This is a genomic window from Micrococcus sp. 140720015-1, assembly GCF_053627595.1.
Genome location: NZ_JBSEYC010000003.1, coordinates 337,240 through 392,689 on the forward strand (window position 1 = coordinate 337,240; position 55,450 = coordinate 392,689).

The 55,450-nt window shown below is 73.7% G+C and carries 53 protein-coding genes (2 of these 53 running past the window's edge); 36 read left to right on the forward strand and 17 right to left on the reverse strand.

Annotated features, from left to right (window positions below; all coding sequences use genetic code 11):
• On the forward strand, positions 1-204 hold the final stretch of the coding sequence (locus tag ACUXPL_RS07085; protein ID WP_454182858.1) for a hypothetical protein. The gene continues 390 nt to the left of window position 1, outside the view; 204 of the gene's 594 nt are visible here — the last part of the coding sequence; its start codon lies off the left edge, out of view; it ends in the stop codon at positions 202-204.
• A gap of 11 nt (positions 205-215) precedes the next feature.
• On the opposite strand, the gene ACUXPL_RS07090 is transcribed toward ACUXPL_RS07085, so the two are convergent.
• Both ACUXPL_RS07090 and lanKC read right to left on the reverse strand, forming a co-directional pair.
• Positions 216-833 (reverse strand): GNAT family N-acetyltransferase, encoded by a 618-nt coding sequence (locus ACUXPL_RS07090; protein WP_454182860.1) that lies wholly within the window; start codon positions 831-833, stop codon positions 216-218.
• Between the two features lie 559 nt (positions 834-1,392).
• A complete protein-coding gene (gene lanKC / locus ACUXPL_RS07095) occupies positions 1,393-4,038 on the reverse strand; it encodes a class III lanthionine synthetase LanKC (RefSeq protein ID WP_454182862.1) in 2,646 nt (881 codons plus the stop codon).
• Between the two features lie 268 nt (positions 4,039-4,306).
• Between lanKC and ACUXPL_RS07100 the strand changes: the two genes are divergently transcribed.
• The 8 genes from ACUXPL_RS07100 to ACUXPL_RS07135 all read left to right on the forward strand — a co-directional run bounded on the left by ACUXPL_RS07100 (position 4,307) and on the right by ACUXPL_RS07135 (position 14,136).
• Complete coding sequence (locus ACUXPL_RS07100) at positions 4,307-6,064, forward strand: ABC transporter ATP-binding protein (protein WP_454182864.1); 1,758 nt, start codon at positions 4,307-4,309, stop codon at positions 6,062-6,064.
• Positions 6,061-8,103: an ABC transporter ATP-binding protein gene (locus tag ACUXPL_RS07105; RefSeq protein WP_454182866.1), complete on the forward strand. Its 2,043-nt coding sequence runs from the start codon at positions 6,061-6,063 to the stop codon at positions 8,101-8,103. The genes ACUXPL_RS07100 and ACUXPL_RS07105 overlap by 4 nt, the downstream gene beginning before the upstream one ends.
• 163 nt (positions 8,104-8,266) lie before the next feature.
• The gene (locus ACUXPL_RS07110) at positions 8,267-8,983 is read left to right on the forward strand and encodes a hypothetical protein (RefSeq protein WP_454182868.1); all 717 of its coding nucleotides are present in this window, start codon (positions 8,267-8,269) and stop codon (positions 8,981-8,983) included.
• Positions 8,980-9,714 carry a hypothetical protein gene (locus ACUXPL_RS07115; protein ID WP_454182870.1) on the forward strand — a complete coding sequence of 245 codons (735 nt, stop codon included), beginning with the start codon at positions 8,980-8,982 and terminating at the stop codon, positions 9,712-9,714. The genes ACUXPL_RS07110 and ACUXPL_RS07115 overlap by 4 nt, the downstream gene beginning before the upstream one ends.
• Positions 9,711-10,766: a hypothetical protein gene (locus tag ACUXPL_RS07120; RefSeq protein ID WP_454182872.1), complete on the forward strand. Its 1,056-nt coding sequence runs from the start codon at positions 9,711-9,713 to the stop codon at positions 10,764-10,766. The genes ACUXPL_RS07115 and ACUXPL_RS07120 overlap by 4 nt, the downstream gene beginning before the upstream one ends.
• The gene (locus ACUXPL_RS07125; protein WP_454182874.1) at positions 10,763-11,461 is read left to right on the forward strand and encodes an ABC transporter ATP-binding protein; all 699 of its coding nucleotides are present in this window, start codon (positions 10,763-10,765) and stop codon (positions 11,459-11,461) included. The genes ACUXPL_RS07120 and ACUXPL_RS07125 overlap by 4 nt, the downstream gene beginning before the upstream one ends.
• 16 nt (positions 11,462-11,477) lie before the next feature.
• Positions 11,478-12,572, forward strand: a complete 1,095-nt coding sequence (locus tag ACUXPL_RS07130) for a permease (protein WP_454182876.1) — start codon at positions 11,478-11,480, stop codon at positions 12,570-12,572.
• Between the two features lie 46 nt (positions 12,573-12,618).
• The gene (locus ACUXPL_RS07135; RefSeq protein WP_454182878.1) at positions 12,619-14,136 is read left to right on the forward strand and encodes a SulP family inorganic anion transporter; all 1,518 of its coding nucleotides are present in this window, start codon (positions 12,619-12,621) and stop codon (positions 14,134-14,136) included.
• Positions 14,137-14,146: 10 nt separating this feature from the next.
• On the opposite strand, the gene ACUXPL_RS07140 is transcribed toward ACUXPL_RS07135, so the two are convergent.
• Positions 14,147-14,560, reverse strand: coding sequence for a VOC family protein (locus tag ACUXPL_RS07140; RefSeq protein ID WP_100058966.1), 414 nt, complete (start codon positions 14,558-14,560; stop codon positions 14,147-14,149).
• Positions 14,561-14,708: 148 nt separating this feature from the next.
• Here ACUXPL_RS07140 and ACUXPL_RS07145 point away from each other — a divergent pair, with 148 nt between their 5' ends.
• The 4 genes from ACUXPL_RS07145 (at position 14,709) to ACUXPL_RS07160 (ending at position 18,298) form a co-directional block, all read left to right on the forward strand.
• Positions 14,709-15,650, forward strand: a complete 942-nt coding sequence (locus ACUXPL_RS07145; protein ID WP_454182880.1) for a CPBP family intramembrane glutamic endopeptidase — start codon at positions 14,709-14,711, stop codon at positions 15,648-15,650.
• A gap of 1 nt (position 15,651) precedes the next feature.
• Positions 15,652-17,064 carry an MATE family efflux transporter gene (locus ACUXPL_RS07150; protein ID WP_454182882.1) on the forward strand — a complete coding sequence of 471 codons (1,413 nt, stop codon included), beginning with the start codon at positions 15,652-15,654 and terminating at the stop codon, positions 17,062-17,064.
• Between the two features lie 60 nt (positions 17,065-17,124).
• The gene (locus ACUXPL_RS07155; RefSeq protein ID WP_010079963.1) at positions 17,125-17,706 is read left to right on the forward strand and encodes a hypothetical protein; all 582 of its coding nucleotides are present in this window, start codon (positions 17,125-17,127) and stop codon (positions 17,704-17,706) included.
• Positions 17,707-17,896: 190 nt separating this feature from the next.
• Entirely contained in the window at positions 17,897-18,298 is a 402-nt protein-coding gene (locus tag ACUXPL_RS07160) for a hypothetical protein (protein ID WP_192593779.1), read from the forward strand.
• A 10-nt stretch (positions 18,299-18,308) separates the two neighbouring features.
• Here the strand turns inward: ACUXPL_RS07160 and ACUXPL_RS07165 are convergent, their stop codons facing one another.
• Both ACUXPL_RS07165 and ACUXPL_RS07170 read right to left on the reverse strand, forming a co-directional pair.
• Positions 18,309-19,295, reverse strand: a complete 987-nt coding sequence (locus ACUXPL_RS07165) for an L-lactate dehydrogenase (protein ID WP_454182884.1) — start codon at positions 19,293-19,295, stop codon at positions 18,309-18,311.
• A 96-nt stretch (positions 19,296-19,391) separates the two neighbouring features.
• Positions 19,392-20,156: a CGNR zinc finger domain-containing protein gene (locus ACUXPL_RS07170; protein ID WP_180536325.1), complete on the reverse strand. Its 765-nt coding sequence runs from the start codon at positions 20,154-20,156 to the stop codon at positions 19,392-19,394.
• A gap of 167 nt (positions 20,157-20,323) precedes the next feature.
• Between ACUXPL_RS07170 and ACUXPL_RS07175 the strand changes: the two genes are divergently transcribed.
• Positions 20,324-21,979 carry a thiamine pyrophosphate-dependent enzyme gene (locus tag ACUXPL_RS07175; RefSeq protein WP_180536323.1) on the forward strand — a complete coding sequence of 552 codons (1,656 nt, stop codon included), beginning with the start codon at positions 20,324-20,326 and terminating at the stop codon, positions 21,977-21,979.
• A 37-nt stretch (positions 21,980-22,016) separates the two neighbouring features.
• On the opposite strand, the gene ACUXPL_RS07180 is transcribed toward ACUXPL_RS07175, so the two are convergent.
• Entirely contained in the window at positions 22,017-22,577 is a 561-nt protein-coding gene (locus tag ACUXPL_RS07180) for a GNAT family N-acetyltransferase (protein WP_180536322.1), read from the reverse strand.
• A gap of 288 nt (positions 22,578-22,865) precedes the next feature.
• Between ACUXPL_RS07180 and ACUXPL_RS07185 the strand changes: the two genes are divergently transcribed.
• The 4 genes from ACUXPL_RS07185 to adhP all read left to right on the forward strand — a co-directional run bounded on the left by ACUXPL_RS07185 (position 22,866) and on the right by adhP (position 27,494).
• Positions 22,866-23,297, forward strand: a complete 432-nt coding sequence (locus ACUXPL_RS07185; RefSeq protein WP_454182887.1) for a DUF779 domain-containing protein — start codon at positions 22,866-22,868, stop codon at positions 23,295-23,297.
• Positions 23,294-24,763, forward strand: coding sequence for a GAF domain-containing protein (locus ACUXPL_RS07190; protein WP_454182889.1), 1,470 nt, complete (start codon positions 23,294-23,296; stop codon positions 24,761-24,763). The genes ACUXPL_RS07185 and ACUXPL_RS07190 overlap by 4 nt, the downstream gene beginning before the upstream one ends.
• 122 nt (positions 24,764-24,885) lie before the next feature.
• A complete protein-coding gene (gene exaC, locus ACUXPL_RS07195; protein WP_454182891.1) occupies positions 24,886-26,409 on the forward strand; it encodes an acetaldehyde dehydrogenase ExaC in 1,524 nt (507 codons plus the stop codon).
• Positions 26,410-26,462: 53 nt separating this feature from the next.
• Entirely contained in the window at positions 26,463-27,494 is a 1,032-nt protein-coding gene (adhP, locus tag ACUXPL_RS07200) for an alcohol dehydrogenase AdhP (RefSeq protein ID WP_255167038.1), read from the forward strand.
• Positions 27,495-27,648: 154 nt separating this feature from the next.
• Here the strand turns inward: adhP and ACUXPL_RS07205 are convergent, their stop codons facing one another.
• Positions 27,649-28,551: an alpha/beta hydrolase family protein gene (locus tag ACUXPL_RS07205; RefSeq protein WP_454182893.1), complete on the reverse strand. Its 903-nt coding sequence runs from the start codon at positions 28,549-28,551 to the stop codon at positions 27,649-27,651.
• A gap of 48 nt (positions 28,552-28,599) precedes the next feature.
• Here ACUXPL_RS07205 and ACUXPL_RS07210 point away from each other — a divergent pair, with 48 nt between their 5' ends.
• Both ACUXPL_RS07210 and ACUXPL_RS07215 read left to right on the forward strand, forming a co-directional pair.
• Positions 28,600-29,040, forward strand: a complete 441-nt coding sequence (locus ACUXPL_RS07210) for a hotdog fold thioesterase (protein WP_192593770.1) — start codon at positions 28,600-28,602, stop codon at positions 29,038-29,040.
• Positions 29,037-29,354: a putative quinol monooxygenase gene (locus ACUXPL_RS07215; protein ID WP_454182895.1), complete on the forward strand. Its 318-nt coding sequence runs from the start codon at positions 29,037-29,039 to the stop codon at positions 29,352-29,354. Before ACUXPL_RS07210 ends, ACUXPL_RS07215 begins: the two co-directional genes overlap by 4 nt.
• A gap of 177 nt (positions 29,355-29,531) precedes the next feature.
• Here ACUXPL_RS07215 and ACUXPL_RS07220 read toward each other — a convergent pair whose 3' ends face one another.
• Positions 29,532-30,086: an SRPBCC family protein gene (locus ACUXPL_RS07220; RefSeq protein WP_454182897.1), complete on the reverse strand. Its 555-nt coding sequence runs from the start codon at positions 30,084-30,086 to the stop codon at positions 29,532-29,534.
• A gap of 111 nt (positions 30,087-30,197) precedes the next feature.
• Here ACUXPL_RS07220 and ACUXPL_RS07225 point away from each other — a divergent pair, with 111 nt between their 5' ends.
• Entirely contained in the window at positions 30,198-30,611 is a 414-nt protein-coding gene (locus tag ACUXPL_RS07225; RefSeq protein WP_454182899.1) for a DUF4259 domain-containing protein, read from the forward strand.
• Positions 30,612-30,662: 51 nt separating this feature from the next.
• On the opposite strand, the gene ACUXPL_RS07230 is transcribed toward ACUXPL_RS07225, so the two are convergent.
• From ACUXPL_RS07230 to ACUXPL_RS07245, 4 genes are read right to left on the reverse strand one after another with little or no spacing between them, the layout of a single operon-like run.
• On the reverse strand, positions 30,663-33,176 hold the full coding sequence (locus tag ACUXPL_RS07230; RefSeq protein ID WP_454182901.1) for a heavy metal translocating P-type ATPase: 2,514 nt from the start codon (positions 33,174-33,176) through the stop codon (positions 30,663-30,665).
• Between the two features lie 5 nt (positions 33,177-33,181).
• The gene (locus ACUXPL_RS07235; RefSeq protein ID WP_041103399.1) at positions 33,182-33,400 is read right to left on the reverse strand and encodes a heavy-metal-associated domain-containing protein; all 219 of its coding nucleotides are present in this window, start codon (positions 33,398-33,400) and stop codon (positions 33,182-33,184) included.
• Positions 33,401-33,438: 38 nt separating this feature from the next.
• Complete coding sequence (locus ACUXPL_RS07240) at positions 33,439-33,819, reverse strand: metal-sensitive transcriptional regulator (RefSeq protein ID WP_002856860.1); 381 nt, start codon at positions 33,817-33,819, stop codon at positions 33,439-33,441.
• A gap of 39 nt (positions 33,820-33,858) precedes the next feature.
• Positions 33,859-34,629, reverse strand: coding sequence for an arsenate-mycothiol transferase ArsC (locus ACUXPL_RS07245; protein ID WP_454182903.1), 771 nt, complete (start codon positions 34,627-34,629; stop codon positions 33,859-33,861).
• A 199-nt stretch (positions 34,630-34,828) separates the two neighbouring features.
• Between ACUXPL_RS07245 and ACUXPL_RS07250 the strand changes: the two genes are divergently transcribed.
• On the forward strand, positions 34,829-36,073 hold the full coding sequence (locus ACUXPL_RS07250; RefSeq protein ID WP_369998241.1) for an isochorismate synthase: 1,245 nt from the start codon (positions 34,829-34,831) through the stop codon (positions 36,071-36,073).
• Positions 36,074-36,352: 279 nt separating this feature from the next.
• Here ACUXPL_RS07250 and ACUXPL_RS07255 read toward each other — a convergent pair whose 3' ends face one another.
• Positions 36,353-36,625 (reverse strand): three-helix bundle dimerization domain-containing protein, encoded by a 273-nt coding sequence (locus ACUXPL_RS07255; protein ID WP_406891876.1) that lies wholly within the window; start codon positions 36,623-36,625, stop codon positions 36,353-36,355.
• Between the two features lie 345 nt (positions 36,626-36,970).
• On the opposite strand from ACUXPL_RS07255, the gene ACUXPL_RS07260 reads away from it, so the two are divergent.
• Positions 36,971-37,843 carry an oxygenase MpaB family protein gene (locus tag ACUXPL_RS07260; RefSeq protein ID WP_454182905.1) on the forward strand — a complete coding sequence of 291 codons (873 nt, stop codon included), beginning with the start codon at positions 36,971-36,973 and terminating at the stop codon, positions 37,841-37,843.
• Positions 37,836-39,233 carry a 23S rRNA (adenine(2503)-C(2))-methyltransferase RlmN gene (gene rlmN, locus ACUXPL_RS07265; protein WP_248101893.1) on the forward strand — a complete coding sequence of 466 codons (1,398 nt, stop codon included), beginning with the start codon at positions 37,836-37,838 and terminating at the stop codon, positions 39,231-39,233. Before ACUXPL_RS07260 ends, rlmN begins: the two co-directional genes overlap by 8 nt.
• 77 nt (positions 39,234-39,310) lie before the next feature.
• On the opposite strand, the gene ACUXPL_RS07270 is transcribed toward rlmN, so the two are convergent.
• Together ACUXPL_RS07270 and aroQ are read right to left on the reverse strand one after the other, a co-directional pair.
• Positions 39,311-39,793, reverse strand: a complete 483-nt coding sequence (locus tag ACUXPL_RS07270; RefSeq protein ID WP_454182907.1) for a pyridoxamine 5'-phosphate oxidase family protein — start codon at positions 39,791-39,793, stop codon at positions 39,311-39,313.
• 96 nt (positions 39,794-39,889) lie between these two features.
• On the reverse strand, positions 39,890-40,342 hold the full coding sequence (gene aroQ / locus ACUXPL_RS07275; RefSeq protein ID WP_406891868.1) for a type II 3-dehydroquinate dehydratase: 453 nt from the start codon (positions 40,340-40,342) through the stop codon (positions 39,890-39,892).
• Between the two features lie 213 nt (positions 40,343-40,555).
• Here aroQ and trxA point away from each other — a divergent pair, with 213 nt between their 5' ends.
• Positions 40,556-40,996 (forward strand): thioredoxin, encoded by a 441-nt coding sequence (trxA, locus tag ACUXPL_RS07280; RefSeq protein WP_051995255.1) that lies wholly within the window; start codon positions 40,556-40,558, stop codon positions 40,994-40,996.
• A gap of 30 nt (positions 40,997-41,026) precedes the next feature.
• Here the strand turns inward: trxA and idi are convergent, their stop codons facing one another.
• Positions 41,027-41,656, reverse strand: a complete 630-nt coding sequence (gene idi, locus ACUXPL_RS07285) for an isopentenyl-diphosphate Delta-isomerase (protein WP_454182910.1) — start codon at positions 41,654-41,656, stop codon at positions 41,027-41,029.
• 146 nt (positions 41,657-41,802) lie between these two features.
• On the opposite strand from idi, the gene ACUXPL_RS07290 reads away from it, so the two are divergent.
• The 9 genes from ACUXPL_RS07290 to crtX all read left to right on the forward strand — a co-directional run bounded on the left by ACUXPL_RS07290 (position 41,803) and on the right by crtX (position 49,118).
• Complete coding sequence (locus tag ACUXPL_RS07290) at positions 41,803-42,351, forward strand: hypothetical protein (protein WP_454182912.1); 549 nt, start codon at positions 41,803-41,805, stop codon at positions 42,349-42,351.
• 161 nt (positions 42,352-42,512) lie between these two features.
• On the forward strand, positions 42,513-43,589 hold the full coding sequence (locus ACUXPL_RS07295; protein WP_454182914.1) for a polyprenyl synthetase family protein: 1,077 nt from the start codon (positions 42,513-42,515) through the stop codon (positions 43,587-43,589).
• Position 43,590: 1 nt separating this feature from the next.
• Positions 43,591-44,487, forward strand: a complete 897-nt coding sequence (locus ACUXPL_RS07300) for a phytoene/squalene synthase family protein (protein ID WP_454182916.1) — start codon at positions 43,591-43,593, stop codon at positions 44,485-44,487.
• On the forward strand, positions 44,484-46,184 hold the full coding sequence (gene crtI / locus ACUXPL_RS07305; protein WP_454182918.1) for a phytoene desaturase family protein: 1,701 nt from the start codon (positions 44,484-44,486) through the stop codon (positions 46,182-46,184). Before ACUXPL_RS07300 ends, crtI begins: the two co-directional genes overlap by 4 nt.
• Positions 46,181-47,065 (forward strand): prenyltransferase, encoded by an 885-nt coding sequence (locus tag ACUXPL_RS07310; protein ID WP_454182919.1) that lies wholly within the window; start codon positions 46,181-46,183, stop codon positions 47,063-47,065. Before crtI ends, ACUXPL_RS07310 begins: the two co-directional genes overlap by 4 nt.
• Positions 47,035-47,424 (forward strand): C50 carotenoid gamma-cyclase subunit alpha CrtYg, encoded by a 390-nt coding sequence (crtYg, locus tag ACUXPL_RS07315; RefSeq protein WP_454182921.1) that lies wholly within the window; start codon positions 47,035-47,037, stop codon positions 47,422-47,424. Before ACUXPL_RS07310 ends, crtYg begins: the two co-directional genes overlap by 31 nt.
• Positions 47,421-47,777 carry a C50 carotenoid gamma-cyclase subunit beta CrtYh gene (gene crtYh / locus ACUXPL_RS07320; RefSeq protein ID WP_454182923.1) on the forward strand — a complete coding sequence of 119 codons (357 nt, stop codon included), beginning with the start codon at positions 47,421-47,423 and terminating at the stop codon, positions 47,775-47,777. Before crtYg ends, crtYh begins: the two co-directional genes overlap by 4 nt.
• A 1-nt stretch (position 47,778) precedes the next feature.
• Positions 47,779-48,330 (forward strand): hypothetical protein, encoded by a 552-nt coding sequence (locus ACUXPL_RS07325; RefSeq protein ID WP_454182925.1) that lies wholly within the window; start codon positions 47,779-47,781, stop codon positions 48,328-48,330.
• Entirely contained in the window at positions 48,327-49,118 is a 792-nt protein-coding gene (gene crtX / locus ACUXPL_RS07330; RefSeq protein ID WP_454182927.1) for a C50 carotenoid glucosyltransferase CrtX, read from the forward strand. Before ACUXPL_RS07325 ends, crtX begins: the two co-directional genes overlap by 4 nt.
• On the opposite strand, the gene ACUXPL_RS07335 is transcribed toward crtX, so the two are convergent.
• A complete protein-coding gene (locus ACUXPL_RS07335) occupies positions 49,103-50,788 on the reverse strand; it encodes an SDR family oxidoreductase (protein WP_454182929.1) in 1,686 nt (561 codons plus the stop codon). The genes crtX and ACUXPL_RS07335 overlap by 16 nt on opposite strands.
• A 134-nt stretch (positions 50,789-50,922) precedes the next feature.
• Here ACUXPL_RS07335 and ACUXPL_RS07340 point away from each other — a divergent pair, with 134 nt between their 5' ends.
• Positions 50,923-54,354: a DEAD/DEAH box helicase gene (locus ACUXPL_RS07340; RefSeq protein WP_454182931.1), complete on the forward strand. Its 3,432-nt coding sequence runs from the start codon at positions 50,923-50,925 to the stop codon at positions 54,352-54,354.
• A gap of 156 nt (positions 54,355-54,510) precedes the next feature.
• Positions 54,511-55,450 carry the 5' portion of an aminotransferase class I/II-fold pyridoxal phosphate-dependent enzyme gene (locus tag ACUXPL_RS07345; protein WP_454182933.1) on the forward strand. Its footprint extends 311 nt past the window's final position, so the window shows 940 of its 1,251 coding nt (coding positions 1-940); its start codon is at positions 54,511-54,513; its stop codon lies off the right edge, out of view.

A 55,450-nucleotide genomic window follows, 5' to 3' on the forward strand; every position in this document is an offset into this window, starting at 1 on the left:
AGCTCACAACTGGGGGAATGGCTGGACGGGCGGCTGTCCCCCAGCCTGCAGGAGTCCTTGGCGTGGGCCATCATCCAACTCGTCGACGGGGCCGCGCTGGCCATGACCGACGACGCCACGGGGCTCGAAGACCAGCGGATCGCCTTCGAGACCGGGTTGCACGCGATGTTGGACTGGGCACGTGATGCGGCGCGAGGGGGATGAGCCCCCTCGCCTCACGTGCGACGAGGCCTCGGCCTGATCTGCTCCACCAGGGCACGGGCCTTGGCCTTCATCTCCGCCGGGATCACGTCGATCTCCGGGCTGTAGATGGGAGACGCGTAGTACTCCCGGTCGAGCATCGAGGCGATCACGGTGTCATGCCACTCCCCGTCCAGGAAGACGTTCTCCCGGAGGACGCCGTCGATCTCGAGGCCGCTGCGCTTGATCATCGCCAGGCTGTGCCAGTTGTACCCGGCGACGGAGACCTGGACCCGATGGGCGCCCATGCGGTGGAAGAGGAGGTCGAAGAGCAGCGCGATGGCCTCACCCCCGTAGCCGGAACCCCACTCGGAGGACTCGCCGATCCCCACGCCTGCTTCGAAGACACGCGCCCCGCGGCCCTGATAGGTGACGAAGCCGACCGGACGCCGTTGATCCACGGTCTTGACCATGAGGAATGAGTCACCAGACCCGTCCTGGCTCCGCAGCAGTCGTTCCGCCGTCACCCGTTCACGCCCGCCGGACAGGAGGATGGCGGTCGACGACTGGCGGCGCAGCCATCCAGCGAGGATCTCGGCATCGGCGTCGGTGAGGTCGGCGAGGACGAGCTTGGGGATGTAGGGCTTGGACACGGGTGGTCTCCTGGTCAGGGCGCCGGGGAGGGCATCGGATGCCCTCCCCGACACCTGCGTGGGTCAGCAGTTGGACCAGCTGAGCGACGAGCCGCCGAGGGTGCTCAGGTCGCTCTGATCGGTGATCTGGGTCTGCAGGTCGAGGATCTGGGTCATGGTCGCCTCCTTTCACCTGTCGTGGTGGGCGATGTGGACCGTCGGATGCTCCGCACTCATGCGGGGCGGACGCGGGAGCCGCAGGCGCCGGCGTCACCGGCCGGTCAGCAGTTGGACCAGCTGAGCGACGAGCCGCCGAGGGTGCTCAGGTCGCTCTGGTCGGTGATCTGGGTCTGCAGGTCGAGGATCTGGGTCATGGCCGCCTCCTTTCACGTGTGGTGGTGGTCGGGGGGGCCGGGTCGGCGGGCGACCCGGGGCCTGGTGGCCTCTCCGGACCGGTCGGCCGGGGGAGAGGCGGTCTCATCGGCGGATTAGCCGCAGTTGGACCAGCTGAGCGACGAGCCGCCGAGGGTGCTCAGGTCGCTCTGGTCGGTGATCTGGGTCTGCAGGTCGAGGATCTGGGTCATGGTCGCCTCCTTTCATGTGTGGTGGTGGTCGGGGGGACCGGGTCGGCGGACGCCGCGGAGGGCTCTGGCCGGCTCGCCGATGTCTCGCCGTGGATTCCGCCTCTCCGCGCCAGCATGAGGAACGGGACGACCTCGACGGGTGCGTCCGCCAGCGCCGCCAGCGCGAGGCCGAGGCCTGCCGTGCCGGTGGCGAGGTCGTGAGCCAGCCGGAGCCCGCCGATGCTCGGGATCCCGCGTCCTGACGGAACGTCCACGAGGTGCACGGGCAGCTCTCCCAGGTGGGTCATGGTCCCCTCGTCGAGCCCGAGCGTGTGCGCGGCGGCCAGCAGCCCGGCCCTCCCCCGGATGAGACCGGGTTCCAGGACCATGGCCGGGGTGATGGCCCGCGCGAGTCCGTCGGTCGTCCGCGTCGGCAGGGCGAGGTTCGGCGCGTGTCCCGCCAGCAGATGTGCGACCACCGCAAGGCCGGCCGAACCATTGCCGAGGTACGGGTAGAAGATCCGTCCTTCACGGGGGAAGAGCCCGCGCGGCCCCAGGTCCACGCAGCCGTCGACGTCGAGGGACAGGAGATCACGGGCCGCATGGGCGAAGCCATCGTGGGGCGCCTGGCTCCAGTGGAGGGCCATGAGCGCCATGCCGGCGCGCCCGTGGAGGAGCCCGGGGGTCTGGACGGGATGCGCGGGGTCCGCGCCCACGGCCGCGACGAGCTCCGCCATGCGGCGCCCTTCGGCCACCAGGGCCTCGTCCGAGGAGTGCAGCCCGACCTCACGCAGGACGAGGCTGATGCCTGCGAGGCCGTTCGCGAAGTCGAGGGAGCGGTGGTCGGGCCGCAGGTCCGCGGTGCGGCCGAGCAGCGTGCGCGCGGTGTCGATCCGGCCGGCGCGCGCCAGGACGAGGGCGACCCCGTCCATGCCGTTCCAGAGCCCCGCCGGTGCGGGATCCTGGCGCAGGGCAGAGCGCTCGAGCCAGTCGACCCACTCCGGGGCAGGCGCCTGCCGCGAGCACAGCCGCGCATGCAGGACGCCGGCCGCCCCCGAGGCCAGGCTCAGTGCCGACACGCTCGACGGCGACGGGTGTCCGGGGAACAGGCGATCCGCCCGTCGAGGCGTCGCTGCCGCGTCCTCTGCGGACGTCAGGCTGACTCGCAGCGCCGCGACCGCCGATGCGTCGGTGCGCCCTCCCCGCACGAGGGAGGGGCGCGGTCCCTGCGGCGCCAGCCCGGCGAGAGCAGGTCGCCGGCAGGCGAGCGCGTGCCACCGGGACACGGCCTCGTCATCATCGGTTGAGAGGTCATACCATGTCCGAGCCCGCTCGAGGACGGCGTCGGCCGCAGGCGCGCCCCACCGGTCCACCCCCACATAGGGAACAAGGAGCCACGTGTGGAGGGCGTCGGCCGAGAATTCGTCCAGGGCGACGCCGGTGGTGCCGGGCGGCGCCATGAACGGTGGGTGACCGATCCGTGCGTGCGGGGCGTCCGGGTCTGCGACGGCCATCTCGAAGTCGATCAGGGACACCGCCCCGTCGTCCCCGATGATCACGTTGTGCGGGTGGAGGTCGCGGTAGACGTACCCGCGTCGATGCACGTCCCGGAGCACAGCGCGGACGTCCCGCATCACCCCGGCGGCGGCCTGGCGGAACTCGTCCCGCTGCGCCGGTGTGTCTGCTCCGGTGATCCGCGGATGGCGGGACGAGGACCAGAGGGTCAACCCGATCCCGGGAACGTACTCGCGGACGGAGAAGAGGTGGCCGCCCGCCTCGAACTCCTCGATGAAGCGGGGCACGCCGGGGACCCCGTCCAGGGCGCCCAGGGCGACGCTCTCCTGGTGAACGCGCTGTGTGGCGTCTGCCTCGCCGTCGTGGCCGCAGAATGGCCGAGCCTCTTTGAGGATCACCTCGACCCCGGATGCCGCGTGGCGGGCACGGTAGACGCCGCCACCATTCGAGAAGTGCAGGGCTCGGATGTCCTGGTAGGCAGCCAGGGGCGACCCCGGACCGACCGTCGGCGGTTCGTCGTGGAGGAAGTCGGGGAGCTCCACCCACTCCGGCTTCGGCTTCAGGAGAGTGCGCTCGTCGGGTGTCAGCGTCCCGTCCGGATGCACGATCGCCGGACGCTCATCCCCGTGGGTGTCGACGCAGAGGCGGGGGCGGAAGGCGCCGTAGCGCAGATGGACCGGGCCGGCCCGGTACGGTACGTCGGTGAGGATCCGGGGGCAGTCGCGATCACCGTCGAGGACGGTGTCCAGTCGAGCGGCCAGGTGCGAGGCCTCCGCCTCCGATTCCGGATAGACGGTGATGGCCTTTCCGCTGGCCGTCCGCGGAGCGTACTTGCTGTTCATGGCCATGGCGACGCGGGTGTTCGCCAGGGTCTTGAACGGGACGCCCTCCGCGAGGCAGACCGTGGCTGTGGTGCGCACCACGTCATGGAAACGGTCGGCAGTCGCGGCGATGTGGATCTTCCATCCCTGAGACAGCGCGGGCCCGGGGCCCGGCGGGTGGAACTCCGTCCACATCCCGCGCTCCCGGCGCGACCAGCCGTCTGGCAGTCGGAACTGAACCACCTCATGATCCGGCCCTGCGTGGTGAGGGTGGTCGAAGTACACGGGATCGGCCGCCATGAAGGCTTCCACCTGGTCGAGATTCATCGCGCACCCCCTTCGGTCATACGACTGTATGGCTCCACTCTATGGCCTCGCGGTCGTGTGTCAAGTGTTTAGGATGAAGGACGGATCGGGTGCGTCAGCGTGTTCTCGCAGGTGCAGGGCGACCTGTGCGGAACCCTGGGATTCCTGGCGCGGCCGCGACTGAGCGACCGTGGAGGGGGCTCAGGGCGGCGCTGTCGAAGTCATCCAGCTCGTCGATCCGGCCCCTGCGAGTGCCGGGTTCACCCCTGGTCAGCTGAAAGGACCCCGCATGCTCTGGACCCTGCTCTGCCGCCATGGCCGCCCGTACCTGGGCGCCATCGCGGCCGTCGTCGTGCTGCAGCTGGTCAGCACGCTGGCGACGCTCTACCTGCCCAGCCTCAACGCCCGCATCATCGACGAGGGCGTGGCGGTGGGGGACACGCCCCGCATCTGGGACATCGGCCTGGTCATGCTCGGGGTGGCGTTCGTCCAGGTGGTCGCGGCCGTCGCGGCGGTGTGGTTCGGGGCGAGGACGGCGATGGGCATCGGCCGCGACCTGCGCCGCGCCGTCTACACGCGCGTGGACGGATTCTCTGCGGAGGAGCTGGGCCGGTTCGGCGCGCCCACGCTGATCACGCGTGGCACCAACGACGTCAACCAGGTCCAGATGCTCACCCTCATGGCCCTGAACTTCATGGTGGCGGTGCCGATCATGGCGATCGGCGGCATCCTGATGGCAGTCCGCGAGGACCCGGGCCTGTCCTGGCTCGTGTGGGTGTCCGTGCCGGTGCTGCTGGCCATCGTGATCTGGATCGGGGTCCGCCTCATTCCCCTGTTCGAGCGTATGCAGGAGAACATCGACGACGTCAACGGGGTCATGCGCGAGCAGGTCATGGGCATCCGGGTGGTCAGGGCGTTCGTGCGCGAGCGGCACGAGACGGCGCGGTTCTCGGACGCCAACGCCGCGCTGACGCGCACGTCCGTGCTGATCGGCCGGCTCTTCGTGCTCCTGGGCCCGGTCATCACCATGATCCTGCACCTGGCCACCGCGGCCGTGCTGTGGTTCGGCGGCCAGCGCGTGGACGCGGGGCTCGTGGAGGTCGGCGCGCTCACCGCGTTCATGCAGTACCTGCTGCAGATCCTCACGGCCGTGATGATGGGCACCTTCATGATGATGATGCTCCCGCGCGCCGTGGTCTCCGCGGGCCGCATCTGGGAGGTCATCGAGACGGCCCCCACACTGGGCGATCCCGTGCACCCGGTGGAGCCGGCGCACCGCCGCGGCGAGCTCGAGCTGAGGGACGTGAGCTTCGCGTACCCCGGCGCGGACGCGCCCGTGCTGGACGGGGTCGGCTTCACCGCGGCCCCCGGCACGACGACGGCGATCATCGGCGCGACCGGCTCCGGCAAGTCCACGCTCATCAACCTCATCCCGCGGCTGTACGACACGACCGGCGGGCAGGTGCTCATCGACGGGGTGCCCGTGACCGACCTGTCCCGGGCGGAGCTGACGCGCGCCGTCGCGCTGGTGCCGCAGAAGCCGTACCTGTTCTCCGGGACCGTGGCGGAGAACATGCGCTTCGGCGCCCCGGCCGCCACGGAGGAGGAGATCTGGGCGGCGCTGGAGACGGCGCAGGCCGCGGACTTCGTGCGGGAGCGGACCACCGGCGAGGGGGAGGGTGCGGCCACCGGCCTGGACTCCCGCCTCGCGCAGGGCGGCACGGACGTCTCCGGCGGGCAGCGGCAGCGCCTGTCCATCGCGCGCGCCCTCGTGGCGCGGCCCCGGATCCTGCTGTTCGACGACTCGTTCTCCGCGCTGGACGTGACCACGGACGCGCGGCTGCGGGCGGCCCTGGACGAGAGCGCCGGGGACGCCACGCGGATCGTGGTGGCCCAGCGCGTGGCCACCATCACCGAGGCGGACCAGATCATCGTGCTGGACGAGGGCCGCGTGGTCGGCCGCGGCACCCACGCCGAGCTGCTGGCGTCGAACGAGACCTACCGTCAGATCGTGGACTCGCAGGTCCGCGAGGAGGAGCTGGCATGAGCGATCAGCTGACCGACGCCGAGCTGGCCGAGCTGCAGGAGGCCGGCGTCGTGGACGAGTGGGGCGAGGGCCCCGGCCGCAAGGCGAAGGCGTTCTGGCCCTCGGCCAAGCGCCTGCTGGGACTGTTCCGCCCCGAGCCCGCCGGGCTGGCCGTCGTCGCCGTGATGGTGCTGATCGCGGTGGTGCTCAACGTGTGGGCGCCGCACGTGCTGGGCCGGGCGATGGACGTGATCTTCGGCGGGCTCGTCTCCCGGGAGATGCCCGCCGGGCTGAGCCGGGACCAGGTGATCGAGGGGCTGCGCGCCCAGGGCGAGACCCAGGCCGCGGAGATGCTCTCCGGCATGGCGTTCACCCCGGGCGCGGGAATCGACTTCGCGGAGCTGGCGCGGCTGATCCTGATCGTGCTGGGGATGTACGTGGTGGCGCAGCTGTTCATGTGGCTGCAGGGGCGCGTGTTGAACGACCTGGTCATGCGGATCGTGTTCCGGCTGCGCGAGGACATCGAGGCCAAGCTGAACCGGCTGCCGCTGAGCTACTTCGACACCCGCCAGCGCGGCGACCTGCTCTCCCGCACCACCAACGACGTGGACAACGTGCAGCAGGCCATGCAGCAGGCGTTCGCCACGCTCGTGTACTCGGTGCTGACGATCATCGGGATCATCGGCATGATGTTCTGGCTCTCATGGCAGCTGGCGCTCATCGCGCTGATCGCGCTGCCGGTGGCCGGCGTGGTGGTGGGCGTGATCGGCAAGAAGTCGCAGGCGCTGTTCACGGCGCAGTGGCGCGAGACCGGCCGGCTCAACGGGCACATCGAGGAGTCCTTCACGGGCCACGAGCTGGTGACGGTGTTCGGCCGGCAGGCGGACATGGCGGAGCGCTTCGACGAGCGCAACGAGGCCATGTACGAGGCCTCGTTCAAGGCGCAGTTCTACTCCGGGATGATCATGCCGATCATGCAGTGGGTGAACTGGCTGGGCTACGTGGGGATCGCCGTGGTGGGCGGGCTGCGCGTGGCGAACGGGCAGATGACCCTGGGCGCGGTGACCGCGTTCATCCAGTACTCGCGGGAGTTCAACCAGCCGCTGGGCCAGGTGGCGGGCATGGCCAACATGCTGATCTCCGGCGTGGCCTCGGCGGAGCGCATCTTCGAGCTGCTCGACGAGCCAGAGGAGACCCCGGACGGCGCCGTCGTTCGGAAGACGGGAGCTCCCGACGACGCCTTCGTTCGGGAGACGGGAGGCGCCGGGCCCGACGACGTCGCCCACCTCCCGCAGCCGGTGCGAGGGCGCGTGGAGTTCGAGCACGTGCGCTTCTCCTACACCCCGGAGAAGCCGCTCATCACGGACCTCGACCTGGTGGCCGAGCCGGGGCAGACCATCGCGATCGTGGGCCCCACGGGCGCCGGCAAGACCACCCTGGTGAACCTCGTCATGCGGTTCTACGAGGTGGACGGCGGCCGGATCCTGCTGGACGGGGTGGACATCAGCACGGTGCCGCGGGCGGAGCTGCGCGCGGCCACCGGCATGGTGCTGCAGGACGCGGTGCTGTTCGGCGGCACCATCCGGGAGAACATCCGCTACGGCCGGCTGGACGCCACGGACGAGGAGGTCCTCGAGGCGGCGAAGGCCACCTACGTGGACCGCTTCGTGCACACCCTCCCGGACGGCTACGACACCGTGATCGAGCAGGACGCGGAGAACATCTCCGCGGGCGAGCGGCAGCTCATCACCATCGCCCGCGCGTTCCTCGCCCAGCCGTCGCTGCTGATCCTGGACGAGGCCACCTCCTCCGTGGACACGCGCACGGAGGTGCTGGTGCAGGAGGCGATGGCCGCGTTGCGCTCGGACCGGACGAGCTTCGTGATCGCGCACCGGCTCTCCACCATCCGGGACGCGGACGTGATCCTCGTGATGGAGCACGGCGACATCGTGGAGCAGGGCTCGCACGAGCGGCTGCTGGCGGCGAAGGGCGCCTACCACCGGCTCTACATGAGCCAGTTCCGGGGCGGGGAGCAGGCGGACGGGAGCGCGGGCAGCTGAGAAGAACCTTGTAGCCGTGCAAGCCAGTGCGTATCTTGTGACCTATCACACCATCGGTCGTCGCCCTCAGGAGAGCCCCCTTGGAAGCCACCGCCACAGCCGTCCCTGAGTCTGTCGAGCCATGAGCGGACCTGGAGCTCACGCGAACCCTGGCCGGGGCCTGGTGACCGGAATCTCTTTTCTCTCTATCTCTCTCGTTCTCGTCGCGTGCGGAGTTGAAGGCGGATCCGTCGGACCTGATGTCGCTGATTCCACCGGCGCGACAGCGACGGAAGAATGGAGTCCTTCGCGGTGGACGCCGCCCGTCGCGATCCGCCCGGTCTTGACAGCGGAGGCCGAGAAGGAAGCCGCCTATCACGAGGCCCTCGAACGGCGGGCCCGGACACTCGGCATCACGGATCCTCCCCACGTGCAGCGAAGGGACTGGGCCGCCTCACCCCTGGAAGCGGATACGCGCGTGAGCACATGTCTGAACGAGAAGGGGTGGGACACCTCCGTGGGGCCCCTCGGAGGAGTCGAGTACCAGGACATCCCCGCCGCGCAGCAGGGTGCGTGGTCCTTGGCCAACTACGAGTGCGATGCCCGGCATCCGCTGGACCCGAGCATCCAACAAGACTGGAGCCCGGAGCAGCTGCAGGTGGTCTACGCCTATTGGGACCAGTACTACATTCCCTGCATGAAGGCCCACGGCTATACCGTGGACACCTCCGAGCGGCCCACGCTGGAAGCCTGGTCGGCGGCATTCAACACTCCCGACAGGATCAGTTGGTGGCCGGAATACCATCTGGATCGCCATGTGTCCGAGGAGCAGCTCGCCGGGGTGGAGAAGACCTGCCCGCAGTTGCCCCCGAATGACGTCCTCTACGGAGTCACGGGATGAACCGCGCCGCTCGCTCGGCGGCCGCGTTCATCGCGGCCGCCGCCCTGGCCCTCACCGGGTGCGGGGCCCAGGTGTCCTCCAGCGCCGACCGTCCGTCGACGGGGGCGGCCTCGTCCGCACGGACGTGGGACCCCGCCATATGGACCGCCACCGAGAAGATCGACCAGCGGGTGACCGACGAGGCCGAACGGGAGCGGTGGTACCAGGACCTCAGGGCGCGCCATGCGAACGGTCTCGGTCTTGACGACCCCCCACCCGTCACACGTCGAGGATGGGCCACCTCGGTGGAGGAGCACGAGCGGTGGGTGTCACAGTGCATGACGGAGCGCGGGATCCCTGCCGCGTACTCCGAAGTGCGGGGCGGACTCTCCTGGGACACTCCTCCCGAGTCGCAGCAGGAGGCCGTGAACCTGGCCTTCTGGACCTGTTCGTTCACCTTCCCCGTCGACCCCAGCATCTCGCAGGACTGGTCCGAGGCCCAGTTGCGGCTGGTCTATGACTACTGGGATCAGTACGCCATCCCGTGTCTCGAGGACCACGGCATCACCGTGGACACCTCCACGCGGCCGTCCAAGGAGTCCTTCGTGACCGCCTTCCACACGCAGGACCGGCACTTGTGGTGGCCCGTGACGGACTCCCTCATCGGCCTGTCTGACTCCCGCTACGCCGAGGTCGTCGCCGCCTGTCCCGAACTGCCCTCCGACGCCGTCCTCTACGGATTCGACGGATGAGCCGTCCCATCCGGTGGGCCGTCTCCGTGCTCGCGCTTCTGGTCGTCGCCGCACTCGCGTTCTGGGCCGGCAGGGTCACCCTCACCCCTCCGGCCCACACCGAGCAGCGCCCGTCCGAGGACGCGCTCATCACCGTCGCCGAACAGGAGCTCGGCCGTGTCATAACCCTCGGCGTCTCCGTGACCCGCGACCAGGCGCCCGCCGCCGTGAACGCGTTGGCCGGCGTCGTCACCCGAGCCGGGCAGTCCGGCGAGGCGGCCGCCGGGGACGTGCTGTACGCCGTCGCCCAGCAGCCGGTCATCGCCGCCCAGGGTGAGCTGCCCCAGTGGCGGGCCCTCGGGCCGGACGTCGTCGGCAGCGACGTCACCGCGTTCCAGCGCATGCTCGCCGCCACCGGCGCCGAACTCACGGCCACCGGCACGTGGGACGACGCCACCGCCGACGCCTGGACCGACTGGCTCACCGAGCGGGGATACCCGTCCGCGGACACCGTGGAGCTCGGCCAGCTCGTGGTGGTGGACGCCCTCCCGGCCGCGCTCAGCGTGGATGCGAAGGCCACGGCCGCCGGCAGCTCGCTCGCCGGCGGCGAGGCCATCGTCGCCCGCCCCGGAGACGAGCCCGCGTTCGTCCTCGAGGTCAACCAGGACCAGGCGGCCCTGATCCCGCCCGGCACCGCGGTGACCGTGCCCCACGGCGGACACGAGTGGAAGGCCGTGGCCGGTGAGTCCACCGCGGACGACCAGGGGTTGATCCGCATCCCCCTCACCGCCCCGGACGGCGGCGTGGTCTGCGCCGACGCGTGCGGCTCCCTGCCCGCCGAGGCCTCCACCTCCCTGCTCTCGAGGGTCAACGTGGTGCCCCCCGTCACCGGGCCCGTAGTCCCCGTGTCCGCGCTGCGCTCCCAGCCCGGCGGCGGCGTCGTGGCCACCGTGGTGCGGGACGGCCTCGAGGAGGCGCGCGCCGTCACGGTCCGCGGCTCCGCCGACGGCCTGGCCGTGGTGGACGGCGTGGACGCCGGGGAGACCGTGCGCGTGCTGGACGGCGCGCCGTGAGCACGGCGCCCGCCCCCACCGGCACGACGACGGCGCCCGCGTCCGCCGCGACGCCGCCGGAGCTGTCGGTGGCGGACCTCCGCTTCGCCTACACCCGCGGCGCGGAGGAGCTGTTCGACGGCCTCACCCACCGCTTCGCCCCCGGCGCGGTCACGGCTCTGACCGGACCGTCGGGGCGTGGCAAGTCCACGCTGCTGTACGTGCTGGGGCTCATGCTCACGCCGTCGGCGGGCGTGGTGCGCCTGGGCGACGTCGACGCCTCCGCCCTCCCGGACCGGGACCGGGCGCGGCTGCGGGCCACGTCCGTGGGGTTCGTGTTCCAGGACTCCGAGCTGGACCCGTCCCGGCCCATCCTCGACTCCGTGGTGGAGCCCGGCCTCTACGCCGGCCTGCCCCGCCGCGGGCTCGAAGGCCGGGCCCGGACCCTGTTGGAGCGCTTCGGCCTGGGGCACCGGGCCGAGCACCGGCCCGGACAGATCTCCGGCGGGCAGGCGCAGCGCGTGGCGGTGTGCCGCGCCCTCGTGAACACCCCCGCGGTCGTGCTGGCCGACGAGCCCACGGGCAACCTGGACCCGGACAACGCCTCCCTCGTGCTCGACGCCCTGGCCGAGGCCGCGGGGGAGGGGCGCACCGTGGTGGTGGCCACGCACGACCCGGCCGTCGTCGCCCGCGCGGACGAGGTGGTGCGACTGTGAGCCCGGAGGCCCGCCCGTGACCCTGCGGACCCTGCTGCGCGAGGCGCTCACCGCCGCCCGCACCTCGCCCGTGCCCTCCACGCTCGTGCTGCTGGTGGTGGCCGCCATGTGCTTCGCGGCCGTCGCCACCGTGGGCCGCCAGGCGGCCACGGAGGCCGCCGTCGCCACGGAGCTCTCCGGGCCCGCCGCGCGCGTGCTCACCGTCACCGACTCGGGCGGCGCCGGCTTCCTCACCGGCGCCACCGTGGCCACGCTGGCGGGCCTCGACGCCGCCGAGGCCGCCCTGGCCCGGGACATCCCCGTGGACGCGGTGAACACGGCGATCGGCGCGGGCGGGACGCCCGTGGCGGTGGCCCACGTGGCCGGCACCCTGGACCGCGGCATCGAGCTCACGCGCGGCCGCCTGCCTGGCCCCGGAGAGGTGGTGGTGCCGGAGGCGAAGCTCGCCGAGCTGGGATTGGCCCAGCCCTCCGGAGCGCTCGACGCCGCCGACGGACGCCAGTGGGCCGTGGTGGGCGCGTTCGAGGCGCGCACGCCGTTCGAGGACCTCGACGGGTACGCGCTCGCCGTGCCCGCGGCCCCGGCCACCTTCGTCCTGCAGCAGGTCCGCGTCCTGGCCCCGGACTCCGCCGGGACTCGCGCCATGCAGGACTCCGCCCTGGCCGTGATCGACCCCGACCCGCGCTCCTCCCAGGTGCAGACCGCTCGGGCGCTGGCCGCCGGGAGCCAGGCGATCACCGGCGAGCTGGCCGGGCTCGGCCGATCCCTGCTGCTGCTGATCCTCGGCGCCGGGGCGTTCTTCGTGGCGATCGTGGTGCTCGCGGACGTGCTGATCCGCCGCCGCGACCTCGGCCGCCGCCGCACGCTCGGCATCGGCCGCGCGGCCCTCGTCCTGCTCGTGGCGGTCCGCACCGCCGTGCCCGCGGTGCTGGGCGCCGCGGCGGGCGCCGGGGCCGGGTACGCCGTCGTCGCCGGCCAGGGCGGTGCGCTGGGGCTGGACTTCGTGGCGGGGGTGGCCGTGCTGGCCGCGCTCACCGCCGTGGTGGCGAGCCTGCTCCCGGCGGCCTTCGCGGCGTTCCGTGACCCCGTGCGGGTGATGCGCACCGCGTGACGCCCGTCGGCGTCAGCCCGTCCGGGGCCGCCGCTACCCTCGAGGCATGCCCGCCCCCGCCGCCACCACCACGACGACGCCGCCCGCCACGCCCCGCGAGCGGCAGTCGGTGCTGCGCACCCTGCGCACCCCGCGATGGCTGGGCACCGAGGTGCTGGCCGCCGTCGTGGTGGCGCTCGCGCTGATCCCGGAGGCCATCGCGTTCTCGATCATCGCGGGCGTGGACCCGCGCGTCGGGCTGCTCGCGTCCTTCACGATGGCGGTGACGACGGCGATCGTCGGCGGCCGGCCCGCCATGATCTCCGCGGCCACCGGTGCGGTGGCGCTCGTGGTGGCGCCGCTGTCCCACGAGCACGGGGTGGGGCACCTGATCGCCGCGATCATCCTGGGCGGCGTGATCCAGATCCTGCTCGGCGTGCTGGGGGTGGCGCGGCTGATGCGGTTCGTCCCGCGCTCCGTGATGGTGGGGTTCGTCAACGCCCTGGCCATCCTCGTGTTCACCTCGCAGCTGCCGGAGCTGATCGGCGTCCCGTGGCTCGTGTACCCGCTCACGGCCCTGGCGCTGGCGATCGTGGTGCTGCTGCCCCGGCTCACCACCGCGATCCCGGCCACGCTGGTGGCCGTCGTCGTGGTCACCGCCCTGGTGATGGCGGCCGGCCTGGCCGTGCCGCGGGTGGGGGACCGGGGCGCGCTGCCGGACGCGCTGCCCGTGCTGGGCCTGCCGGACGTGCCCCTGACGTGGGAGACGCTCCGGCTGATCCTGCCGTTCAGCATCGGCATGGCGTTCGTGGGGCTGCTCGAGTCCCTGCTCACCGCGAAACTGGTGGACGACATCACGGACACCCGCTCGGACAAGACGCGCGAATCCTGGGGACAGGGGGTCGCGAACGTGGTCTCCGGGCTGTTCGGCGGGATGGGCGGCTGCGCCGTGGTGGGGCAGACCATGATGAACGTCAAGGCGAACGGCGCCCGCACCCGGATCTCCACCTTCCTCGCGGGCGTGTTCCTGTTGGTCCTCGTGGTGGCCCTCGGGGGGTTCGTGGCGCAGATCCCCATGGCCGCGCTCGTGGGCGTGATGATGTTCGTGGCCGCCGCCACCTTCGACTGGCATTCGGTGCGCCCCGCCACCCTGCGCGCGATGCCGCGCTCGGAGACCGCCGTCATGGCCGTGACCGTCGCGGCCACGGTGCTCACCCACAACCTCGCGATCGGCGTGGGCGTGGGTGTGCTCACTGCGCTGGTGCTCTTCGCCCAGCGCGTCTCGCGTCTGGTCACGGTGGCCCGCGAGGTCCACGACGACGGCGGCGCCGTCACGTATCGCGTGCACGGCGCCCTGTTCTTCGCGTCCTCGAACGACCTCTACTCGCAGTTCGAGTACGCCCTCGATCCGCCGTGCGTCGTGATCGACATGGGTGCCGCGCACGTGTGGGACGCCTCCACTGTGGCCGCGCTCGACTCGGTGCTGACCAAGTACGCCCAGCACGGGATCCACGCCGAGGTGACGGGGCTGAACGAGGCCTCCGCGGCGATGCACGCGCGCCTCACCGGGCGGCTCGGCACCTGAGCCGGCGGGCTCAGGCGGTGATGAACTCCCACTGGTGGCCGTCCGGGTCGACGATCTCGCGGGAGTGCATGCCGGAGTCGGCCATCTCCTCGCGCAGGTCCACGGGCAGGGGCACCTCGGCGGCGCCGAGCTCGACCGCCCGGTCCGCCAGGGCGTCCACCGCCGCGGCGTCGCCGACGCTCAGCGCCATGAGGGCGGAGTTGGTGGTGAGGCAGTCGGCGATCTCACGGTTGCCGATGAAGTCGGTGTAGTAGCCGGGGCTGAGGTACATCGCGTACGTCGACTCGGTGAGCTCGATGCACACCGAGTGCTCGTCCGAGTAGTCGTCCATCGCGGTGGCGCCCAGGGTCGTCCAGAACTCACGGATCCGCTCGGTGTCCGTCGTCGGGAGGTTGATGAACACCGGCTGGGAGAACAAGGCCATGGGGAGCACCGTAGACGAGGCGTTCGGCCCACCGCCACCGCGCGCGTGTCGCGGGCGCGCGGGCGTGGCGTGGCGTGGGCCACGGAGCGGCTTCCGACGACGGCGCCCGCGGCCTGGCGCGTCCGCCCCCGTTGGTAGCGTGGCCGCCATGAGCGTTCCTCCCTCCGGCCCGCCGGCCGGTCCGCCCGCCGGCTGGCCGCCGTCCGACCGCCGCGCCGCCGTCGCCCCGAGCCCGTACGGGCACCCCGGCGCCCCCGGTGGCGTCCCCGCCGGCTGGCCCGGCCGCCGGCCCGCGGCCCGCACCGCGCCGGACTGGACCCCGGGCCGGTTCCACTGGGGCGACGCCGTCGTGGTGCTCGTCTACGTGGCGCTCATGGTGCTGGGGCTGGGGCTGTGGCTGGCGGTGTCGCTCGGCCTGGTCCCCGGTGACCTCGAGGCGTTCGACCTGGTCCGCGACGGGTTCACGGTGAACATCGTCAGCTACGCGATCCTCGTGGTGCTCGTGCTGGCCGTGGCCTGGCGCCCGCTCGTGACGTCGCTGCGGGTGTTCCGCACGGGCGCGTGGTGGAAGCTCCTGCTGCTGCCCGCCACGTGGCTGGCGTGCATCGTCGTGAACGTGATCGTGCTGAGCCTCATCGGGGAGGCGCAGACCAGCGCCAACCAGGCCGCGCTCGAGGAGATGACCACGCAGGCCCCGCCCGTGCTCATGATCCTCATGACCGTGGTGGCCGCCCCGCTCGTGGAGGAGTACCTGTTCCGTCACCTGCTGATCGGCAAGCTCTCCCGCTGGATCAACGTGTGGGTGTGCGCCGTGGTCTCCGTGCTCGCGTTCACGCTCCTGCACTTCCTCGGCACCGGCGGCGACTTCCGGCTCGTGGAGACCGTCCCGTACCTGACCCTCGCGGTGGCGATCACGGTGTCCTACATCCTGATGGGCCGCTCGTTCGGGTACGCGGTGCTGCTGCACATGGTGAACAACGGCATCGCCATCGCGATGCTCTACCTCGTGGCACCCCTGCTGCCGGACACGCTGCCCGAGCCCACGGCCCCGACCACGGCGCTGGCCCCGCTGCTGGCCCTGCTGGGCTGACATGGCGGGACCCTCCGGCTCGACGGCGGCGCCCGCCCCGCAGGACGCGCGCGCCCTCACGCGGCGCATCCTCGCGCTCGCGGTCCCCGCGTTCGGCGCGCTCATCGCGGAGCCGCTGTTCCTGCTGGCCGACACCGCGATCATCGGGCACCTGGGCACGGCCCAGCTGGCCGGCGTCGGGATCGGCACCACCATCCTGCACACGCTCACCGGCCTCATGATCTTCCTGGCCTACGCCACCACCCCGGCGGTGGCCCGGCTGATCGGGGCGGGGGACCCGGCCGCCGCGATGGACCGCGGCCGCGACGGGATCTGGCTGGGCCTGCTGCTCGGCGCGGTGCTGGCCGTCCTCGGCTGGCTCGCGGCCCCCGCGCTGACGGCGGCCCTCGGTGCGACGGGCGAGGTGCAGGCCCACGCCGTCGCCTACCTGCGCTGGTCCATGCCGGGGCTGCCGGCCCTGCTGGCCGTGCTCGCGGCCACCGGGGTGCTCCGCGGCCTCCAGGACACCGTGACGCCGCTCGTGGTGGCGGGTGTGGGCTTCGGCGCGAACATCGGGCTGAACGTGGCCCTGGTGTACGGGCTGGGCTGGGGCGTGGCCGGCTCGGCCGTCGGCACGTCCGTGGTGCAGTGGGCGATGCTCGTGACGTACCTGTTCGTGCTGGCCCCGCGCTTCCGCCGCTCGGGCACGGCGTGGGCGCCCCGCGCGTCGGGCATGCGGGCCACGGCCCAGGTGGGCTCGTGGCTGCTGCTGCGCACCGCGAGCCTGCGCGCGGCCATCCTCATCACCGTCATGGCCGCCGCCGGCGCGGGCGACCTCACCCTCGCCGCGCACCAGCTCGTCTTCACGCTGTTCTCCACGCTGGCGTTCGCCCTCGATGCCCTCGCGATCGCCGCGCAGGCCCTGATCGGCGCCGAGCTCGGGGCCGCCCGGCCGGACGCCGCCCGTCGCCTCACCCGGACGATGGTGCGCTGGGGGCTGGGCTTCGGCGTCGTGACCGGGGCCGTGCTGGCCCTGGCGGCACCGGTGCTGCCGGGGCTGTTCACCACGGACCCGACCGTGCAGGCCGCCGCCACCGTGGGCCTGTGGGTGCTGGCCGCCGGGCAGCCGGTGGCCGGCTACGTGTTCGTGCTGGACGGCGTGCTGATCGGCGCCGGCGACGCCCGCTATCTCGCCCTCGCCGGCCTCGTGAACCTCGTGGTCTACGCGCCGGCGCTCTGGGTGCTCGCGCAGGTCGCCACGGGCGGGCTCGGCTGGACCGCGGCCTGGCCCGGACCGAACGCCGCCGTGCCCGACTCCGGTGTGCAGCTGGGCCTGCTCTGGCTCGGCTTCGCGGGGGTCTACATGGGGATGCGGGCGCTCACCCTCGGCTGGCGGGCCCGGCGCGACGACTGGATGCGGCTCGGCGTCGTGTGAGCGCGTCCGGGCGGTGACGCGCGGGCCGGGCCGCGGCCGCACGGCTCCTAGACTGGGGCGGTGGCTACCGTGCAGACCCCCCTCGAGATCTCGTCCGTGGTGTTCAAGCCGATCCTGATCCGCGCCGTGGTGGCGCTGGCGTTCGGCCTGACCACCGTGTTCGTGGCCGAGCCGGGCCTGACGTGGATGAAGGTCATGTTCGCGCTGTACCTGGCGTTCTCCGGCTCGGCGATGTGGGAGTACCTGCGCCGCGACCCGGTGCCCGTGGCCATGCGCTCCCCGCTGTCCCTGGCGGCGGCGGCGTGGATGCTCGGCGTGATCGTGCTGCTGTTCCTGGGGTCCCCGGCCGCGGTGGGCGTGGCGGCCGGCGCCGCCCTCGTGCTCGGCGGCGTCGCCGAGCTCGTGGCGTGGGCCCGCCACCGCCGCGAGTTCATCCCCGCGCGGGACCAGCTGTGGACCGGTCTCGTGGGCCTGCTCTCCGGGGGCGGCGTGGTCGTGGCGGCCCTGCAGGGCTTCGGCCCGCACGCCCTGCTCGGCATCGCCGGCGGCGGGGCGATCCTGATCGGGGTGCTCCTGATGGTCTCCGGGCTCGGCTTCCACCACGAGGTGCGCCGGGACCGCGGCACGGCCAGGGGCCTCTGAACCGGGCCGACGTCGTCGTCCTGACCCGCGGCGCGGACGTTCGCCGGGGGAGGACCCCGGAGCCCCGAGGGGCCAGCCGCCGGCCGGACGCGTAGACTGGCTCCGGTCCGCCGCGCCCCGAGGGCCTCAGCCCCGGGCGCCTGCGCGGGCCGTGTCGCCCCAGCCGCCCCCAGCCGTCAGGAGTCCCGCCGTGAGCGCACCGTCCCCCCGCCCGTCCGCCGATCGCGCCGGATCCGGCCGCCCGGCACGCGGCGGTCTGCGCACCACGGTCAAGGGCCCGCTCGTCTTCTCCGCCGTGCTCGGCCTGATCGGTGGGGTGATCGCCGGCATCACGGCCTCCGGCGGCACGCAGAATCCGCTGCGCGTCGACATCGCGCTGATCGCCTTCGGCGTCTTCTTCATGACCTCGCTCGTGGTGGTGGCCATGCTGCAGCTCGCCGCGCGCGAGAACCCGGACCACCTCTCCCAGGGCTCCGGCGTGAACCGGTCCTCCGAGGAGATGTTCCGCAAGGCCGCCGCCGACCGCCGCGCCCAGGCCGCCCGGGAGCGCCGCGAGCAGGGCGGCGCCGGAGGCGACGCCCCGCGCGCCTGAGGCCGGCGTCTCAGAACCCGAGGCTGCGTGCCTCCCGCCGCAGCGCGTCCGCCGAGGCGTGCAGCGCCCGCATCTCCGCGGCGTCCAGCTCGGGCTGGATCACGCGGGTGACGCCGTCGCGCCCCACCACGGACGGCATGGACAGGGCGACGTCGGAGAGCCCGTGGACGCCGTCGAGCACGGTGGAGACCGGCAGAATGGCGTGCTGGTCGCGCAGGATCGCCTCGAGCAGGCGGGTCGTGGCCACGCCGACCGCGTAGGTGGTGGCGCCCTTGCCCTGGATCACCTCGTACGCGGCGTGCACCACGGTGTCCGCCACCTCGTCCAGGTCGGCGCGGGTGAACAGCGGGTCGGCCGGCGTCGGCCACTCCAGGATGGGCGTCGGGCCGATGCGCGCCGAGCTCCACGCGGGAAACTCCGTGTCCCCGTGCTCGCCGAGGATGGCCGCGTGCACCGACGACGCGTGGACCTGCGCCCGCGACGCCAGCAGCCACCGCAGGCGGGACGTGTCCAGGAGGGTGCCCGAGCCGATCACCCGGCCGGCAGGCAGACCGGTGAGGCGCTGGGCCACCAGCGTGAGGACGTCCACGGGATTGGTGACGAGCACGATCAGCGCGTCCGGCGCGTGCGCCTGCACCTGGGGCAGCAGGCCGCGCAGGATCTCCACGTTGTGCGCGCCGAGGTCGAGGCGGGTCTGCCCCGGCTTCTGCTTGGCACCGGCCGTGATCACCACGACCTCGCAGCCGGCCAGGACGTCCGGGTTCGCGCCGCCGGTCATCGCCGACGCCGAGGTGAACGGGGTGCCGTGGGCCAGGTCGAGGACCTCGGCGCGGACCTTGGGCTCGTCGATGTCGTAGAGGGCGACCTCGCGGGCGACGCCGCGGATCAGCGCCGCATAGCAGATCGCCGTGCCGACGCCACCGGCCCCCACGACGCCGACCTTGCGGTGGGCGGGTCCGAGGGACGCGGGGGAGTGGGCGGGGGTGTGCTCGCTCATGCCTCGCAGGCTAGGGGTGTCCGGCCGGCCGAAGGAACCAGAGGCCGCCCCGTCCCCCGATGTTCAGCGCCGGCTCACCTGGCGGGCCGGGCCGGGTCAGTCCTTCTTCTTGCCGGACTTCTTCTTGCCGGACTTCTTCTCCGCCTTCTTGCGGGCCTTCTTCTCCGCCTTCTTGCGCTCCTTCTTCTCCTTCTTGGTCTCCGGGCGGGGCTCGTCGGCGGGGGCCGCCTCATCCACGACGGCCTCCGGCGCTTCCGACTCCTCCGGCCCGGCCGAATCCGTCGCGGGCGTGGCCTCCGCCGCCTCGGCCAGGCGTGCCCGGTAGGAGCGCACGTGGGTGCGGTTGGCGCAGTTGGCCTCGTCGCAGAAGCGCTTGGACCGGTTCCGGCTGGCGTCCACGAGCGCGTTCTCGCAGTCCTCGCCCTCGCACACGCGCAGGCGGGTCAGCTCGCCGTCCATCGCGGTCTCCGCCAGCGCGAGGGCGGCCATCGCGGCCAGCCGCTCCACCGCGTCGGCGGGGACCTGCGCCGGGGCCAGCCCGACGACGTCGCCCCCGGCCGTCAGCCGCAGCGGCCCGGCCGCGGCGAGGAGGGCGTTCACGCGCTCCACGGCGGCCGCCTCGTCCACGGCGGCGAGGGCCCAGACCTCGGCCAGACGGCCGCGGAGCTCGCGGCCACGCACGGCCGCGGCGGCGGCCAGGCGGAGGCGGACCTCGTCCTCCTGGAGTTCAGGGACGAGGGAGGGCAGCTGCGTGGCGGCGGTGAACCGCTCGTCGGCCGGCTGACCGCCCCGCAGGCCGGGGGCGGTGTTCAGGAACGCGGCCAGGGAGGCGAGGCGGGAGAGCGTCGGCGCGGAGAGCATGGGGAAAGCGTACGGCGGGCTCGCCCTCCCGTCACCGGCTTCACGCCGCGTATCGGGTCGCCTCCGGCGCCGTCCCGTCCAGTACCCTGACCCCCACGGACCCCGTCTGCGCGGCGGGGTGCACCCACGGGGCCGGAGGGGCCCCCGAACCAGCACAGGAGACCTCCATGTCCCAGACCTCCCAGGCGACCGGTCGCCTCTCCGCCGGGCACGTCATCGTCAAGACCCTCGAGTCCCACGGCGTGAAGCGCGTCTACTCCGTGCCGGGCGAGTCCTACCTGGACGTCCTGGACGGCCTGCACGACTCGGGCATCGAGAACGTGGTGTGCCGCCACGAGGGCGGCGCCACGTACATGGCCGAGGCCGACGGCAAGATGAACGAGGTCCCCGGCGTCGCCATGGTGACGCGCGGCCCGGGCGCCGCGAACGCCCACGTCGGCCTGCACACCGCGTGGCAGGACTCGACGGCGCTCGTGCTGTTCGTCGGCCTGATCCCGTTCGAGCACCGCGACCGCGAGGCCTTCCAGGAGTTCGACCCGCACGCCTGGTTCGGCACCGGCGCGAAGCGCGTGATGGTCCTGGACCACCCGGAGCGCGCCTCCGAGATCGTGGCCGAGGCCATGTTCGCCGCGAGCTCGGGCCGGCCCGGGCCCGTCGTCGTCGGCCTGCCGGAGGACGTGATCCGCCAGGAGATCGACGCGCACCTGCACCCGCAGATCCCCGTGGCCCCGGGCGGCATGACCGTGGAGGACTGGAAGTCCCTGCACGCCGCGCTCAAGGAGTCCCGCAAGCCGCTGTTCATCACCGGTGGCAACGACTGGACGGACGAGGGCGCGCAGACCCTGACGACGTGGCTCGAGGAGCACAAGATCCCCGCCGCCGCCGAGTGGCGCTGCGAGGGCACCGTGCCGTTCTCCTCGCCGTCCTACGTGGGCCCGATCGGCTACGGCCGCCCGAAGCCGACCTACGACCTGCTCGAGGAGACCGACCTCATCGTGTTCGTCGGCACCGTGCCCGGCGACGTCGTGACCAACGGCTTCACCATCCGCCAGAACTGGGACAAGAAGAACTTCCTGGTCACCATCGACCCGTCCCTGCGCGGCCGCTCCGGCCCCGTGTCCCACCAGATCGTGGCCAAGCCGGACGTGTTCATCCGCGACCTCGTCCGCATGGAGCTCGAGGTCAAGCCGGAGTGGGAGGAGTGGACCTCGCGCATGCGCGGCGAGCAGGAGAAGTTCGCGGCCCTGCCCCCGGCCGAGCCGTCCGAGGGCCAGGCGAAGATGGCCACCCTCATGGCCCACCTGGTGCCGAAGCTGCCGAAGGACTCGATGGTCTCCCTCGGCGCGGGCGAGCACACCAACTGGGCGCACCGGTACTTCCCGACCGAGGGCTACCGCGCCATGATCTCGGCCCGCAACGGCTCCATGGGCTACTCGGTGCCGGGCGCCGTGGCCGCGTCCCTGAACTTCCCGGACCGCACCGTGGTGACCATCGCCGGCGACGGCGAGTTCCTCATGAACGGCCAGGAGCTGGCGACCGCCGCGCAGTACGGCGCCACGCCCCTCGTGATCGTCATGGACAACCAGGAGTACGGCACCATCCGCACCCATCAGGAGCGCGAGTACCCCGAGCGCGTCTCCGGCACCCAGCTGAAGAACCCCGACTTCGCCGCCATGGCCCAGGCGTTCGGCGGCTTCGGGGTGCGCGTGGAGCAGGACGCGGACGTGCCGGCGGCCGTGGACGCGGCGCTCAAGGCCGTCCAGGAGGAGGGCCGGTTCGCGCTCATCCACCTGATCGTGGAGCAGCGCGTCAAGGCCTACTGAGGCCGGCGGCGCGGCGCGGTCCCCGCCGTCCCTCCGGTCAGGCCGCCGTCGTGGGGACGTCGAAGCGCAGCTTCGGTTGGGGGAAGGGTGCACCGTCGAGGTCCGCCTCGACCCGGTCCCGCAGCACGCCCCCGCACGCACGGATCGTGGCCACGGAGGCGGTGTTCGTCTCGTCGCACGTGAGCAGGGCGGTGGACACCCCGTGCGCGGCCAGCAGCGCCAGCGCGCCGCGCAGCAGGCGCACGGCGTGCCCCCGCCGCCGGAACGCGGGGCGCACCGCGTAGCCCACGTGCCCGTTGACGTGCCGCAGCGCCTCGTTCAGCTCCCACCGCACGGACACCCGGCCCATCAGCTCGCCGTTCTCGTCCACGCCCACGTAGAAGGACGCGGGCACCCGGCCGGGTTCGACGTCGCCGCGCGCCTCGGCGGCGAACGCGCGGCGGACCGCGGGGAAGGAGCGGGTGCCGGCCATCAGGAAGTCGAACCCCTCCCGATGCAGCTCGGCGTCCGCCTCGCGCGCCGCGATCTCGTCCGCGGCGCGCAGTGGGCGCAGCAGGAGGCCGTCCACGGTGACGGTGGGGCTGGGGTCCGGGAGCATGTGCCGAGTGTAGGAGGGTGGACGCCGGGCGCGGCCGTGTGAGCCGCCCGCCGCCCCAGCCCTCGTGCCCTCCCCACCCCCGCGCCGTGAGCCAGACATTTCAGTCGCGATCAGCCCCTGATTGCAGCCGAAACGTCTGGCTCGCGGCGACGTACGCGGCACAGCGCGCGGCACAGCCCCGGTGCACCCGCCGGGCCGCCACCCCCCACGACACGAGCAGGGGTGACGTGGATCACGTTCGGGGCTAGGGTGTGGGGACCGACGATCGCCCATCCCCAGGAGGTCGCGATGACCGTGCCGTCCTCGTCGGCGGAGCATGCGCTCGACGCTCGCCCCGAGCTGCCGGGCGAGACCGTGTCCCGCGTCGCCATGACGCCCGCGGCGCTCGAACTGATCCGCCGACTCCTCCCGATCCACGGACCGCTCATGTTCCACCAGTCCGGCGGCTGCTGCGACGGCTCCGCGCCCATGTGCTATCCCGCCGGCGACTTCACGACCGGCGCCGCCGACGTCCTGCTGGGCACCTTCGCGGTGCCGGCCGCGGGGGACCAGGCCGCCGTGGAGATCCCGTTCTGGATGTCCGCCGCCCAGTTCGAGTACTGGAAGCACACCCACCTCACCCTGGACGTGGTGGACGGGCGCGGCTCCGGCTTCTCCGTCGAGGCGCCCGAGGGCAAGCGGTTCCTGATCCGTTCGCGATTGATGGCCGGCTCGGGATGAGCTCGACCCTCGCCACCGGCGCCTACCGGCGCGCCGTGGACCGGGCCCACGAGTCCCTCGCCGCGGTCCGCCTGTCGCTCGCGCCGTCGTCGCCCACCGCTCCGGCCGGCGCGGACCAGGGCCTGCGCGCCGCCCTCCAGGGGCTGCGCCGGGAGGTCCGCGAGTCCTGGCTGCGCTCCCTCGGCGCCCTCGCCCCCGCGGGGTCGGCCCTCGACGCCGGGGCGTCCGCGCTCACCCCCGCGGTGCCCGGCCAGACCGACCCGGCCACCCTCTCCGACGACGACCTCGCCGCCGCCCGCCGCGAGCAGCGCCTCGCGGTGGCCCTGCCGGTGGTCCGCCGCATGCTCATCCAGCCTGCGGCCGAGGCCGGGATGCTCGCCGCGATCGGCAACGCACGCGGCCACCTGCTGTGGGTCGAGGGCGACCGGACCGCGGTGCGCCACGCCGAGACCATGGGCTTCGTGGCGGGCGCCGACTGGTCCGAGGCGTCGATGGGCACCTCCGCCCCCGGCATCGTCCTCGCGACCGGCGCCCCCACGCAGGTCAGCCGCGGTGAACACCTGAGCCCGCGCGTGCACCCGTGGAGCTGTTCGGCCGTCCCGCTCACGGACCCGGCCACCGGACGGCTCGTCGGGGTCCTGGACCTCACCGGCGGCGAGGACGCCGTCAGCCACCTCGCCCTGCCGCTGCTCCAGGCCACCGTGGACGCCGTGCACGCCGCCTGGCGGGACCTGCCCGTCTCGTCCCGGGGCCGTTCCCGCGGCACCGTCCCGACGCCGGGCCCCTCGGCTCCGCCGTCCGCCTCGTCGGGGCCGAGCCTCGCCGGCGCGCCGCACCGCCACGACGAGGCCGCGGGCCTGCTGCGCGTCACCGGCCACCTGCCGCCCACGCTGGACGGGGTCGAGCTCACCGGCCGGCACGCCGAGATCCTCACCCTCCTCGCGTGGCACGGTCCGGGCCTGACCGGCGCCGAGCTCGAGGTCGCGCTGTATCCCGAGGAGACCGCCGGGCCCCGGTCCGCGCCGGGCGACGCCCCCGCCCGCGCCATCTCGCTGCGCGCCGAGGTGCATCGACTCCGCCGGGCGCTGCAGGACGTGGGGGCGCCGGTGGAGCTGCTGTCCCGGCCGTACCGGCTCGTGGGGGAGGTGCACGCGGACCTGCTGTGCGCGCGGGAGGCGCTGCGCGCCGGGGATCTGGACCGTGCGCTGCACGCGGCGGCCGGGCCGGTGCTGCCGCGGTCGGCGTCCCCCGGTGTCGCCTCGATCCGCGCGGAGCTGGGGGAGGCGCTGCGCGAGGCCGTCGCCCAGGACGCGGATGTCGAACAGCTCTGGGCCTACCTGGGTCGCCCCGAGGCCCGCGACGACGTCGAGCTCTGGGGCGCCACCCTGCGTCTGCTGCCGACGGACTCGCCGCGGCGCGCGCTCGCCGTGGCCACCCTCGAGCGGATCGAGCGGGACCTGGCCTGACCCGGCCCGCCCCGCACCCGCGCCCGGCTGCAACCTTCGTGCAACCTCCTTGTGACTAGCGTCACAGACACGGCAGGGCGCCACCCGGCGCTGAGGCAACCGCAGGCAAAGGAGCCAGCACCATGACCGTCTACGCATTCCCGGGCACCGAGGGAGCCAAGGTCGAGTTCAAGTCCCGCTACGAGCACTTCATCGGCGGAGAGTGGACACCCCCGGTCAAGGGCCAGTACTTCGAGAACGTCACGCCCGTGACGGGCAAGGTGTTCTGCGAGGTCGCCCGCGGCACGGCCGAGGACATCGACGTCGCCCTCGACGCCGCCTGGAAGGCCGCCCCGGCCTGGGGCGCCACCTCGGCGGCCGAGCGGGCGCTCGTGCTGCACCGCATCGCGGACCGCATGGAGGAGAACCTCGAGATGCTGGCGGTCGCGGAGACCTGGGACAACGGCAAGGCCGTCCGGGAGACCCTCAACGCGGACGTCCCGCTGGCCATCGACCACTTCCGGTACTTCGCCGGCGCGATCCGCGCGCAGGAGGGCGGCCTGTCCCAGGTGGACGAGGACACCGTCGCCTATCACTTCCACGAGCCGCTCGGCGTGGTCGGTCAGATCATCCCGTGGAACTTCCCGCTGCTGATGGGGGTGTGGAAGCTGGCGCCCGCGCTGGCCGCGGGCAACGCCGTCGTGATCAAGCCCGCCGAGCAGACCCCGGCCTCGATCATGGTGTTCATCGAGCTGATCGCGGACCTGCTGCCGCCCGGCGTCGTCAACGTGGTCAACGGCTTCGGCCTCGAGGCCGGCAAGCCGCTCGCGCAGTCGCCGCGCATCCGCAAGATCGCGTTCACGGGCGAGACGACAACGGGCCGGCTGATCATGCAGTACGCCTCGGAGAACATCATCCCGGTGACCCTGGAGCTGGGCGGCAAGTCGCCCAACGTCTTCTTCGAGGACGTCATGGCGGCCGACGACGCCTACTGGGACAAGGCACAGGAGGGCTTCACCCTGTTCGCGCTGAACCAGGGCGAGGTCTGCACGTGCCCGTCGCGTGCGCTCGTGCAGGAGTCGATCGCGGAGAAGTTCCTCGACGCCGTCGTGGAGCGGACCTCGCGCATCGTGACCGGCAACCCCCTCGACACGGACGTGATGATGGGCGCCCAGGCCTCCAACGACCAGCTCGAGAAGATCACCTCCTACCTGGACATCGGCCGTCAGGAGGGCGCCGAGGTGCTGATCGGCGGCGCCCGCGCCGAGATGGAGGGCGAGCTGGCCGGCGGCTACTACGTGCAGCCCACGATCTTCCGCGGGGACAACTCGATGCGCATCTTCCAGGAGGAGATCTTCGGTCCGGTGGTCTCCATGACCACGTTCACCGACTTCGACGACGCCATGCGGATCGCCAACGACACGCTCTACGGGCTCGGCGCCGGCGTGTGGTCCCGGAACGGCAACACCGCCTACCGCGCGGGCCGGGCGATCCAGGCCGGCCGCGTGTGGGTGAACAACTACCACGCCTACCCGGCCCACGCCGCGTTCGGCGGGTACAAGTCCTCCGGCATCGGCCGCGAGAACCACCTGATGATGCTCGACCACTACCAGCAGACCAAGAACCTGCTCGTCTCCTACTCCGAGGACAAGCTCGGGTTCTTCTGAGCCGACGCCGGCACCGCACGACCCCCTCCCCATCCCACGAAAGGTGATCCCCCATGACCACGATGAAGGCAGCCGTCGTCACCCAGTTCGGCACAGAGGCCGACGTCCAGGAGGTCGAGCGCCCGACGCCCGGCCAGCACCAAGCGCTCGTGAAGCTCATCTCCTCGGGCGTCTGTCACACGGACCTGCACGCGATGGAGGGCGACTGGCCGGTGAAGCCGACCCCGCCGTTCATCCCGGGCCACGAGGGCGTGGGCATCGTGGAGGAGGTCGGACCCGACGTCGAGAACCTCAAGGTCGGGGACATGGTCGGCAACGCGTGGCTGTGGGGTGCGTGCGGCCACTGCCAGTACTGCCGCACCGGGTGGGAGACCCTCTGCGAGGAGCAGATCAACGGCGGCTACTCCATGAACGGATCCTTCGGCGAGTACATGCTCGTGGACGCCCGCTACGCGCCGGTGATCCCGGAGGGCGCGGACCCGATGGAGGTCGGCCCGATCCTGTGCGCCGGCGTCACGGTGTACAAGGGGCTGAAGCAGACCGAGGTGCGGCCCGGGCAGTGGGTCGTGATCTCCGGCATCGGCGGCCTGGGGCACATCGCGGTGCAGTACGCCGTGGCGATGGGCATGCGTGTGGTGGCCGTGGACGTCGCGGACGACAAGCTGGCGCTCGCCACCCGGCACGGCGCGGAGCTGACCGTGAACGCGAACGTCGCGGACCCCTCCGTGGAGATCCAGGAGAAGATCGGCGGCGCCCACGGCGTGCTCGTCACGGCCGTGCACCCGCAGGCGTTCGGCCAGGCCATCGCGATGACCCGCCGCGGCGGCACCATCGTGTTCAACGGCCTGCCCCCGGGCGATTTCCCCGCGCCGATCTTCGACATCGTCCTCAAGGGCCTGACCATCCGCGGCTCGATCGTGGGCACCCGTCAGGACATGGTCGAGGCACTCGAGTTCTACGCGGCCGGGAAGATCCATCCGACGTTCCACACCCGTCCGCTCACCGAGATCAACGACGTGTTCGACGAGATGCGGCACGGCAAGATCGAGGGCCGCGTCGTCATCGACTACGCGATGCAGGACTGACGTGTCGCCTGGGCGTCGGCTGGGCGCGGGGTAGTATCGACACATCACACGCACCAGTGCGACGGCGGTCGTCCCGCCCGGAGATCCGGGTCGGGGCGGCCGCCGTCGTCGTCGTGGGGACGGGGCGGGCCGCGGCGATTCCGGTGCGCGAGCCTCAGCGGGCCGCGGCCGGGACGACGCCGTCGCGCAGCCACTCCAGCGTGGCCGGCCAGAAGGTCGGCGCGAACCGCGCGTGGAACAGTCCGAAGTGCCCGATCTCCCCGACACCGAGCTCCTCCGGCCGCACCCGCCAGCGCACCGTCCGCCGACCCGGCGAGTAGGCGTCCGCGCGGTCGAGGGCGGCGTCGGTGCCGAAGTCGTCGTCCACGGGCGCCACGATCAGCGCGTCCGCCGTGAACGCGGCCAGACGACGGCGCAGCTCGTCCCGGCCGGCGCCGGTGCGGGCGCTCGCGGTGAAGTCGCGGCGGCTGCGCGCCCAGTCCAGGGCGGCCCCGCGCGGCAGGTCCTCGAGCCAGCCGAGCCGCCGCCCCGGGAAGTGCCCGCGGGCCAGCGTGATCGCCGGCATCGCCACGTGCCAGCGCGCCCACATCCGCGCCCTCCCCGGCCGCGCCCGGTAGTCCCGCCAGTGGGCGTGCTGACCGCCCACGGCCACGTGCCTGGCCACGTGACGCGCCTCGTCCGCGAGCCCGATGCCGAACCCGCCGTAGCTGTGGCCCACCGTCAGGAGGGGGCCGGGCAGGTGCGTCCGGGCCCAGCCGAGCACGGCGTCCGCGTCGAGGGCGCCCCAGTCCGCCCACCGCGCCCGCCGGGCCACGGCGAACGGCTCGCGGGACTCCCCGACACCCCGGTAGTCGAACGTGACCGCGTGGAACCCGTGGCCGGCGAGGAACTCCGCGTAGCGCCGGTAGTACGTGGCCTTCACCCCGGTCGCCGGGGCGATCACCACCGCGCCGGCGGGCCGGGCCGGGGGCGTCGTCGTGGGGGCGAAGTGGCGGGCCGCGAGCACGAAGCCGTCGCGGGCGCGGAGGCGCACGGGGGTGGAGGTGGTCTGCGTCACGCCGCCACCCTAGGCGCGGGGCGGCGCGACCTGCGACACAATGGGCCCATGACTGAGACCCCCCAGAGCTCGTCCGGCCAGAGCCGGGACGAGATCCTCGCCCGCCTCGAGGAGATCTACGCGAACGACCCCGCGGTGCGCGAGCACGGCGTCACCCTCGGCGAGGTGGCCGAGGGGCGCGTGGTGCTGCACCGCGACGTCACCGCGGACATGGTGAACTCCCACGAGATCTGCCACGGCGGCTTCCTGTTCCACCTCGCGGACTCGGCGCTGGCGTACTGCGTGGCGACCTTCGGCGCCGCCCCTGTCACCCGGCGCGCCGAGATCACCTACGTGGCGCCCGCCAGGCTCGGCGCGCACCTCGTGGCGACCGCCCGCCAGTCGGTGGAGTTCGGCCGTGACCGCATGATCGAGGTCGGCATCGAGGCGGACGGCCAGCTCGTCGCCTGGTTCACCGGACACTCCACGAGCCCGCGGGTGCGCGCGTGAGCGCCGGGCAGGACGCGACGACGGCCGGGCCGGTCGTCGAGTCGGTGGAGCTGCACGTGGCCGCGGGGGCGGAGGCGGCGTTCGAGGCCGCCGTCGCCGAGGCCGAGCCGCTGTTCCGGGATAGGGGCGCGACGTCCTTCGCGCTGTCCCGGCAGGTGGAGGACCCGGCGCGCTACCGGCTGCTGATCGGCTGGCGCACGCTCGAGGACCACACCGTGGGCTTCCGCGAGTCCGATGCGTTCCCCGCATGGCGGGCGCTCGTCACCCCGCATCTGGCGCAGCCGCCGGCCGCGACCCACTGGTCCGCCGTCTGACCCCCGCACCCCCCGCTTTCGTTCGAGAAACGGCGGTCTCCAGCGCGTTTTCGTTCGGGAAGCGGCGCGAGGGCTGACCGTTTCCCGAACGAAAGTGTCCGACACGCCGCCGTTTCCCGAACGAAAGTGCCCGACACGCCGCCGTTTCCCGAACGAAAGTGCTGAGGCGCGGTCGGTTCAGAGGTGACGGCCGGCCAACCGCGTGAGGCTCGACTGGATGCCCCGCCCGTTGTCCGCCGGTACCCGCAGCAGTTCGTACGCGCGGCGCACGGCCGGCCGGGCCCACGAGTAGTCGAAGGTCTCGGTGACCTCGGTGGTGCCGTCCCCCTTGTCCTGGAACGCCCAGCGCCACCGGTGTCCGCCCGGGTGGGCCCACTCCACGAGCTCGTCCTCGTCCACGGCGGTGGCGGTCAGCGGCATCGTGTACGGCACCCCGTACTTCCGCATGGCCACGCGGAACCGGTCGCCCACGGCCAGCCGGTGCGGCCCACTCACCTTCGGCCGCACGGTCCCGGACCCGTCCGCCTCGTGATGGCGGTGCGGGTCCGCGAGCATCGCCCACAGCTCGTGCGCCGGCGCGGCCACGGTGACCCGGTAGGACACCTGGTGCTCGCCGGTGTCCACGCGCTCGGGCCACGCCGCCTGCGGGGCGGCCTGCGGAAGCCCGGACGACGACGGCGCGGCGGACTCGGTCTCGGGGGTGGCGGACGAGGGGGTCGGCTCGGTGCTCATGCCGCCCAGTCTAGGAACCGCCGCGGACACCGGAAGCGGGAGCGTCGGCGCCCCTCGGCGGGACACCACAGGACTCTTGTCGGGGGCCCGCCCCGGGCCTAGGGTCAGGTCATGGGCGCATGGGGCAGAAACGTCTTCCAGAACGACACGGCGTTGGACATCATGGACGAGGTCCTCGACGGCACCTTCGACCTGGACGAGTTCCGCAGGAACTTCCGTCGCGACGAGGACGAGGGCTACCTGACCGCGAGCCAGGGTGCCGCACTCCTCACCCTCGGGGCGCTCGTGCGGATCGCTCGGAACGAGGACCACGCGGACCTCGAGGCCCTGCTCGAGCACGCGGAGACGGACGAGGTGGACCTCACCGCCTTCATCGACCAGTTCTCGGACGAGGACATCGAGACCCTGCGCGAGCTGATCGGCGTGGTCATCCGCGAGCCCTCCTGCTCCGAGCTCTACCAGCTCTGGGAGGAGTCCGGCGAGCTCGAGCAGTGGCTCGAGTACTCCCGCGAATCCCTGCCCTGACCGGCCGGCCGGGCCGGGGTGGACCCGGCCCGCGCTCGGCCCCGGCCCGGCTCAGCGCGCGTAGCGGGTGAGCCGCAGCGAGTTCAGCACCACGAGCACGCTCGAGGCCGCCATCGCGCCGCCGGCGATCATCGGGTTGAGCAGGCCCAGGGCCGCGACCGGGATGCCGAGCACGTTGTAGAGGAACGCCCAGAACAGGTTCATCCGGATGATCCCCAGGGTGCGGCGGCTCAGGTCGAGCGCCTGGACCACCTGGTGCAGGTCATCGCCCATGACGGTGATCTGCGCGGCCTCGCGAGCGACGTCCGTCCCCGAGCCCATGGCGATGCCCATGTCCGCCGCGGCGAGCGCCGGGGCGTCGTTGACGCCGTCGCCCACCATGGCCACCACGGCGCCCTCGGACTGCAGCCGCGTCACCACGTCCACCTTGTCCTCGGGGCGCACTCCCGCCACCACGTCCGCGGCCGGGATCCCGACGGCGTTCGCCACGTCGGCGGCGACGGCGGCGTTGTCGCCGGTCACCAGCAGCGGGCGCAGGCCCATGTGCTGCAGGCGGGCGATCGCGTCGGCGGAGGTGTCCTTCACGGTGTCTCGGACGGACACGACGCCCGCCAGGCGGCCGCCGACCGCGACCCATACGGCCGTGGCGCCGGCCTGCTCCGCGGCCTTGAACGCAGCCCGGTGCTCGGCGGGGATGCCGCCGTCGAGGGCGGTCTCGAGGACGGAGCCGCGGCCGACGGCCACACGGACCGGGGCCGGGCCGGCGGCGCCGTGGGCGCCGGAGCCGAGGGCGCCGTCGTCGTGGGGGAGGGCCACCAGGCCGGACACGCCGCCGCCGGCTGTGGAGGCGAAGTCCGCCACGTCGGGCACGGTCAGGCCGCGCTCCTCGGCGCCGGTCACGATCGCGCGGGCGATCGGGTGCTCGGACCCGCGCTCGACGGCGGCCGCCAGGGCCAGCAGGACGTCGGCGGCCGGGTCCGGCGCCGTTTCGTCAACGAAAGCGCTCCGGGAGGCGTCCGTTTCGGCCACGAAAGCGCTCCGGGAGGCGTCCGTTTCGTCAACGAAAGCGGGGTCGAGGACGAGCACGTCCGCGAGCGCCATGCGACCCTCGGTCACGGTGCCGGTCTTGTCCAGCACGATCGTGTCCACGGTGCGCGAGTCCTCGAGCACCTCGGGGCCGCGGATGAGGATGCCCAGCTGCGAGGCGCGGCCGGTGCCGGCCAGCAGGCCGACCGGGGTCGCCAGGCCGAGGGCGCACGGGCACGCGATCACGAGCACGGCCACGCCGGCGCGCAGCGCGGACGGCAGGTCGCCGGTCACGAGCATCCACACCGCGAAGGTCAGCACGGCGATCCCGAGCACGATCGGCACGAACACGGCGGAGATGCGGTCGGCCAGCCGGGCCACGCGCGCCTTGCCGGTCTGCGCCTCGGAGACGAGCCGCCCCATCTGGGCCAGCGTGGTGTCCGAGCCGACGCGCGTCGCGCGGGCCACGAGCCGGCCCGAGGTGTTCAGGGTGGCGCCGGTGAGGGCGTCCCCGGGGCCGACCTCCACGGGCACGGACTCGCCCGTGAGCAGGGAGGCGTCCACGGCGGAGGTGCCCTCGAGCACCTCGGCGTCCGTGGGCACCTTCTCGCCGGGGCGGATCAGCACGACGTCGCCCGGCGCGAGGGACTCGGCGGGCACCGTGCGCTCGTCGTGGGTCTCGGGGTCGTAGAGGGTGGCCCGGGCCGCGCCCAGGTCCAGGAGCGCGCGCAGCGCGGCGCCGGCCTCACGCTTGGCGCGCGCCTCGAGCCAGCGGCCCAGCAGCAGGAACGTGGTGATGACCGCGGCCGCCTCGAAGTACAGGCTGTGGTGGGCCATCTCCGCCATGGTCCCGCCCACGTGGGCGGTCATGTCCGGCGCCAGGATCAGCTCCACGGCCGAGAAGAAGAAGGAGACGAGCACGCCCAGGGACACGAGGGTGTCCATCGTGGACGAGCCGTGCCGGGCCGCGCGGAACGCCGCCGAGTGGAACGGCCACCCCGCCCACAGCGCCACGGGCGCCGCCAGGGCGAACGCGACCCAGCCCCAGTGCGGGAACTGCAGCGCCGGGACCATGGAGATCAGCACGAGCGGCACCGTCAGCACCGCCGCGCCGATCAGGCGTGGCTTGAGCACGTCCTCACTCGGACCGTGGGCCATGTGGTCGTGGTGGTCCACGCCGTCATGGTCCGCGGCGTGCTCCTCGCCGTGGCCCTCACCGTGCTCGGAGGTGTGCGCGTGCCCGGCATGTCCCGCGTGCCCGGCCTGGCCGGCCGGCGGGGCGGGACGGCGCACCGTGGCGCCGTACCCGGCCTTCTCGACGGCGGCCACCAGCTCCTCGTCCGACACGCCGGCGGGCGCCGTGACGGTGGCCTGCTCGAGCGGCAGGTTCACGGACGCCGTGACGCCCTCGAGCTTGCCCAGTTTGCGCTCGACGCGGCCCACGCACGAGGCGCAGGTCATGCCGGTGACGTCCAGGTCGACGCGGCGGGTGGTCTCGGCCGGCGGTCCGCCCGGGGTGGAGGAGGCGGGGTGGGTCATGGGGCTCAGCCCTCCACCAGCGTGTAGCCGGCCTCCTCGACGGCGGCGCGCGCGGCGGCGGGGTCGAGGGGGCCCTCGGAGGTGACGGTGGCGGTGGACACGCCCCCGGCGTTCAGGTCCACGTCCACGGCGGAGACGCCGGCGATCTCGCCGAGCTCCTCCCGGACGGACGCGACGCAGTGGCCGCAGGTCATGCCGGTGATCTTCAGGTCGGTGGTGGTCATCTCGAACTCCTGTCGGGGTGGGTGGGCGACGGCGCCGGTCAGCGCAGCAGGCGGCCGAGGGCGGCCGTCGCCTCGGCGACCTTCTCGTCGATGAGCTCGGTGCGGCCTTCCGCCTCGGCCTGCACCGCGGCCTCCGCCACGCAGTGACGCAGGTGCTCCGAGGTGAGGTTCAGGCTGAGGGACTGCAGCGCCTTCGTGACGGCGGCGACCTGCGTGAGGACGTCGATGCAGTACACGTCCTCGTCCACCATGCGGTGGAGGCCGCGCACCTGCCCCTCGATGCGGCGCAGTCGAGCCAGGTGCTTCGCCTTGTCCCGGTGGACTTCGTGCGGGGGCCGGTGGCCGTCGCAGGCGTCCGCCGCGGCGGACGGAAGGGGCGAGGCGGCGGCGGGCGCCGTCGTCGTGCTGTCCGTGCTCATACCCCCGTTCTATACCCCAGGGGGGTATAGGTCAAGGGGTCAGCCGGCGCGGGTGTCCTCGTCCGGCAGCGGGGCCCCGGCGACGGCTTCGCCCAGATCGGCGATCAGGCCGCGGACCTGCAGGTCCAGGGCGTCGCGCACGCCCCGCACCTGCTCGAGGCTCATGCCGCGGATCGACGGCACGGACCACTTCTGCACCTGCGCGCCCTCGGGGATCTCGAACGGGTCCGCGCCGTCGAAGAGCACCACGATCTCGGCGGCCCGGAGCACGTCCGGGTCCAGGCCCTTGGTGTACGTGTGGTGCAGCGGGATGCCGATCTCGTTCATCGCCTCGAACGCGGTGGAGATGACCTCGCCGGCGGGCTCCGTGCCGGCCGAGCGGGCCCTGACCTCGCCGTGGGTGCGGTTCTCGAGCAGGGCCGCGGCCATCTGCGAGCGGCCGGCGTTGCCGTGACAGACGAACAGCACACGCGGGTGGCGGGACTCGATGCTGCCCTGGTTGATCGCCCTGGCGCGCAGGCGCGAGGCGGCATGCTGCACCGAGGTGGTCGGCAGCATCTCCGGGTGGCGGCTCGTCTCGGCGAGCTCGGCGTAGGAGTCGAACAGGAGCTGACGCACCGTCGCCTCGTCGGCCACGCCGGGGAAGCGCGCCATCAGCGACCCGACCTCGCGTTCCAGCACGTGCGCGGCCATCCCCTGCGGCACCGGGTCCACCGGGGCGAGGGTGTCCGGCGCGGCCGTCGTGTCCAGAGGCATGTCGTCCACCGCCGGGGCGTGATCGGCGTGGGGGTCCGGGGGGATGGGGGCCATGGTGCAAGTCCTCCGGGGAAGGCGGTCGGCTGGACGCGAGGTGAACGGGTGCCCCCACCCTTGCGCCGTCGGGTTCCCCGGCGCAAGCCCTGGCGGGATCCCTCGGCGCACGACGACGCCGCTCGCCGTCGTCGTCGGGGCGGCGGCCGAGGCCCGGGCCCGGAGCGGGGGTCCGCCGAGGTGGGAGAGAATGGGGGCCATGTCTGTCCGCTCCCTGCTCCCGGACCTCGGCGCCCCCGCGACCGGGGCCCCCGAGGCCGCCGTCCCCCCGTTCGCCCGGGCGGTGCTGTGGGCCCACGGGGACGACGCGTGGCGGGGCGAGGGCGGCTGGACCGTGCTCCTGGACGGCACCGACCGGCTCCGCCGGCTCTCCGCGCTGTGGCAGGCCGCCGTCGCCGGGCGACCGGACCCGACGGCCCCGCTGCGGGGCTGGATCTCCTCGACCTTCGCCGATGACTCGCCCGAGCCCGCGGTCCTGCGCATCCCCGCGGATCTGCGCCGCGCCACGCCGTCCGGCGTGCGGGACGTGGCCCAGCACGTGGACGCGGACGCGCTCGCAGCCGCCGTCGCCGCGGACCGCGGAGCCCGGCTGCTGGCCGACGGAGCGGTGCCCCTGCCCGCCGACGTCGCCGACCGTGCCTGGGACGACGCCGGCTACGCGGCCGGGGTGCGCGAGCTGCTGACGCGGATGGCCGACTCAGGCGGGGAGCTGGCGAAGGTCGTGATCAGCCGCACGATGACCGTCCCCGCGGACGACGCCGACCTGTGGCGGGCGATCGGGGCGCTGCGCCGCGAGTACCCGCAGACCTGGGTGTTCGCCGTCGGCGGGCTGCTGGGCGCCACGCCCGAGGTCCTCGCCACGCGGCACGCGGGGCTCGTGGGCTCGCGGGTGCTGGCGGGGTCCATGCCGCGCGGCGCGGACGAGGAGGAGGACGCCGCGCTGCGGGAGCGTCTGGCCTCTGATCCGCGGCTGGCGGAGGAGCACCGCTGGGCGGCGCGGTCGGTGCTGGACGCGCTGGCGCCCGTCGTCGACCTCGCCGACGACGACCCCGCGCCCACCGTCCTGACCCTGCCGAACGTGCACCACCTGGCCACGTCCGTGCGCGGCCGGCTGCGGGACGGGCGGGGGACCGTGCTGGACGTGGTGGCCGCGCTGCATCCGACGGCGGCCGTCGGCGGGACCCCCACGCCGGACGCGGTGCGGGTGATCGCGGAGGTCGAGCCCGTGGACCGCGGACGCTATGCGGGCCCCGTCGGGTGGCTCGACCAGGACGGCGACGGCGAGATCGCCCTGGCGCTGCGCTGCGGCCAGCAGGTGCCCGGCGGGGTGCGGCTGCAGGCCGGAGGCGGGATGGTCCCGGGAGCGGTGCCCGAGGAGGAGGTCACGGAGATCCGGGCCAAGTTCCTGCCGATGCGCCGAGCGCTGGGCGTCGCCGAGGACTGAGGCCCCCTGCGCTTTCGTTCGGGAAACGGCGGCGTGTCGCGGTGCTTTCGTGTGGGAAACGGCGCCGCACGCCGGATTCGCGTGGGCGGCGATGGAACGGCGCCCCGGAGCAAACGTGCCGGACGACTTCGTCAGCAAGGAGCGGTGACGCCGTTTCTCGAACGAAAGCGTCCTGGGGCCCGCCGTTTCTCGAACGAAAGCGTCTGGGACGCGAGAAGACCCGCCGGCCACGTCCCCTCGCGGGGGCGGGCCGACGGGTCTTCGCGTCGGTGTGAGGGATCAGGCGGCGACGGCCATGGCCTCATGGGCCGGCGTCGCGGCCTGGAGGCGGCGGGTGGCCTCGCGCTCGGCGAGGGCCGGCAGGAAGGTGGTGATGCGGGCGCCGCGCTTAAGGTCGGCGACGACCTCGCGGACGACCGAGCGGACGGTCTCGGCGGTGACGGTGCCCTCGAAGCGGCGGAGGAGGGTCTCCTCGACGCGCTGGAGCACGTGGCGCTGCATGAGGGGGCTCGGGGCGGTGGGCAGGTGGTGGTTGGTCGTGTTGATGCTCACGGTGAGCACCTCCTTCGGTTGCCGGACCTTGAGTCCGGCGGATCGTCGCGGCGGGGCCGCGGGTGGTGAGTTCGGTGGAGTCCCGACCTCGCGTTCCGTAAACGCTAGGTGAACTGCTTGTGAACAAGTTTACAGATTTCCTCCCGGAGTGCAACTCTGTGTTCACCAACGTGACCTGGGGCACCCTGTCCCACAGGTCTGCGCAGCGCTTAATCGGCGGAATCACGCGACTTTCGCGCCGAAGTGCCACGAGCGGCAGGCGGACAACAAGGTGAACAGAAGGTGAACAGCACTGCTCATCTTCGCCCCCTGCCCCTCCGCCCGGCCCGGTGCGAGGCTGGGACCATGCGTCCCGACCGCCACTCCGCCCCGACCTCCGCGGCCGCCCTGGCCCGCGAGGCCGTGATCCTTGCGGGCGCCGGTGCGGCGATCCTGCTCCAGGTGGCGCACCGGCCGGTGGGGGCCGGCGTCGCCGTCCACTCCCGGTTCACCGAGGACCCGATGCGCCGGCTCCGCCACACGCTCGCCTACATCTACGCGGTCACCCTCCCCGAGGCCGCGCCGGCGCGCGACGCGGTCGTCGACCGGGTGCGGGCGGCGCATCGCCCGGTACGCGGGGTCGACGCCGGAGGCCGCCCCTACGACGCCGCCGACCCGGACGCCCAGCTCTGGGTGGCCGCCACCCTCTACGCGATGGGGGAGCAGGTGCGCCGCCGGATGTGGGGCGCCCTCGACGCCGAGGACGCCGACCGCCTCTACCGCGGGTACGCCTCGCTCGCCACGAGCCTCGAGGTCCCCGCCTCCGCCTGGCCGGTCGACCGCGCGGCATTCGCGGACTACTGGGACGACCGGGTGGCCCGGCTCGAGGTCACGGATGACGCGCGGCGGGTCGCCGCCGACCTGTTCTCCGGCCATGGCGTCCCCGCGCCGCTGCGGGCGGCCCTGCCCCTGGCCCGGTTCGTCACCGCCGGCCTCCTCCCGGGGCGCGTGCGCGCCGGCCTCGGTTGGTCCTGGACCGGGCGGGACTCCGTCCGGGAGGCACGCCTCTGGGGGCTGGCGCGCACCCTGTACCGGCCGCTGCCGGCGACGGTGCGCGGCGTCGTCGTCCGCTGGGTCCTGCGGGGGCTGCCCCGGACGCGGAATCCGCGCGGCGCCGTCGACGTGGAGGCGACCCGCCGCGATGTCCGCCCCGTCTGGGAGAATGGTGGCGATGTCTGACTACCAGCCCCGCCGCCCCGGATCGAAGTCCACCCCGCACCGCCAGAGGGACCGCGCCGGAAAGCCGGCCCTCGGCCGCCCCGAGCGCGGCCTGATCGACGAGTCCGAGGCGCGCCAGCTCGCCGAGGACCGGGAGCGCATGCGCCGCGCCGGCGTCGGCCACCAGCTCTCCGCGCCCAAGCGCCGCGAGGCCGCCACCGCCGAGCGCCCCCAGGTGATGCCGAAGACCGAGGGCTGGACCCAGCCGATGGGCCCGGACGGCCGACCGCAGCTGCAGTTCAAGCAGCCGCGCGTCTCCCAGCCGCCCACGCACCTGGCCGACCTCACGCTGAAGGAAAGGCAGGAGAAGGCCAAGGAGATCGGGCTGCCGGCGTTCCGCGCCAAGCAGCTCTCGGTGCACTACTTCGAGCACTACACCACCGATCCGGAGCAGATGACGGACCTGCCCAAGGACAAGCGGGAGGCGATCGCGGAGGCGTTCTTCCCGCCGCTGCTCACCGAGGTCCGGCGCATGGAGACCGACCGCGGGGACACCGTCAAGTTCCTGTGGCGGCTGTTCGACGGCGCGCTCGTGGAGTCCGTGCTGATGCGGTACCCCGGTCGCGTGACCCTGTGCGTGTCCAGCCAGGCCGGCTGCGGCATGAACTGCCCGTTCTGCGCCACGGGCCAGGCCGGGCTGACCCGCAACATGTCCACGGCGGAGATCGTGGAGCAGATCGTGCTGGCCAACCAGGTGATCGCCCAGGGCGGACTGGGCGGCAAGCGCAAGGACGGCGGGCACGACGCCGACCGCGTCACCAACGTCGTGTTCATGGGCATGGGTGAGCCCCTGGCCAACTACAAGCGCGTGATGGCCGCCGTGCACCGCATGGTGGACCCCTCGCCCGAGGGCCTGGGCATGTCCGCGCGGAACATCACCCTGTCCACCGTGGGTCTGGTGCCGGCCATCCGGAAGCTGGCCGAGGAGGGCGTGCCGCTGACGTTCGCGCTGTCCCTGCACGCGCCGGACGACGAGCTGCGCGACGAGCTGATCCCCGTGAACTCGCGCTGGAAGGCGGACGAGGCGATCGACGCCGCGTACGACTACTTCGTGGCCACCGGCCGCCGGGTGTCCATCGAGTACGCGCTCATCAAGGACATGAACGACCACGCGTGGCGCGCCGACCTGCTGGCCAAGAAGCTCAACGCCCGGGGCAAGGGCTGGGTCCACGTGAACCCGATCCCGCTGAACCCGACGCCGGGCTCCATCTGGACCGCCTCGGAGAAGGACGTGACGCGCGAGTTCGTGGACCGGCTCAACGCCGCCGGCATCCCCACCACCCTGCGCGACACCCGTGGCAAGGAGATCGACGGCGCGTGCGGCCAGCTGGCGGCCGAGGACGTCGACTGACCTCCCGAAGCCCCTCGTCCCGTCCCCTCACCGGCCCGCCCGCGGATGATCCGCGGGGCCGGCGTCGGGAAGCGCCGTCAGAAGCGGACGGTCTCGCTATCGCCCGGCTCGGCGGTCCCGCCGGTGACCTTGGCCTTCACCATCTCGACGGCGGTGGCCACCGCGCCCGGGGACTCCCAGAACTGGGCGGTGTTCACGTCCACGCGCACGAGCACGATCTGCGGATCCTCGGGGCTCGAGCCCTCACCGAAGAACGCCTCGGTGGCAGAGTTCCAGAACTCCTTCTTGCGGGCGTCGTCGCGGACGAGCTGACCGTGGCCCGCGAGGGAGGCCCAGAAGTCCTTGTCCTGGACGGCGACGTTGACCGGGCGCTGCGGGGCGTCCGCGGCGACGTCGGAGGTGGAGCGCGTCATGAACCAGAGCGTGCCGCCGTCCTCCGCCTGCTGCAGGCCCATCGGGCGGGTGACGAGCGTGCCGTCCGCCTCGGCGGTGGTCAGCATGCAGACGTTCACCTTCGCGAGCTTCTCGAGCAGACGGGCGCGGGGATCCTGGGTGCCCATGGCGTGACTCCTTCGTCGTCGGGTGCCGGCGCCCTGATGCAGTCACCGGCTCGTAGCACCGACCCTAGGCACGGCCAGGCGGGTCCTGACCAGCGCTCAGCGGCGCACAGCCGCAGCGAGCCAGTCGACGGCGAGGGCGTAGCCCTGGACGCCCGCCCCGGCGATCACGACGTCGGCGACGGCGGAGACGTGCGAGTGGTGCCGGAACGCCTCGCGCCGGTGGATGTTGGAGATGTGCACCTCGGCGATCGGCCGGTCGACGGCGGCGAGGGCGTCGCGGATCGCGATGGAGGTGTGCGAGTACGCGGCGGGGTTGATGAGGACGCCCGCGTGGGAGGTGCGGGCCTCCTGGATCCAGTCGATGAGCTCGCCCTCGTGGTTGGACTGTCGGAAGTCCACGGTCAGCCCGTGCTCGGCCGCGCGGGCCTCGGTGAGCGCACGCACGTCGTCGAGGGTGGCCGTGCCGTAGACCTCGGGCTCGCGGGTGCCGAGCAGGTTCAGGTTGGGGCCGTTGAGCACGAGCAGGGGCAGGGCGGGAGTGGCGGTCATGCGGTCAGTCTAGGAAGCGGCGACGACGGCTCCCGTCTCGGCCACGACAGTGCGTGGAAGGCGCCCGTTTCCCGAACGAAAGTGCCGGGATACGCCGCCGTTTCCCGAACGAAAGCGGGGGTGGGGCGGAATAGGTGCGGCGGGGCGTCCGTTGTGGTCGGCAGGACGACCGCCGGCGTGAACGCGTCGGCCCCGCTGACGAAAGGACCCACCGTGGCCACCAAGGACCTGACCCTCGAGGAGTTCGGCTCCACCGTCGCCGAGAACGACACCGTGCTCGTGGACTTCTGGGCCGGCTGGTGCGGCCCGTGCCGCCAGTTCGCCCCCGTGTTCGAGGCCGCCTCGGAGAAGCACGACGACGTCGTCTTCGCCAAGGTCGACACGGAGGACCAGCAGCAGCTGGCGGCGATGGCCGGCATCACCTCCATCCCCACGCTCATGGCCTTCCGCGGCGGCGTGCTCGTGTTCTCCCAGGCCGGCGCCCTGCCAGGCACCGCGCTCGAGCAGCTGCTCGACCAGGTCAAGGGCCTCGACATCGCAGAGGTCCGTCGCCTGGCCGAGGAGCAGCAGGGCCAGCAGGGCGACGCCGAGCCGGGGCAGGACGAGGCCGTGCAGTCCACCGCCGCCCACCTCGACGACGTCAACGGCCGCTGACGGCCCGCGCGGCGTCGCCGCTCCCGCCGCTCACCGCGCGTCGAACGCCCCCTGCCGCCACTGCTCCACGAGCCACGGGCTGAACGCCCGGGGGACGGCGGCCAGGGCGGCGGCCAGGTCGGCCGGCTCCACCCAGCACCACTCCGCGACCTCGTCCCGCTCCGGGGCGGGGTCGCCGTGCATCCGGGCCCGGAACACCGGGCAGATCTCGTGCTCCTCCATGCCGGAGGCGTCCGCGGCCCGGTAGCGGAAGTCGGGGAGCACCTCGACGACGTCGGACACCTCCACGCCCAGCTCCTGTGGGGCGCGGCGCAGCACGGCGTCCGCGGGGGACTCGCCGGGGCCGGGGTGCCCGCAGAACCCGTTGGTCCACACCCCGGGGAACGCCGCCTTGCCCAGCGCCCGGCGGGTGAGCAGGAACCGGCCGGCCTCGTCGTACACGTGACAGGAGAAGGCCAGGTGCAGGGGCGTGCCGCCGTCTTCGGTGCGGCGGTGGACCGTGGCCTTGGCCTCCGTGCCCACGGCCTCGCCCGCCGGGGACAGCAGGACCACGCGCTCGACGTCGTCGGGGCCTGCGGCCGGGACGTCCGAGGCCGCCATCCACGGTCGGGCGACGGGGGAGGGGCGGTCGTGTGGGGAGGGCGTGGCCGGTGTCTGCATGCCCCTCAGTGTGGCAGGCGAGCCGGGCCGCCCATCAGATGTGGGCCACGTCACCTCGGCCCGATCCCGACGGCCGGGCGTGGCTAGAGTGCTGAGGTCGGCGCCACACCCCGGCGCGTCCCACGTCACTCGAGGAGAGCACCCCCATGGCCTTCGCCGCCCTGTCCCGTTCCGCCCGTCTTGCCGGCCTGTCCGCTGCCGCGCTGCTGGCCCTCACCGCGTGCGGCGGTCAGGACTCGTCCGACGCCGACGCGTCCGCCTCGACGTCGGCGCCCGCCTCCGAGTCCGCGCAGGGTGCGGCGTCGTCGTCCGCCTCGGCGTCGTCGCTGTCCGCGGCCCCGGCCGACTACGAGGCCGGCACGTGCTTCACCGCCCCGCTCGGCGCCCGTGACCTGTCCTCCTTCGAGACCACCGACTGCGAGGGCGCCCACACCGCGGAGTACCTGTGGGCCGTGCCGGCCGTGGCCGAGGGTGAGGAGGCCGACCCGGCCGCCGCCCAGACCTGCACCGCCCAGGCGCAGCGCCTGAGCGAGGAGAAGGAGGACCAGCTGAACGGGGCCGTCCTGACCTCCTCCGAGCTGGGCAACTACGGCACCGACGAGAAGCACTGCGTCGTGTACGGGGTCTCCGGTGAGTGGGAGGGTCAGATCGTGGACCCGGAGATCACCCTGGAGACGGCGTCCGCCGACGCCTGATCCCGACGGCGGCCCCGTGCGTCGTGAGATCGCGCCGCCCGGGACCGCCGCGCATGGACGCGGGACCGGCGCGGCCCGTAGTGTCTTCTGCGTCCAGAAGTTAGACGGCCGAACAGATGTGGCGGTCGGCGCCGCGTCGTGTCCGCCGCCGAGGAGGCGCCATGGGTGAAGCGAGGACGGGCGGCGAGGCCGCGCTCTCCGGGGTGACCGCCGAGCTGGACGCCGCGCTCCGACATGCCGCGGCCCAGGCGCCCGGATCCGCCGCCTTCGCCGAGCTGCTCGACTCGCTTCACGTCCATGTGGGCGCTGGCAAGCTCATCCGCCCCCGTCTCGTCGAGCTCGGCTGGCGCCTGGCGACCGCCGGCCCGGTCCCTCCGTCCGGTCGCGCTGCCGTCGACCGCCTCGGGGCCGCCTTCGAACTGCTGCACACCGCGCTGCTCGTCCACGACGACGTCATCGATCGGGACACGCTGCGGCGCGGCCAGCCCGCCGTGCACGCCTCCGCCCGGCACCGCCTCGAGGCCCGCGGGGTGCCCGCTGCGGATGCCGCCCACGCCGGGGTCGCCGTCGCCCTCATCGCGGGGGACGTCCTGCTCACCCAGGCGTTCCGGCTCGCCGCCACCTGTGCCGCCGACACCGCCCGTGCCGCCGAGGCCGCCGCCGTCGTCTTCGACGCCGCCGCCGTGACCGCGGCCGGCGAGCTCGAGGACGTGCTCCTGGGATTGTCCCGCCACACCGGTGAGGAGCCCGATCCCGACCGCATCCTCGCCATGCAACGGCTCAAGACGGCGCACTACACGGTCGGCGCGCCCCTGCGTGCCGGCGCCCTCCTGGCCGGGGCGGATCCCGACCTCGCCCGGGCGATGGGTGAGGCCGGCGCCGACCTCGGCGCGGCCTACCAGGTGATCGACGACGTCCTCGGCGTGTTCGGCGATCCCGGGGAGACCGGCAAGTCCGCCGACGGCGACCTGCGCGAGGGCAAGGCCACCGTGCTCACCGCCCACGGCCGCCGCATCCCCGCCGTCCGCGCCCTGCTCGACGCGGGCCCGGCCACCCCCGCGGACATCGAGGCCGCCCGCCGCGCCCTCGAGGCGGCCGGCGCCCGGGAGCACGCCCTCGACGTCGCCGCCGAGCTCACCGTCCGCGCCCGGGAGCGCATCGCGGCCCTGCCCCTGGACGAGACGGTCCGGGCGGAGTTCGCCGACGCCTGTCACGCCGTGCTGTCCCGGAGGTCCTGAGATGGCCGCGCCCGCCCAGAGCCCTGCCGCGCTGTACACGCGGACGGCCCACGCCGCAGCGGCCCAGGTGATCCGCCGTTACTCCACGTCCTTCTCCTGGGCCTGCCGCACCCTGCCCCGGCAGGCACGCCAGGACGTCGCGACGATCTACGCCATGGTCCGCGTCGCCGACGAGGTGGTCGACGGCGTCGCGGTGGCCGCCGGGCTCGACGAGGCCGGGGTCCGCGCCGCCCTGGACGACTACGAGCGGGCGTGTGAGGCCGCGATGGCGTCGGGCTTCGCCACCGACCCGGTCCTGCACGCCTTCGCCGACGTGGCCCGTCGCCACGGCATCACCCCGGAGCTGACCCGTCCCTTCTTCGCCTCCATGCGCGCGGACCTGGGGATCCGCGAGCACGGCGCCGAATCCCTGGACGCCTACATCCACGGCTCGGCCGAGGTGGTGGGACTGATGTGCCTGCAGGTCTTCCTCTCCCTCCCCGGCACGCGGGCCCGGACCCCGGGCCAACGGCAGGAGCTGCGCGCGCAGGCCTCCCGGCTGGGGGCGGCGTTCCAGAAGGTCAACTTCCTCAGGGACCTGGCCGCGGACCACCACGAGCTGGGCCGCACCTACCTGCCCGGTGCCGCACCGGGCGTGCTCACCGAGGCCCGCAAGGCCGAACTCGTGGCCGAGGTCCGCGCCGACCTCGACGCCGCCCTGCCCGGCATCCGTGCCCTGGACCCCGGGGCCGGGCGCGCCGTGGCCCTGGCGCACGGACTGTTCGCGGCCCTGGCGGACCGGATCGAGGCGACCCCGGCGGCCGAGCTGGCTCACCGCCGTGTCCGGGTGCCGGACCGCCAGAAGGCCCGGATCGCCGCCCGCGTCCTGGCACGGGGCCGCCGGGGAGGCCGCCGATGAGCGCCCGGGACACCGCTCTCGGCCCGCGCACCGTGGTGGTGGGCGGTGGGTTCGCCGGACTGGCCACGGCGGGCCTGCTGGCCCGTGACGGGCACCGGGTGACGCTGCTGGAGCGCGGCGCCGTCCTGGGCGGCCGTGCCGGACGCTGGTCCGAGGCGGGGTTCACCTTCGACACCGGGCCCTCCTGGTACCTGATGCCCGAGGTGATCGACCGCTGGTTCCGCCTCATGGGGACCTCCGCCGCCGAACGGCTGGACCTGCGCCGCCTGGACCCCGGCTACCGGGTGTACTTCGAGGAGCATCTCCAGGAGCCCCCCGTGGACGTGCGCACCGGCCACGCGGAGACGCTGTTCGAGTCCCTCGAGCCCGGCGCCGGGCGCCGCCTGCGGGCCTACCTCGACTCCGCGTCCCGGATCTACGGGCTCGCCAAGGAGCACTTCCTCTACACGGACTTCCGCCGGCCGGCCGCCCTGGCCCACCCGGACGTCCTGCGCGCCCTGCCGGCCCTCGGGCCCCAGCTGCTGGGGGGCCTGCGCTCCCATGTCGCGGCCCGCTTCCAGGATCCCCGGCTGCGCCAAATCCTGGGCTACCCGGCGGTCTTCCTCGGCACGTCCCCCGACCGTGCCCCCGCCATGTACCACCTGATGTCCCATCTGGACCTCGCCGACGGCGTGCAGTACCCCCTCGGCGGCTTCGCGGCCCTCGTGGACGCCATGGCGGAGGTCGTGCGCGAGGCCGGCGTGGAGATCCGCACCGGGGTCGAGGCGACCGCCGTCGAGGTGGTGGACCGTCCCGCCCCCGCCGGCCGCCTCGGACGCCTGGCCGCCCGCCTGCCCAGGCCGGGAGCAGCCCGCGGGGACGAGGGCCGGCGCCGCCTTCCCGGTCGGGTGACGGGCGTGGCCTGGCGGTCCGACGACGGCGCCGCGGGACGCCTCGACGCCGATGTGGTGGTGGCCGCCGCGGATCTGCACCACGTGCAGACCCGCCTGCTGCCTCCCGGCCGGCGCGTCGCGGAGTCCACGTGGGACCGGCGCGACCCCGGCCCCTCCGGCGTGCTCGTGTGCGTGGGGGTGCGCGGATCCCTGCCCCAGCTGGCCCACCACACCCTGCTGTTCACGGCGGACTGGGAGGACAACTTCGGGCGCATCGAGCGGGGAGAGGACCTCGCCGCGGACACCTCGATCTACGTCTCGCGCACCTCCGCCACGGACCCGGGGGTGGCCCCGGAGGGCGACGAGAACCTCTTCATCCTCGTCCCGGCCCCCGCCGAGCCGGGGTGGGGACGCGGCGGCATCCGGGTCCGTGACGGCGAGGGCTGGCGGGTGGACCGCGCCGGGGACGCCCAGGTGGAGGCCGTGGCGGACCGGGCCCTCGATCAGCTGGCCCGATGGGCCGGGATCCCCGACCTGGCCGAGCGCATCGTGGTGCGACGCACCTACGGGCCCGGTGACTTCGCTGCGGACGTGCACGCCTGGCGTGGTTCGCTGCTGGGCCCCGGGCACACGCTGGCGCAGTCGGCCATGTTCCGTCCCTCGGTGCGGGACGCGGACGTGGCCGGCCTGATGTACGCGGGCTCCTCGGTGCGCCCGGGCATCGGGGTGCCCATGTGCCTGATCTCCGCCGAGGTGGTCCGGGACGAACTGCGCCACGACGCGCGGAGGGTCCGGCCCGCGGGGCCCGGGGGGAGCGGCGCATGATCCGCACCCTCTTCTGGGCGTCCCGGCCGGTCAGCTGGGTGAACACGGCGTACCCGTTCGCCGCCGCCGCGATCCTGACCGGGGGGCTGCCCGCGTGGCTGGTGGTCCTGGGCGTCGTGTTCTTCCTCGTGCCCTACAACCTGGCCATGTACGGCATCAATGACGTGTTCGACTTCGCCTCGGACCTGCGCAACCCCCGCAAGGGGGGCGTGGAGGGCTCCGTGCTGGGCGACCCCGCGGTGCGCCGCCGGGTGCTGGCGTGGTCGGTGCTGCTGCCCGTGCCGTTCGTGGCCGTGCTCGCGGGTTGGTCCGCCGTGCGGGGGGAGTGGGCCGCCGTGCTGGTGCTGGCGGTGAGCCTGTTCGCGGTGGTGGCGTACTCCTGGGCGGGGCTGCGGTTCAAGGAGCGGCCCTTCCTGGACGCGGCGACCTCCGCCACCCACTTCGTCTCCCCCGCGGTGTACGGCCTCGTGCTGGCCGGGGCGACCCCCACGCCCGCCCTGGCGGCGCTGCTGGGGGCGTTCTTCCTGTGGGGCATGGCCTCGCAGATGTTCGGGGCGGTGCAGGACGTGATGCCGGACCGGGAGGGGGGCCTGGCCTCGGTGGCCACCGCGCTGGGCGCCCGGCGCACCGTCCTGCTCGCCGCCGGCCTGTACGCGGCGGCGGGCCTGCTGCTGCTGGCCACCGACCCGCCGGGCCCGCTCGCGGCGCTGCTGGCCGTGCCCTACGTGGTGAACACCCTGCGCTTCCGCCGCGTCACGGACGCCACCTCGGGCGCGGCCCACCGCGGCTGGCAGCTGTTCCTCCCCCTGAACTACGTGACCGGCTTCCTCGTGACCCTGCTGCTGATCGGGTGGGCGCTGAGCCGGGGGGCCGCGGCATGATCTACCTGCTGGCCCTGCTGGGTGTCATCGGCTGCATGCTGCTGGTGGACCGGCGCTTCGAGCTGTTCCTGTGGCATCGCCCGCTCCCGGCGCTGCTGGTGCTGGCCGCCGGGGTGGCCTACTTCTTCGCCTGGGACCTGTGGGGGATCGCCGAGGGCGTGTTCCTGCACCGACAGTCGCCCTACATGACCGGGGTGATGCTCGCCCCCCAGCTGCCTCTGGAGGAGGGGTTCTTCCTGCTCTTCCTCAGCCAGATCACGATGGTGCTGTTCACCGGGGCGCTGCGCCTGCTGCGCGGCCGGGGACGCGACGCCCGCGCCGCGACGCCGGCCGATCCGACCGACCGGGGGAGCCGGTGACCTTCCTCGACCTCGTCCTCGTCTTCGTGGGCTTCGCCCTGGCCGTGCTCATGGGCGCCGCCCTCGTCGGCCGCGTGCGGGGCGGTCACCTGCGGGCCGTGGCGGCCACCCTGGTGGCCCTGTGGGCGCTCACGGCGGTCTTCGACAACGTGATGATCGCCGCGGGGCTCTTCGACTACGGCCACGAGCTGCTGGTGGGTGTCTACGTGGGCCAGGCGCCCGTGGAGGACTTCGCCTACCCGCTCGGCTCCGCCCTGCTGCTGCCGGCGCTCTGGCTGCTGCTGACGAGCCGTCCACGTGCCGGTCGGCGCGGCCCTCGGCCGGGACGCCGCCCCCACCCGGACGATCGCTGACATGCTGCCGCTGATCCCCGCAGACCTGCTGCGCGCGCTCGGTCTGATCCTCGTCCCGGTCGCGGCGGTGCACGCCGGATGGCCGTCCGCGGCGGCGATGCTGCTCGTGTTCGGCTCCCAGTGGCTCACCCGCTGGCTCGCCCCGGGCGGAGTCCTGGACTGGGCCGCGCAGGCGGTCCTGCTGCTGGCCGGGTGGCTGAGCGTCATCGGCCTCTATGCGCGGGTGTCGTGGCTGGACCTGCTTGTGCACGCCGCCGCCTCCGCCGTGGTCGCCTGTCTGACGGCACTGGTGGTGGGGGCGTGGCTGCGGCGCCGAGGGACCGAGGCCGGGCAGGCCGTGGCGCTGCTCGGCCCGGGCCTGGCCGGGCTGGGGATCGCGGCCGCCGCCGTGGCCCTGGGCGTGGTGTGGGAGCTGGCCGAATGGTGGGGGCACACGGCCGTGACCCCCGAGATCGGCGTGGGCTACACGGACACCATCGGCGACCTCGCCGCCGACCTCGTCGGCGCTGGGATCGGCGCCGCCCTCGCCGTGCGCCGGGGGCGCACCCGGTGACCCCGGCCCGCCCCACCGTCTCCGTGGTCGTCCCGGTGCTCGACGACGCCGACCACCTGCGTGTGTGCCTCGCGCTGCTGGCAGCCCAGAGCCGGCCGGCGCTGGAGGTGGTGGTGGTGGACAACGGCTGCGTGGACGACTCGGCGGTGCTCGCCCGCGCCGCCGGCGCGCGGGTGGTGCGCGAGCCGCGCCGCGGGGTCCCGGCCGCGGCGGCCGCCGGCCTGGACGCCGCGGTCGGGGAGCTGCTGGTGCGCTGCGACGCAGACACGCGGATGCCCGCGGACTGGCTCGAACGGATCGTGGCGCGGTTCGACGCCGACCCCGGGCTCGACGCCCTCACCGGGCCGGGGACCTTCCACGACCAGCCCGGCCTCCGGGGACGGGTGCGGGCGGCGCTCTACACCGGTGCGTACCGCTGGGGGGCGGGCGCCGCGGTGGCGGCCACCCCCGTCTGGGGCTCCAACTGCGCCCTCCGCGCCGAGGCGTGGCAGGCTGTGCGGACCCGGGTCCACCGCGAGCGCGGGGACGTGCACGATGACCTGGACCTGTCCTTCCAGCTGGCCCTGGCCGGCCGCCGGATCCGGTTCGATCCGGACCTGCGGGTGGAGGTCGCCGGGCGCATCTTCCATTCCCTGCGCCAGCGGGTGCGGCAGGGCCGGATGGCCGTCGCCACCCTGCAGGTCAACTGGGCTCGGCTGTCCCCCGGGCGGCGCTGGCTGCGCCGGGCGGCCCGGGCACGCCCCCGCTCCCGCTGGGGGCGCGGCCCCGACGGTCAGTCCCGGGACTGAGCGCCGTCGGTGTCGCGGGCTCGCCTGTCCAACGGGTTGCGACGCAGGGGCAGCCGGCCCACCAGCGGCCGCAGCAGGCCGCGGGTGCGCGGACGCTCGCCGCCGTCGTGCCGACGCTGGGCCTCGGCCAGGATGTTCGCGGCCATCTCCGGGAACACCACGGCGTGGAAGGGCAGGATGGCGGTCCAGTAGGCGCGTCCGAGCAGGCCGTCCGGCATGAAGACCGCCCGCTGGCGGTAGACGGAGCCCCCGCCCTCCCGCGGCTCGGTGCTCAGCTGCAGCCAGGCCCGCCCCCCGGCCTTCATCTCCGCCCGCAGCGTCAGCCGCCGCCCCGGCTCCACGTCCTCCACCCGCCACCAGTCCACCACGTCGCCGCGTCGCAGGTGGTCCGGGTCCCGCCGGCCGCGGGTCAGGCCGGGCCCGCCGACCAGCTTGTCCATCAGCCCGCGGATCTTCCACAGCAGCGGGGTCGAATACCATCCGTTCGCGCCGCCCACCGACTCGATCACCGGCCACACCTCCTGCGCGGGCAGGTCGGACTCGCGCTCGCGCTCATCCGTGTAGACCGTGGTGCCGGCCCACTCGGGATCCGAGGGCAGGGGGGCGGCCGGGTCCGCGGAGCTCTGGATGTCCGCGTCGAAGGTGACGTCCAGGGGGCCCTCCTTCTCCCGCTTCAGCGCCAGCCGCACGGCGTCCATGTAGGAGGTCAGCCCGCCCGGCGGGTCCGGGATGAGGTCGCGGACCGAGCGGTCCTCCACGACCGCCTCCTCGGCGAGGGATGCGGCCAGGGGCAGGGCCACCGCGACCGGGATGGGGGTCACCATGCCGATCCAGAAGCCCGCCAGGGTCTGCAGCGGGAACGGGGTGGGGATCACGATGCGTCGGGACAGGCCGGCGGCACGGGCGTAGTCCTCCAGCACGCTCGCGAACGACTGGGGGTGTCCGTTGCCGATCTGGGCCCTCAGCTGCACGGGCTCCGGGAGGGCGCAGGCCTGCAGGAGGTAGTACAGGACGTCGCGGATGGCCAGCGGCTCCACCCGGTTCTTCAGCCAGGACGGGCCGGGCATCACGGGCAGCCGCTCGGCGAGGTGGCGGATCATCTCGAACGAGGTGGAGCCCGAGCCGATGATCACCCCGGCCTCGAACGTCAGCGCCGGGGTCGCCGCCCGCTCGAGACGCTCGGCCACGAGGGCGCGGGAGCGCATGTGGTCGGACAGCTCCGCGACGGGGATCGTGTCCGGGTGCAGGCCGGAGAGATAGACGAGCTGGGCGACGCCGGCCGTGTCCGCGGCGGTGCCCACGATGTCCGCGATCCGCTGCTCCTGGGCCACGAAGTCGCCGCCCCCGCCCATGGAGTGCACGAGGTAGAGCACGGTGTGCACGTCCTGCATGGCGGCTTCGACGAGGTCCGCCTCGGTGAGGTCGAGCTCCACCGCCTCGATGCTGTCCGACCACGGCCGGTCCGCGAGGTCGGAGGGGTTCCGGGCGCCGGCCCGGACGTCGAAGCCGGCGGCGAGCAGCTCGGGGATGAGGCGCCCGCCCACGTACCCGGTGGCACCGGTGACGAGGACGCGGCGACCCCGGCCGTCCGGAAGGGACAGGCCGAGGGGGGAGGTGTGGGGCGCCGGCGTGGCACCGGCGGGGACGGGGGAGGGCTGTGTGGAGGCCATGGGCGCACTCTAGGGTCCGGGGCGGGTCGGCCTGAAGGTCTCGGGTGTGCGGACCCGGGGCCCGGGGGTCGGCACGCCGCCGGGCCGGCGTCGGTCGGAGCGGGCCCGGCACGGTCCGTGAAAGACTGCTCGCTATGGCCACTGCAGATTCCGGAGACGTCCTGCCGCACCTGCGCACCGAGGCCATCCGCGCCGTCGTCGGGCCCACCAGTGCGGACCGCGGCTTCGCCGTGGCCGCGTCGGGCGCCGTGGGGCGCCTGCGCTACGACGCCGCCACCGGCCGCCTGAGCGCCTCCGTCCAGGGCAGCGCGCCCAGCCCCTACCGGGTGCAGGTGCAGCTGCAGGAGGCCTACGACGACGCCGCCGAGGACGGCGCCGGCGCCCTCATGGAGCCGGTGGGCGGGCGCTGCACGTGCCCGGTCGGGACGGACTGCAAGCACGTGGCCGCCGCGCTCTACCAGGTGGTCCGCCTCGACGCCGACCAGGCCCTCGACGACGCCCGCCGCAAGCTCGCCGAGATGGTCACCACGGCGGACGCGCTGCCCGCGCCCGCCGGACGGGGCCACGACGACGGCGGCCCGGCCGGCCTCGACGCCCCGGCCGCGGACGGGGCGGCGCCCCCACCCGCTGCCGGCCTGGACTGGCGACGGGTCATGGAGCCGCTGGCCGGGCTCGACGGTCCGCGCCGGCTGGGCACGCCGCCCGCGCTGGCGATCGGCGTGGAGCTCGTGGCCGAGTCCTCCCGCAACGCGTTCCAGCAGTGGGGCCCGGCGACGGCCGGGGAGGAGCAGGTGCGCGAGGGCCGCCCGCTGTACGTGACCGTGCGCCCGCTCAAGCGCGGGGCCAAGGGGACGTGGATCAAGGGCGGGCTGACGTGGAAGGCATTCCAGTTCCCGCGCGCCGAGTTCGCCCCCGCCCAGGAGCGGGCGATGCGCCTGATCTGGCGTCAGGTCCAGGCCGAGGACTCCTACCCGGGCGACGCCTGGTTCGGTCTGCACGTCTTCGACTCCCCGCGGATCTGGCAGCTGCTCGCGGAGGCCCGCGAGGTCGGGGTGGAGCTCGTGCCGCTGGGGCTGCTGACGGACGTGGTGCTGGAGGCGCCCGCCGCCGTCGGGCTGGACGTCACCGCCGCCCCCGACGGCGGCCTGGACGTGGCCCCGGCCCTGGACCCGGCCCCGCCCGGCCCCGGGCTGAGCGGTGTGCACGCCGTGGGCGGCATCGGCTTCTACCGCGTGGAGCTCACGGACGAGGAGGCCGTGCTCCACCTGATCCCCGCCGAACGCCCCGTCCCCGAAGCCGTGCAGCAGCTCGTGCTCGCCGGCGGGCCCGTGCGGGTGCCCGCCGCGGACCGCGAGGAGTTCCTCGGCCGGATCTACCCGCGGCTGCGTGGCGCCCTGCCCGTGACCAGCGGCGACGCCTCCGTGGAGCTGCCCGAGTTCGAGCCGCCCGTGCTGCGGCTGCGCGCCGACTTCCGGCCCGACCACGAGCTCGTGCTGCGCTGGTCCTGGCTCTACTTCGACCCGCCCCGCGAACTCGGCCTCGACGCCGGCGGCGACCCCCTGCGGGACACCCGGCACGAGGACGCGGTGCTGCGCGCCGTGGCCGAGCTCTGGCCCCGCGCCGGCCGCGCCGAGGAGCAGGTCCTCGAGGGCGTGGGCGCCGCCCGGTTCTCCGAGCAGGTGCTGCCGCTGCTGCAGCGCGCCGACCACGTGCGCGTGGACGTCACCGGCGACCGCCCCGACTACCGCGAACTGAAGGCCGCCCCGCGCATCGAGGTCGGCACGAAGGCCACGCAGAACGACTGGTTCGACCTGGGCGTGCAGGTCTCCGTGGACGGGCACGTGCTGCCGTTCGTGGAGCTGTTCACCGCGCTCGTGCAGGGCAGGACCACGCTGATCCTCGCGGACGGCTCCTACCTGGGCCTCGATCACCCCGCCTTCGACCGGTTGCGCGCCCTGCTCTCCGAGGCCGCCACCCTGCAGGAGTGGACCCCGGAGCACACCCCCGTCTCACGGCACCAGGTCGGCTTCTGGGAGGACCTCAAGGAGCTCGCGGACGAGGTGGACGAGGACCCGGAGTGGACCGCCGCCGTCGGGCGTCTGGCCGCCGTCGAGCGCCTCCCCGAGGCCCCGCGCCCCGCCGGCCTGAAGGCCGACCTGCGCCCCTACCAGGAGGAGGGCCTGCGCTGGCTCGCGTTCCTGTGGGAGCAGGACCTCGGCGGGATCCTGGCCGACGACATGGGCCTGGGCAAGACCGTCCAGACCCTCGCGCTCTTGGCCCACGCACGCCAGGCCCGGCCCGAGCGGCCGCCGTTCCTCGTGGTCGCGCCGAGCTCCGTGGTGTCCGTGTGGGCGGCCGAGGCCGAGAAGTTCACCCCGGACCTCGACGTGCGCGTCCTGGACACCACCACCCGCAAGCGCGGCACCGCCGTGGCGGACGAGGTGGCGGGGGCGGACGTGGTGGTCACCAGCTACACGCTCCTGAGGATCGACGCCGGCCAGTACGGCGGACTCGACTGGGGCGGGGTGGTCTTCGACGAGGCCCAGTTCCTGAAGAACCGCGCCGCGAAGGTGCACACGGTGGCCCGCGACCTGCGCGCCCCCTTCCGGCTGGCCATCACCGGCACGCCGATGGAGAACTCCCTCAGCGACCTGTGGGCGTTGCTGGGCGTCGTCGTGCCGGGCCTGTTCCCGAGCCACCGCGGGTTCCGCGAGACCTACGTGACCCCCATCGAGACCGGGGAGGACCCCGAGCGGATGGCGGCCCTGCGCCGCCGCGTGCGCCCCTTCATGCTGCGCCGCTCCAAGGAGCTCGTGGCGAAGGACCTGCCGCCCAAGCAGGAGCAGATCCTCCAGGTGGAGCTCGAGCCGGCCCATCGCAAGCTCTACGACCGCGTGCTCCAGCGCGAGCGCCGCAAGGTGTTGGGCCTGCTCGGGGACATGGACGGCAACCGGTTCACCATCTTCAAGTCGCTCACGCTGCTGCGGATGCTCGCGCTGGCGCCGCAGATCGTCGACGACCAGTACGCCTCCGTGCCCAGCTCGAAGCTCGAGCAGTTCCTCGACGACCTCACCGAGGTGATCGGCGAGGGGCACCGCGTGATCGTGTTCAGCCAGTTCACGAGCTTCCTGCGGGTGATCGCCGAGGAGCTGGACCACCTGGAGATCGAGCACGCGTACCTCGACGGCTCCACGCGCGGGCGCGCCGACGTGATCCGCGGCTTCCGCGAGGGCGAGGCGCCGGTGTTCCTGATCTCCCTGAAGGCGGGCGGCTTCGGCCTGACCCTGACCGAGGCGGACTACGTGTTCCTCATGGATCCGTGGTGGAACCCCGCTGCGGAGGCGCAGGCCGTGGACCGGGCGCACCGGATCGGGCAGGAGCGGACCGTGATGGTCTACCGGCTCGTGTCCGAGGGGACGATCGAGGAGAAGGTGCTCGAGCTGCAGCGGCGCAAGGCCGAGCTGTTCGGCGCGCTCATGGACGAGTCCGACGACTCCGGCGCCGGCGCCTTCACCGACTCCCTCACCGCCGAGGACATCCGGGAGCTGCTCGGCGCCGAGGAGTGAGCGCTGCGCGAGGCGTACCGGACGTTTTCGTTCGGGAAACGGCGGCGTGTCGCGACGTTTTCGTTGACGAAACGGCGTCCCGCCCGGCCGTTTCCTCAACGAAAGTCGCCCCCGAGGCGCCGTTTCCCGAACGAAAGCGGGGGGTAGCCTCGGGCCATGCGTCGCCCGTCCCGTTCCAGCACCGCCGCCCCCGTCAGCACCGCCGCCCCCGCCTTCGCGCCGTCCGCCCGGTCGCAGGTGCCGCCGTTCACGGTGATGAGCATCCTCGGCCGGGTCGCCGAACTGCGCGCCGCCGGCCACGACGTCGTCAGCCTGTGCGCGGGGGAGCCGGGCGGGGGCGCCCCGCCCGCCGTCGACGCCGCGGCCGCCGCCGTCCACGCCTCCGGCCGTGCCCTCACCTACACCCCGGCGCTGGGCCTGCCGGAGCTGCGGGCCGCCGTCGCCGGCCACTACCGCCGCTGGTACGGGCTCGACGTGCGCCCCGAGCAGGTCGCGATCACCACGGGCTCCTCGGGGGCGTTCATGCTCGGCTTCCTCGCGGCGTTCTCCCCGGGGGACCGCGTGCTCCTGCCGCGCCCCGGCTACCCCGCGTACCGCAACATCCTCACGGCGCTCGGGGTGGAGGTGGTGGACGTGGACGTCGACGCCGGCACCCGCTACCAGCCCACGGTCGCCCACCTGGAGGCGGCGCTCGCGGAGGGCCCGGTCGCGGGGCTCGTGCTCGCCTCCCCGGCCAATCCCACGGGCACGATGGTCAGCGCCGACGAGCTCGCTGAGCTCGCCCGCTGGTGTGAGGAACACGGTGTGCGGCTCGTCTCGGACGAGATCTACCACGGCATCGTGCACACGGACGGGCAGGGGCCCGGCGCCTGTGCATGGCGCACCTCCCGCACCGCGCTCGTGGTCAGCTCGTTCTCCAAGTACTGGGGCATGCCCGGCTGGCGGCTGGGCTGGATGCTCATGCCGGACGACCTCGCCGCCGCGGTCGACGGCCTCGCCGGCTCGGTCGCCCTCTGCCCGCCCGCCGCGGCACAGGAGGCGGCCGTCCACGCGTTCAGCGAGGAGTCCTACGCGTTCTGCGCTGAGCAGGCCGGCG

Bases quoted from the DNA above. Each gene is read 5' to 3' on its own strand.
- lanKC (WP_454182862.1), bottom strand. From the start codon at position 4,038: ATGAATCTCGACCAGGTGGAAGCCTTCATGGCGGCCGATCCCGTGTAC.
- ACUXPL_RS07100 (WP_454182864.1), top strand. From the start codon at position 4,307: ATGCTCTGGACCCTGCTCTGCCGCCATGGCCGCCCGTACCTGGGCGCC.
- ACUXPL_RS07105 (WP_454182866.1), top strand. From the start codon at position 6,061: ATGAGCGATCAGCTGACCGACGCCGAGCTGGCCGAGCTGCAGGAGGCC.
- ACUXPL_RS07115 (WP_454182870.1), top strand. From the start codon at position 8,980: ATGAACCGCGCCGCTCGCTCGGCGGCCGCGTTCATCGCGGCCGCCGCC.
- ACUXPL_RS07120 (WP_454182872.1), top strand. From the start codon at position 9,711: ATGAGCCGTCCCATCCGGTGGGCCGTCTCCGTGCTCGCGCTTCTGGTC.
- ACUXPL_RS07135 (WP_454182878.1), top strand. From the start codon at position 12,619: ATGCCCGCCCCCGCCGCCACCACCACGACGACGCCGCCCGCCACGCCC.
- ACUXPL_RS07140 (WP_100058966.1), bottom strand. From the start codon at position 14,560: ATGGCCTTGTTCTCCCAGCCGGTGTTCATCAACCTCCCGACGACGGAC.
- ACUXPL_RS07145 (WP_454182880.1), top strand. From the start codon at position 14,709: ATGAGCGTTCCTCCCTCCGGCCCGCCGGCCGGTCCGCCCGCCGGCTGG.
- ACUXPL_RS07150 (WP_454182882.1), top strand. From the start codon at position 15,652: ATGGCGGGACCCTCCGGCTCGACGGCGGCGCCCGCCCCGCAGGACGCG.
- ACUXPL_RS07165 (WP_454182884.1), bottom strand. From the start codon at position 19,295: ATGAGCGAGCACACCCCCGCCCACTCCCCCGCGTCCCTCGGACCCGCC.
- ACUXPL_RS07170 (WP_180536325.1), bottom strand. From the start codon at position 20,156: ATGCTCTCCGCGCCGACGCTCTCCCGCCTCGCCTCCCTGGCCGCGTTC.
- ACUXPL_RS07175 (WP_180536323.1), top strand. From the start codon at position 20,324: ATGTCCCAGACCTCCCAGGCGACCGGTCGCCTCTCCGCCGGGCACGTC.
- ACUXPL_RS07180 (WP_180536322.1), bottom strand. From the start codon at position 22,577: ATGCTCCCGGACCCCAGCCCCACCGTCACCGTGGACGGCCTCCTGCTG.
- ACUXPL_RS07185 (WP_454182887.1), top strand. From the start codon at position 22,866: ATGACCGTGCCGTCCTCGTCGGCGGAGCATGCGCTCGACGCTCGCCCC.
- ACUXPL_RS07190 (WP_454182889.1), top strand. From the start codon at position 23,294: ATGAGCTCGACCCTCGCCACCGGCGCCTACCGGCGCGCCGTGGACCGG.
- exaC (WP_454182891.1), top strand. From the start codon at position 24,886: ATGACCGTCTACGCATTCCCGGGCACCGAGGGAGCCAAGGTCGAGTTC.
- adhP (WP_255167038.1), top strand. From the start codon at position 26,463: ATGACCACGATGAAGGCAGCCGTCGTCACCCAGTTCGGCACAGAGGCC.
- ACUXPL_RS07210 (WP_192593770.1), top strand. From the start codon at position 28,600: ATGACTGAGACCCCCCAGAGCTCGTCCGGCCAGAGCCGGGACGAGATC.
- ACUXPL_RS07220 (WP_454182897.1), bottom strand. From the start codon at position 30,086: ATGAGCACCGAGCCGACCCCCTCGTCCGCCACCCCCGAGACCGAGTCC.
- ACUXPL_RS07225 (WP_454182899.1), top strand. From the start codon at position 30,198: ATGGGCGCATGGGGCAGAAACGTCTTCCAGAACGACACGGCGTTGGAC.
- ACUXPL_RS07230 (WP_454182901.1), bottom strand. From the start codon at position 33,176: ATGACCCACCCCGCCTCCTCCACCCCGGGCGGACCGCCGGCCGAGACC.
- ACUXPL_RS07235 (WP_041103399.1), bottom strand. From the start codon at position 33,400: ATGACCACCACCGACCTGAAGATCACCGGCATGACCTGCGGCCACTGC.
- ACUXPL_RS07240 (WP_002856860.1), bottom strand. From the start codon at position 33,819: ATGAGCACGGACAGCACGACGACGGCGCCCGCCGCCGCCTCGCCCCTT.
- ACUXPL_RS07245 (WP_454182903.1), bottom strand. From the start codon at position 34,629: ATGGCCCCCATCCCCCCGGACCCCCACGCCGATCACGCCCCGGCGGTG.
- ACUXPL_RS07250 (WP_369998241.1), top strand. From the start codon at position 34,829: ATGTCTGTCCGCTCCCTGCTCCCGGACCTCGGCGCCCCCGCGACCGGG.
- ACUXPL_RS07260 (WP_454182905.1), top strand. From the start codon at position 36,971: ATGCGTCCCGACCGCCACTCCGCCCCGACCTCCGCGGCCGCCCTGGCC.
- rlmN (WP_248101893.1), top strand. From the start codon at position 37,836: ATGTCTGACTACCAGCCCCGCCGCCCCGGATCGAAGTCCACCCCGCAC.
- ACUXPL_RS07270 (WP_454182907.1), bottom strand. From the start codon at position 39,793: ATGGGCACCCAGGATCCCCGCGCCCGTCTGCTCGAGAAGCTCGCGAAG.
- aroQ (WP_406891868.1), bottom strand. From the start codon at position 40,342: ATGACCGCCACTCCCGCCCTGCCCCTGCTCGTGCTCAACGGCCCCAAC.
- idi (WP_454182910.1), bottom strand. From the start codon at position 41,656: ATGCAGACACCGGCCACGCCCTCCCCACACGACCGCCCCTCCCCCGTC.
- ACUXPL_RS07290 (WP_454182912.1), top strand. From the start codon at position 41,803: ATGGCCTTCGCCGCCCTGTCCCGTTCCGCCCGTCTTGCCGGCCTGTCC.
- ACUXPL_RS07295 (WP_454182914.1), top strand. From the start codon at position 42,513: ATGGGTGAAGCGAGGACGGGCGGCGAGGCCGCGCTCTCCGGGGTGACC.
- ACUXPL_RS07300 (WP_454182916.1), top strand. From the start codon at position 43,591: ATGGCCGCGCCCGCCCAGAGCCCTGCCGCGCTGTACACGCGGACGGCC.
- crtI (WP_454182918.1), top strand. From the start codon at position 44,484: ATGAGCGCCCGGGACACCGCTCTCGGCCCGCGCACCGTGGTGGTGGGC.
- ACUXPL_RS07310 (WP_454182919.1), top strand. From the start codon at position 46,181: ATGATCCGCACCCTCTTCTGGGCGTCCCGGCCGGTCAGCTGGGTGAAC.
- ACUXPL_RS07325 (WP_454182925.1), top strand. From the start codon at position 47,779: ATGCTGCCGCTGATCCCCGCAGACCTGCTGCGCGCGCTCGGTCTGATC.
- ACUXPL_RS07335 (WP_454182929.1), bottom strand. From the start codon at position 50,788: ATGGCCTCCACACAGCCCTCCCCCGTCCCCGCCGGTGCCACGCCGGCG.
- ACUXPL_RS07340 (WP_454182931.1), top strand. From the start codon at position 50,923: ATGGCCACTGCAGATTCCGGAGACGTCCTGCCGCACCTGCGCACCGAG.